46 protein-coding genes and 1 tRNA gene (2 of these 47 cut by a window edge) are annotated in these 57,671 nt (G+C 66.2%); 17 read left to right on the top strand and 30 right to left on the bottom strand.

Going from position 1 to position 57,671, the window contains the following annotated elements; genetic code table 11:
* Both FHW97_RS01060 and FHW97_RS01055 read left to right on the top strand, forming a co-directional pair.
* Window positions 1–1,156, top strand: partial view of a hypothetical protein gene (locus FHW97_RS01060; RefSeq protein WP_171797762.1) — the 3' portion only. Its footprint begins 1,151 nt before the window's first position; only the last 1,156 of its 2,307 coding nucleotides appear in the window; its start codon lies beyond the left edge, outside the window; the stop codon is at window positions 1,154–1,156.
* A 37-nt stretch (window positions 1,157–1,193) separates the two neighbouring features.
* Entirely contained in the window at window positions 1,194–3,635 is a 2,442-nt protein-coding gene (locus tag FHW97_RS01055; protein ID WP_253941510.1) for a hypothetical protein, read from the top strand.
* A 127-nt stretch (window positions 3,636–3,762) separates the two neighbouring features.
* On the opposite strand, the gene mmsB is transcribed toward FHW97_RS01055, so the two are convergent.
* From mmsB to FHW97_RS00970, 17 genes are all read right to left on the bottom strand, one after another.
* Window positions 3,763–4,653 carry a 3-hydroxyisobutyrate dehydrogenase gene (gene mmsB, locus FHW97_RS01050; protein WP_370525311.1) on the bottom strand — a complete coding sequence of 297 codons (891 nt, stop codon included), beginning with the start codon at window positions 4,651–4,653 and terminating at the stop codon, window positions 3,763–3,765.
* Between the two features lie 13 nt (window positions 4,654–4,666).
* Complete coding sequence (locus FHW97_RS01045) at window positions 4,667–5,449, bottom strand: enoyl-CoA hydratase-related protein (protein ID WP_054130802.1); 783 nt, start codon at window positions 5,447–5,449, stop codon at window positions 4,667–4,669.
* Window positions 5,446–6,513, bottom strand: coding sequence for an enoyl-CoA hydratase/isomerase family protein (locus tag FHW97_RS01040; RefSeq protein WP_054130803.1), 1,068 nt, complete (start codon window positions 6,511–6,513; stop codon window positions 5,446–5,448). The genes FHW97_RS01045 and FHW97_RS01040 overlap by 4 nt, the downstream gene beginning before the upstream one ends.
* Window positions 6,510–7,652: an acyl-CoA dehydrogenase family protein gene (locus FHW97_RS01035; protein WP_054130804.1), complete on the bottom strand. Its 1,143-nt coding sequence runs from the start codon at window positions 7,650–7,652 to the stop codon at window positions 6,510–6,512. Before FHW97_RS01035 ends, FHW97_RS01040 begins: the two co-directional genes overlap by 4 nt.
* Before the next feature lie 182 nt (window positions 7,653–7,834).
* Window positions 7,835–9,127, bottom strand: a complete 1,293-nt coding sequence (locus tag FHW97_RS01030) for a sugar MFS transporter (protein WP_022674925.1) — start codon at window positions 9,125–9,127, stop codon at window positions 7,835–7,837.
* A 24-nt stretch (window positions 9,128–9,151) separates the two neighbouring features.
* A complete protein-coding gene (locus tag FHW97_RS01025) occupies window positions 9,152–11,581 on the bottom strand; it encodes a glycoside hydrolase family 3 protein (protein ID WP_171797761.1) in 2,430 nt (809 codons plus the stop codon).
* Window positions 11,582–11,673: 92 nt separating this feature from the next.
* Window positions 11,674–12,894 carry an MFS transporter gene (locus FHW97_RS01020; RefSeq protein ID WP_370525298.1) on the bottom strand — a complete coding sequence of 407 codons (1,221 nt, stop codon included), beginning with the start codon at window positions 12,892–12,894 and terminating at the stop codon, window positions 11,674–11,676.
* Window positions 12,887–13,942, bottom strand: a complete 1,056-nt coding sequence (locus FHW97_RS01015; RefSeq protein WP_171797760.1) for a LacI family DNA-binding transcriptional regulator — start codon at window positions 13,940–13,942, stop codon at window positions 12,887–12,889. Before FHW97_RS01015 ends, FHW97_RS01020 begins: the two co-directional genes overlap by 8 nt.
* 14 nt (window positions 13,943–13,956) lie before the next feature.
* Window positions 13,957–14,892, bottom strand: a complete 936-nt coding sequence (locus tag FHW97_RS01010; RefSeq protein WP_171797759.1) for a family 16 glycosylhydrolase — start codon at window positions 14,890–14,892, stop codon at window positions 13,957–13,959.
* A complete protein-coding gene (locus FHW97_RS01005; RefSeq protein WP_171797758.1) occupies window positions 14,889–16,388 on the bottom strand; it encodes a tryptophan halogenase family protein in 1,500 nt (499 codons plus the stop codon). The genes FHW97_RS01010 and FHW97_RS01005 overlap by 4 nt, the downstream gene beginning before the upstream one ends.
* Window positions 16,385–17,428 (bottom strand): cupin-like domain-containing protein, encoded by a 1,044-nt coding sequence (locus FHW97_RS01000; protein WP_370525299.1) that lies wholly within the window; start codon window positions 17,426–17,428, stop codon window positions 16,385–16,387. The genes FHW97_RS01005 and FHW97_RS01000 overlap by 4 nt, the downstream gene beginning before the upstream one ends.
* Window positions 17,421–18,131, bottom strand: coding sequence for a SapC family protein (locus FHW97_RS00995; RefSeq protein ID WP_370525300.1), 711 nt, complete (start codon window positions 18,129–18,131; stop codon window positions 17,421–17,423). Before FHW97_RS00995 ends, FHW97_RS01000 begins: the two co-directional genes overlap by 8 nt.
* A 142-nt stretch (window positions 18,132–18,273) precedes the next feature.
* Window positions 18,274–21,282 (bottom strand): TonB-dependent receptor, encoded by a 3,009-nt coding sequence (locus FHW97_RS00990; RefSeq protein WP_253941509.1) that lies wholly within the window; start codon window positions 21,280–21,282, stop codon window positions 18,274–18,276.
* A gap of 203 nt (window positions 21,283–21,485) precedes the next feature.
* The gene (locus FHW97_RS00985; RefSeq protein WP_253941508.1) at window positions 21,486–22,478 is read right to left on the bottom strand and encodes a diguanylate cyclase; all 993 of its coding nucleotides are present in this window, start codon (window positions 22,476–22,478) and stop codon (window positions 21,486–21,488) included.
* Between the two features lie 20 nt (window positions 22,479–22,498).
* Window positions 22,499–25,519, bottom strand: coding sequence for a hybrid sensor histidine kinase/response regulator (locus FHW97_RS00980; RefSeq protein WP_253941507.1), 3,021 nt, complete (start codon window positions 25,517–25,519; stop codon window positions 22,499–22,501).
* Window positions 25,516–25,923, bottom strand: coding sequence for a hypothetical protein (locus FHW97_RS00975; protein ID WP_171797755.1), 408 nt, complete (start codon window positions 25,921–25,923; stop codon window positions 25,516–25,518). The genes FHW97_RS00980 and FHW97_RS00975 overlap by 4 nt, the downstream gene beginning before the upstream one ends.
* Before the next feature lie 257 nt (window positions 25,924–26,180).
* Window positions 26,181–30,185 (bottom strand): non-ribosomal peptide synthetase, encoded by a 4,005-nt coding sequence (locus FHW97_RS00970; protein ID WP_171797754.1) that lies wholly within the window; start codon window positions 30,183–30,185, stop codon window positions 26,181–26,183.
* Window positions 30,186–30,439: 254 nt separating this feature from the next.
* Between FHW97_RS00970 and adh the strand changes: the two genes are divergently transcribed.
* From adh to FHW97_RS00950, 4 genes are all read left to right on the top strand, one after another.
* Entirely contained in the window at window positions 30,440–31,960 is a 1,521-nt protein-coding gene (gene adh / locus FHW97_RS00965) for an aldehyde dehydrogenase (RefSeq protein WP_054130814.1), read from the top strand.
* 99 nt (window positions 31,961–32,059) lie between these two features.
* On the top strand, window positions 32,060–32,455 hold the full coding sequence (locus FHW97_RS00960; protein WP_171797753.1) for a DUF779 domain-containing protein: 396 nt from the start codon (window positions 32,060–32,062) through the stop codon (window positions 32,453–32,455).
* A 134-nt stretch (window positions 32,456–32,589) separates the two neighbouring features.
* Window positions 32,590–33,765, top strand: coding sequence for an FIST N-terminal domain-containing protein (locus FHW97_RS00955; RefSeq protein ID WP_370525301.1), 1,176 nt, complete (start codon window positions 32,590–32,592; stop codon window positions 33,763–33,765).
* Window positions 33,762–36,029 (top strand): NahK/ErcS family hybrid sensor histidine kinase/response regulator, encoded by a 2,268-nt coding sequence (locus tag FHW97_RS00950; RefSeq protein WP_171797752.1) that lies wholly within the window; start codon window positions 33,762–33,764, stop codon window positions 36,027–36,029. The genes FHW97_RS00955 and FHW97_RS00950 overlap by 4 nt, the downstream gene beginning before the upstream one ends.
* A 260-nt stretch (window positions 36,030–36,289) precedes the next feature.
* Here the strand turns inward: FHW97_RS00950 and FHW97_RS00945 are convergent, their stop codons facing one another.
* The 4 genes from FHW97_RS00945 to pedF all read right to left on the bottom strand — a co-directional run bounded on the left by FHW97_RS00945 (window position 36,290) and on the right by pedF (window position 40,484).
* Window positions 36,290–36,937, bottom strand: coding sequence for a response regulator transcription factor (locus tag FHW97_RS00945; protein ID WP_084391152.1), 648 nt, complete (start codon window positions 36,935–36,937; stop codon window positions 36,290–36,292).
* A 179-nt stretch (window positions 36,938–37,116) separates the two neighbouring features.
* Complete coding sequence (locus FHW97_RS00940; protein ID WP_169041835.1) at window positions 37,117–38,883, bottom strand: methanol/ethanol family PQQ-dependent dehydrogenase; 1,767 nt, start codon at window positions 38,881–38,883, stop codon at window positions 37,117–37,119.
* A 307-nt stretch (window positions 38,884–39,190) separates the two neighbouring features.
* The gene (locus tag FHW97_RS00935) at window positions 39,191–40,042 is read right to left on the bottom strand and encodes a substrate-binding periplasmic protein (protein WP_370525302.1); all 852 of its coding nucleotides are present in this window, start codon (window positions 40,040–40,042) and stop codon (window positions 39,191–39,193) included.
* A 4-nt stretch (window positions 40,043–40,046) separates the two neighbouring features.
* Complete coding sequence (gene pedF / locus FHW97_RS00930; RefSeq protein WP_022676627.1) at window positions 40,047–40,484, bottom strand: cytochrome c-550 PedF; 438 nt, start codon at window positions 40,482–40,484, stop codon at window positions 40,047–40,049.
* A gap of 175 nt (window positions 40,485–40,659) precedes the next feature.
* On the opposite strand from pedF, the gene FHW97_RS00925 reads away from it, so the two are divergent.
* Window positions 40,660–41,631 carry a PQQ-dependent catabolism-associated beta-propeller protein gene (locus tag FHW97_RS00925; protein WP_169041718.1) on the top strand — a complete coding sequence of 324 codons (972 nt, stop codon included), beginning with the start codon at window positions 40,660–40,662 and terminating at the stop codon, window positions 41,629–41,631.
* Between the two features lie 296 nt (window positions 41,632–41,927).
* Window positions 41,928–43,349, top strand: coding sequence for a porin (locus tag FHW97_RS00920; RefSeq protein WP_370525303.1), 1,422 nt, complete (start codon window positions 41,928–41,930; stop codon window positions 43,347–43,349).
* A gap of 213 nt (window positions 43,350–43,562) precedes the next feature.
* On the opposite strand, the gene FHW97_RS00915 is transcribed toward FHW97_RS00920, so the two are convergent.
* Complete coding sequence (locus FHW97_RS00915; RefSeq protein WP_169041717.1) at window positions 43,563–43,934, bottom strand: cytochrome c family protein; 372 nt, start codon at window positions 43,932–43,934, stop codon at window positions 43,563–43,565.
* 183 nt (window positions 43,935–44,117) lie between these two features.
* Between FHW97_RS00915 and FHW97_RS00910 the strand changes: the two genes are divergently transcribed.
* The 5 genes from FHW97_RS00910 to FHW97_RS00890 all read left to right on the top strand — a co-directional run bounded on the left by FHW97_RS00910 (window position 44,118) and on the right by FHW97_RS00890 (window position 48,091).
* Entirely contained in the window at window positions 44,118–45,092 is a 975-nt protein-coding gene (locus FHW97_RS00910) for a nitronate monooxygenase family protein (protein WP_169041716.1), read from the top strand.
* Between the two features lie 312 nt (window positions 45,093–45,404).
* Window positions 45,405–45,611, top strand: a complete 207-nt coding sequence (locus FHW97_RS00905) for a cold-shock protein (protein ID WP_028657943.1) — start codon at window positions 45,405–45,407, stop codon at window positions 45,609–45,611.
* A gap of 4 nt (window positions 45,612–45,615) precedes the next feature.
* Window positions 45,616–45,870 carry a translation initiation factor IF-1 gene (gene infA / locus FHW97_RS00900; protein ID WP_022676633.1) on the top strand — a complete coding sequence of 85 codons (255 nt, stop codon included), beginning with the start codon at window positions 45,616–45,618 and terminating at the stop codon, window positions 45,868–45,870.
* 229 nt (window positions 45,871–46,099) lie between these two features.
* On the top strand, window positions 46,100–46,336 hold the full coding sequence (locus FHW97_RS00895) for a hypothetical protein (RefSeq protein WP_107716714.1): 237 nt from the start codon (window positions 46,100–46,102) through the stop codon (window positions 46,334–46,336).
* 318 nt (window positions 46,337–46,654) lie between these two features.
* A complete protein-coding gene (locus FHW97_RS00890) occupies window positions 46,655–48,091 on the top strand; it encodes a tetratricopeptide repeat protein (protein ID WP_169041715.1) in 1,437 nt (478 codons plus the stop codon).
* Window positions 48,092–48,140: 49 nt separating this feature from the next.
* On the opposite strand, the gene FHW97_RS00885 is transcribed toward FHW97_RS00890, so the two are convergent.
* From FHW97_RS00885 to aguB, 4 genes are all read right to left on the bottom strand, one after another.
* Entirely contained in the window at window positions 48,141–48,869 is a 729-nt protein-coding gene (locus FHW97_RS00885) for a cistern family PEP-CTERM protein (RefSeq protein ID WP_169041714.1), read from the bottom strand.
* Between the two features lie 297 nt (window positions 48,870–49,166).
* Window positions 49,167–49,242, bottom strand: a tRNA-Lys gene (locus FHW97_RS00880).
* Between the two features lie 32 nt (window positions 49,243–49,274).
* On the bottom strand, window positions 49,275–49,787 hold the full coding sequence (gene folK, locus FHW97_RS00875; protein WP_169041713.1) for a 2-amino-4-hydroxy-6-hydroxymethyldihydropteridine diphosphokinase: 513 nt from the start codon (window positions 49,785–49,787) through the stop codon (window positions 49,275–49,277).
* A 6-nt stretch (window positions 49,788–49,793) separates the two neighbouring features.
* Entirely contained in the window at window positions 49,794–50,648 is an 855-nt protein-coding gene (gene aguB, locus FHW97_RS00870; protein WP_169041712.1) for an N-carbamoylputrescine amidase, read from the bottom strand.
* 139 nt (window positions 50,649–50,787) lie between these two features.
* On the opposite strand from aguB, the gene msrA reads away from it, so the two are divergent.
* Entirely contained in the window at window positions 50,788–51,345 is a 558-nt protein-coding gene (gene msrA / locus FHW97_RS00865) for a peptide-methionine (S)-S-oxide reductase MsrA (RefSeq protein WP_168352617.1), read from the top strand.
* A gap of 77 nt (window positions 51,346–51,422) precedes the next feature.
* Here the strand turns inward: msrA and FHW97_RS00860 are convergent, their stop codons facing one another.
* Window positions 51,423–52,664: an aspartate kinase gene (locus FHW97_RS00860; protein WP_171796510.1), complete on the bottom strand. Its 1,242-nt coding sequence runs from the start codon at window positions 52,662–52,664 to the stop codon at window positions 51,423–51,425.
* A gap of 103 nt (window positions 52,665–52,767) precedes the next feature.
* On the opposite strand from FHW97_RS00860, the gene ubiG reads away from it, so the two are divergent.
* Complete coding sequence (gene ubiG / locus FHW97_RS00855; protein WP_169041710.1) at window positions 52,768–53,508, top strand: bifunctional 2-polyprenyl-6-hydroxyphenol methylase/3-demethylubiquinol 3-O-methyltransferase UbiG; 741 nt, start codon at window positions 52,768–52,770, stop codon at window positions 53,506–53,508.
* A gap of 1 nt (window position 53,509) precedes the next feature.
* Here ubiG and FHW97_RS00850 read toward each other — a convergent pair whose 3' ends face one another.
* Both FHW97_RS00850 and FHW97_RS00845 read right to left on the bottom strand, forming a co-directional pair.
* Complete coding sequence (locus FHW97_RS00850; protein WP_171795546.1) at window positions 53,510–53,863, bottom strand: arsenate reductase; 354 nt, start codon at window positions 53,861–53,863, stop codon at window positions 53,510–53,512.
* Window positions 53,860–54,171, bottom strand: a complete 312-nt coding sequence (locus FHW97_RS00845; RefSeq protein WP_169041708.1) for an antibiotic biosynthesis monooxygenase — start codon at window positions 54,169–54,171, stop codon at window positions 53,860–53,862. Before FHW97_RS00845 ends, FHW97_RS00850 begins: the two co-directional genes overlap by 4 nt.
* A 77-nt stretch (window positions 54,172–54,248) precedes the next feature.
* Between FHW97_RS00845 and aroC the strand changes: the two genes are divergently transcribed.
* Window positions 54,249–55,340: a chorismate synthase gene (gene aroC / locus FHW97_RS00840; protein WP_169041707.1), complete on the top strand. Its 1,092-nt coding sequence runs from the start codon at window positions 54,249–54,251 to the stop codon at window positions 55,338–55,340.
* A 112-nt stretch (window positions 55,341–55,452) separates the two neighbouring features.
* On the top strand, window positions 55,453–55,722 hold the full coding sequence (locus FHW97_RS00835) for a hypothetical protein (RefSeq protein WP_169041706.1): 270 nt from the start codon (window positions 55,453–55,455) through the stop codon (window positions 55,720–55,722).
* A gap of 79 nt (window positions 55,723–55,801) precedes the next feature.
* Here the strand turns inward: FHW97_RS00835 and FHW97_RS00830 are convergent, their stop codons facing one another.
* Window positions 55,802–57,671: the 3' portion of a TonB-dependent siderophore receptor gene (locus tag FHW97_RS00830; RefSeq protein WP_253941506.1), read on the bottom strand. 956 nt of this gene lie beyond the right edge of the window; the window shows 1,870 of its 2,826 coding nt (coding positions 957–2,826); the start codon falls outside the window, past its right edge; it ends in the stop codon at window positions 55,802–55,804.

The raw sequence follows: 57,671 nt of genomic DNA, 5'->3' as shown, positions 1-57,671 counted from the left end.
AGGGGTGAACGACGATTGGAACCTGGCGCAGTGGCTCGCCCTGGCGTGGAACCCCCATGCCAGCACACGGGCCATCGCCCTGGCGCACGCCCGCCGCTTCATCGGCGATGATCGCTTTGCCACCCTGCCCCAGGCGCTGGAGCGCAACTGGCGCAGCGATCCGGCTCGCAACCCGGCGATCGGCACGACGCTGGCGGCCACGCGCGCGCTGCACCCGGCGCCATGGGCCGATTGGCGGATCGACCTCTATCGCTATCGCGCGGTCTATGATGCGCTGGTCGCCCGGCGCTGGGCCGCAGCGCAAGCGGCTGATCGCGCCGCCCGCGCGGCGCTGGCCCAGGCCGCCATCACGGGCAGCGCGCAAGCCGTAGCCCGCGCGCGTGCCGCGCTCGATCGGCCCGTGCCAGCCGGCACCCTGGCGCTCTATCACCAGCTCGAAACCCTGGCGGCACGGCTGTGGGACAAGGCGCGCATGCAATTGAGCGTACCGCGCTATGGCGCCTCCAACTGGGAGCGCGGCGCCAACCTCGATCGCGCCATGGCCGATCTGACCGATCGCGCCGCGCTGCTGCCGCGCCTGGGCAGTGCCATGGCCGCCCCCGGCGAAGCGGCGCGGCAGACTGCACTCATCGCCCTGGCCGACCGCGCCGTCCGGCGCCACGGCGCGCTCTATGATGACCTGGGCATGCCCGGCGCGCAGCCGCACCTGCTGCGCGGGTGGGGCGAACTGGCCGATCCGCAGGGCCGCCACAGCAGCATCGTGGGCGTGGCCGACCACCTGCCGGCCGATGGCTGGCCGCTGGCGACGCTGACCTATGCCGAAACGCTCTATGAAAATCCGCTGCGGCTGGCCTATCGCCTGCCGCGCGGGCGCGCCTGGTGCCTGCGCTTTACCTGGGCGGGGGAGGATTACTGGCGCGCCATGGCGGTCTATGCCAACGGGCAGATGATCCTGCCGCCCCGGCAGCGCCCCAGCAATCCCGCCTTTGTCGAAGTGGCGATCCCCGCTGCCCTGACGCGGCAGGGCCGCCTGGCGCTGGCCTTTGCCGGGCAGGCCGGCGCCGGCGGCGGCGGGCGTGGCCAACAGGTGGCCGAAACCTGGCTCATCCCCCGTTCAGCGCAGATCCGCTGCGATGGGCAGTGGACCGGACCATAATTCCTTGACCTTCATGGCACAGCGGACACAATCGCAGATGATGTTTGCCAGATCCTTTGCACCGGGCCTTTCTCGTTTCCGCACTGCCGCTTCGGCACTGGCACTGGCCGGTTTGGCCGCTGCAGTGCCGATGAACGGCGCCAGGGCCGCCGATTCCCGCTTTGAGCTGATCGGGCCGGATATCAAGGTGATGGTCACCCGCAACGGCCAGGACCTGCCGATCAGCAGCGTGCCCAGCCTGGCCGAAGGCGATACCCTGCGTATTTCGGCCGCGCTGCCCGGTGACCAGGGCGCGCACCTGATGGTGGTTTCGGCGTTCCTGCGCGGCGCCACCAACCCGCCGCCACGCGAATGGATCGGCGTGGCGCGCACGTGGAAGGACAAGGCGAACGAGCATTCGCTGAACCTGACCGTGCCCAAGGGCGCGCGCCAGATGGTGGTGCTGATCGTGCCGGAAACCACCGGTGCGCAGGGCACGCTGGTGGATGCCGTGCGCGGCAAGCCGGGTGAGTTCGTGCGCGCCAGCCAGGATCTCAACCAGGCCTCGCTCGATCATGCGCGCCTGATCGCCTTCATCAACGCGATCAACGGCGACAATGCCACCCACCCCGAAGACCTTCAGCGCATGGCGCCGACACTGGCGCGCAGCCTGTCGATCAAGCTGAACGAGGAATGCCTGACCAAGGTGGTCGACCAGCAGGCCTCGTGCCTGGTGGAAGATCGCGATACCCTGGTGCTCAGCGACATCCACACCAATTCGCTGACCGACACGTTGACCGGCGCGCCGACCACGCTGGCGCTCTCGCTCAGCACCACACAGCAGGGCGGTGCTGGCCTCTACAGCCCCTATATCGGCGTGGTGCGCGATCTGGCCAAGCTGTTCGGCGCGTTCAGCAACCCGCAGTTCAACTATCTGCCGACGCTGTCCGAACTCAAGGGTGAGACCGCCTCGCTCAAGCTCAACAGCGCGCCCTCGTTCAACAAGCCCAAGTCGGTGATGGTCATGGCCATGCCGGCGATCGGGGCAGACAGCCCGCCGCAGTTGCGCAATCCCACCAAGGGGCCGATCTGCGCGCCGGGCAATGCCCTGGTCCTGCCGGTGGAAGGAGCACCGCTGGTCTTTGCCACCGGCTTTGCCCACGACATGGCGGTGAAAGTGACCGCCACCGACGGATCGACGCGCGAATATCCCCTGGCCCCGCGGGCAGACCTTGGCGGCTATGCCGTGGTCGCCGATAGCCTGCCGCCGGGCGCCACGCTGACCATGCACATGCACGGCCGCTGGGGCTTCGACACGTTCGACGGGCCCGATTATGTGGTGCAACGCCCCGATGGCGGGGCCTGGTCGCGCGCTGCCAACGCCACCGGGCCGCTGGTGGCCGGGCGCGACAACGAAGTGATCCTGGAAGGCGCGGCACCGGGCTGCGTCGATGATGTCAGCCTGCGCATCGGCAACAGCGCCACCGGCCGCAGCGTGACCTATCGCGCGATCGATGCCACGCATCTGGCTGTGACCGTGCCCTTGGCCGAGGGTGAAACCGGCGAAGTGCGCCTGGACATTCACCAGCAGAGCCTGGGCACGCCCGCCAATGTCACGCTGCGCGCGCGGGCGGAAAGCAGCCGGATCGATTCGGTCGATATCCGCGCGGGCGATAGCGAGGCGATGATCACCGGCCAGCGCCTGGAACAGGTTGTGGCGCTGACCCTGGGCGATGTTGAGTTCCGCCCCGATGGCCTGGTGCGCGACGGGCGGATCGACCGCCTGCATCTGGCGACGAGCGGCAACACCCGCGCCGGTGACGCCGGCACGGCGGCCAAGGCACAGATCAAGCTCGATGATGGCCGCACCCAGACCGTGTCGATCAAGATCGGCCCGGCACGGCCGCGCATCGACCTGATCAGCCGCACGGTCAACGCAGCGCCGGTTCCGCCCGGCACGCGGCCCCTGCGCTTTGCCTCTGACGACCTGCTGCCCGAAGACGCCGAACTGGTTTTCTCGGTGCGCGCTGGCGCCAATACCGTGCTGGGCAGCGGAGATGCGATCGAGGTGGCCCCGGCCGGCAGCCAGAGCGGGTTGCGCCTGACCACGGCCAAGGGCCTGATGGCCACCGACCCCACGGTGCTGGTCGCCACGATGCGCGCCAGCGATCTGCCGGCGGCCAGCTTTGGCCCGCTGCGCTATCGCCTGGTCAAGGCCGATGGTCAGCTCGGTGCATGGCAGCCGCTTGCCACGCTGGCGCGCCTGCCGCGCATCACCGGCTTTGCCTGCGACAGTGGCGGCTCGCTGCCCTGCACGCTGACCGGGCGCAACCTGTTCCTGCTTGATGCCGTGGGCGCCGATGGCGATTTCACCCGCGCGGCAACAGTGCAGCCCGGCTTTACCGGATCGAGCCTGAAAGTGCCCCGCCCGGCCGATGGCGCCCTGCATCTGCGCCTGCGCGATGCACCCCAGGCCAAGGTGACCTTGCCGGCGGGTTGATTGCTTTGCACCACCCCCACCCCCCTCCTCTGAAGAGGAGGGGGCTTTCAAATCAGTGCCTTACCTCCCCCTCCTCTTCAGAGGAGGGGGCCGGGGGGTGGTGGAGGCCAAGCTCCCCGCTCAGAGGTCAAAGCGTCTTGATGATCGCCGAAAAATCGCGGTCGGCATGGCCATCGGCGGCAAAGGCGGCATAGAGCTTTTCCGCCAGGTGCCCCATCGGCACCGGCGCGCCGGCTTCCTGCGCTGCGCCCATCGCCAGGCGCAGGTCCTTGAGCATCAGCGCCGTGGCAAAGCCGCCCTGGTAGTCATTGTCCGCCGGGGTCTGCGGCCCAACGCCCGGCACCGGGCAATAGCTGGTCATCGACCACGACTGGCCCGAAGCCTTTGACGCGATATCGTAAAAGGTCTGCAGGTCCAGCCCCAGCCGCTCGGCGAGGCGGAAGCTTTCGCACGTCGCCACCATGGTCGCGCCCAGCAGCATGTTGTTGCAGATCTTGGCCGCCTGCCCCGCGCCGTCCGCCCCGGCATGGATCACCGCCTTGCCCATTGCCGCCAGGATCGGCTGCGCGGCGGCAAAGGCCTGGTCGGTGCCGCCGACCATGAAAGTCAGCGTGCCGCCCCGCGCCGCCGCGATGCCGCCCGAAACCGGCGCATCGACAATGGGATGGCCTGCCGCGCTGGCCACCTCGGCCAGGCGGCGCGCGGTGGCAACATCGATGGTGGAGCAATCGATCAGCAGCGCGCCGGCAGGCGCCGTGCCGATCACCTGGTTTTCGATCACGTCACCCACGATCGCCCCGTTGGGCAGCATCGTCACCACCACATCGGCGCCGGTCACGGCATCGGCCACGGTGGAACAGGGCGTGCAGCCCGCGTCCTGCGCGGCGGCCAGCGCGGGCGCCGAAAGATCGAACGCGCGCACGGCGTGCCCGGCCTTTGCCAGGTTGGCGGCCATGCCGCCGCCCATGTTGCCCAGGCCAATGAATGCAATTGCCGCCATGGCAGCCTCTCCCGTTATGGTTTCGTTAGGTTCAGCGGCCCTGCCAGTTGGCGGGGCGCTTTCCGACGAAGGCGGCCATGCCTTCGGCCTTGTCCTGCGTGGCGGTGAGCACCTGGAACATGCGGCGTTCAGCCAGGAGACCCTGGTCGAGCGTGGTTTCGAACGCCAGGTTGACCATTTCCTTGTTCATCATCGCCGCCAGCGGGGGCATGCCAGCAATCGCCTGCGCGGTCTTGAGCGCTTCGGTCATGAGATCGGCATGGGGCACCACGCGGCTGACCAGGCCGCCGCGTTCAGCCTCGGCCGCGTCCATCATGCGCCCGGTCAGGCACATGTCCATCGCCTTGGCCTTGCCCACGGCGCGGGCTAGGCGCTGCGAACCGCCCATGCCCGGCGCCACACCCAGCTTGATTTCCGGCTGGCCGAACTTGGCATTGTCGCTGGCGATGATGAAATCGGCCATCATTGCCAGTTCGCAACCGCCGCCCAAGGCAAAGCCGTTGACCGCCGCGATCCACGGCTTGCGGGTGGCCTTGACCAGCTTGCTTGTCCAGCCTTCGAAAAAGTCTTCGGCATAGAACGCCGCTGCCGGCTTGTCGGCCATTTCCTTGATATCGGCTCCGGCGGCAAAGGCCTTGTCGCCGCTGCCGGTCAGCACCGCGCAGCGCTGGGCCGGGTCGGCCTCGAACGCGGCGAAGGCAGCGATCAGATCGGCCAGGACCTGGCTGCTCAACGCATTAAGGGCCTGCGGGCGGTTGAGCGTGATCAGCGTGACCGGCCCCTGGGTTTCGACCAGGATCGTTTCAAAGCTCATAGCGGGGTCCATTCCTCTTGATGCGGCAGGGGCGCAAAGATCGCGTCGAGTTCGGCGGGCGCCACGTCAGCGGCGCTGGCCGGGTTCCAGCGCGGGGCATTGTCCTTGTCAACGATCACCGCGCGCACGCCCTCGGCAAAATCGGGCCGCACGATCATGCGCCCGCCGATGCGGTATTCCATCGCCATGTTGGCGGCAAAATCGGGCAGCGCCAGGCTGGTGGCCAGCTGCCGCAGCGACACCGCGGAGGAAAACGGCGACCGCGTGGCGAGTGTGGCTAGCGTCGCCTGGGCGAAACTGCCGGGATCGCGGGCCAGCGAAGCCAGCGTTTCAGCCAGGCTGTCATGGATGAAATGGCGCGCGATATCGTCGGCATGGGCCGCAATCGGCGCCGGCCCGGGCGTGGCCGACAGCGCATCGAGCGCAGCCCCGACGCTCTCGCCAGCCGCGATCTGCGCCTTGGCCTTGGCCAGCGCGCTGTCATCCAGATAGTGCGTGGCAAGCCCGGCCCACAGGCATTCCGCGCCATCGAGCCGCGCCCCGGTCAGCGCCAGGTATTGGCCCAGCCGCCCTTGCAGGCGCGAAAGATACCAGCCGCCGCCTACGTCGGGAAACAGGCCGATCCCGGTTTCGGGCATGGCCAGCCGCGTCTTGGCCGTGGCCACGCGCCAGCGCGCCGGCTGCGAGATGCCCACGCCCCCGCCCATGGTAATGCCATCCATGAAAGCCACCACCGGCTTGGCATAGGTGAACAGCAGATGGTTGAGACGGTATTCGTGAAAGAAGAAATCGCGCCCAGCCGCGCCGCCATCTTCCAGCGCAGAGCCGCGCAGCAGGGCAATGTCACCCCCGGCACAGAACCCGCGCGACAGCTTGGGATCGCCATCGGGGGCCGCGGCGTGATCGATGATCACGGCGGTGATCGCCGGATCATCCTGCCAGGCGAGCAAGGCATCGGTCATCGCCTTGACCATCGGCAGGGTCAGCGCATGGATGGCGCGCGGGCGGTTGAGCGAAAGAATGCCGGCCGCGCCATCGCGGCGCACGATCACATCAGGGGTCATTGCAGCAGATCCCGGCCGACGATCAGGCGCATGACTTCGTTGGTTCCTTCCAGGATGCGGTGCACGCGCAGGTCGCGCCAGAACCGCTCGATCGGATAATCGCGCAGATAGCCATAGCCGCCAAACAGTTGCAGCGCGCGATCGACCACGGCCGAGCCGGTATCGGAGGCAAAGCGCTTGGCCATGGCGGAAAAGCGCGTCTTGTCGGGCGCGCCGGCGGTGACCTTGGCAGCAGCCAGATAGAGCAGTGCGCGCGCGGCTTCCAGTTCGGTGGCCATGTCGGCCAGCACGAACTGGGTATTCTGGAATTCGGCCACGGCGCGGCCGAACTGGCGGCGTTCCTTCACATAGGCGATGGCTTCATCCAGGCAGCGCTGCGCCCCGCCCAGCGAGCAGGCGCCGATGTTGAGCCGCCCGCCGTCGAGCCCGGCCATGGCGATGCGGAAGCCTTCGCCCTCGGCGCCCAAACGGTTGGTGACCGGCACGCGCACGTTTTCCAGGATCACTTGCGCGGTGGGCGAGGCATTCCAGCCCAGCTTGCGTTCCGGCGCGCCGAACGAGAGGCCCGGCGTGTCCTTTTCCACCAGCACGCAGGAAATGCCGCGCGGGCCATCCTCGCCGGTGCGCACCATGATCAGGTAGATATCGTTCACCCCGCCGCCGGAAATGAACTGCTTCGTTCCATTGATCACATAGTCATCGCCATCGCGCCGCGCCGTGGTGGCGAGCGCTGCGGCATCGGACCCGGAGCCAGGCTCGGTCAGGCAATAGGAGCCCAACTTGTCCATCGCCAAGAGGCCAGGCAGGTGCTGGGCCTTGAGCGCGTCTGGCCCATAGCTGTCGAGCATCCAGGCGGCCATGTTGTGGATCGACAGGAACGCGGCCGTGGTGGGGCAGCCATAGGACATCGCCTCGAACACCAAGGCCGCTTCGAGGCGGCCGAGGCCCACCCCGCCGCCGGCTTCGGACACATAGATGCCGCCCAGGCCCAGTTCGCCAGTGGCGCGGATCACCTCGCGCGGGAAAATATGCTCTTCATCCCAGCGCGCGGCATGGGGGGTAATCTCATCGGCGGTGAACCGGCGTGTCATGTCCTGGATGGCAAGCTGGTCTTCGGTCAGGGCAAAAGCCTGAGACATCAAGGGCGCTCCTGCTCCCGCATCTAAACGCGGTGTTTCTGTTTGGCGGGCACCATGGCCCAGCGCCGGTAGCGGCACAAATGCCTTTTTGGTCGCATCGGTTGTGCAAAAAAAGGGGCACGACCTGATGGTCGCGCCCCTTGGCAGTGCATGCAACTGGCAGGTTTATCAGGCAGGCGTGATTACGCCACCGGGCGCCGCGCGTACCAGCCATAGCTGGCGATCACGGCATAGCAGACCGCCGGAATGACCAGGGCCAGCGCCAGGCTGTGCGTCACGTCGGCAACGCCGCCGGTCAGCAGCGGCAGCACCGCGCCGCCAAAGATCGCCACGTTGATAATGCCCGAACCATCGGCCGCGCGCGATCCCAGCTTTTCGCAGGCGAGGCTGAAGATCGTGGGGAACATGATCGAGTTCATCAGGCCGATGGCGAGCAGGCTGTAGCCCGAAAGCAGGCCATTGGTGTGGGTAGACAGCGCTATCAACGCGATGGCAAGGATAGCGTTGCAGGCGAGCGCCTTGCCCGGCGAAACCTTGCGCAGCACGGCAGAGCCGATGAAGCGGCCGATCATCGCCCCGCCCCAGTAGACGCTGATCAGCTTGCCGGCGGCAGCTTCTTCCAGGCCCATGACATGCGCCTGGCGCAGATAGTTGACGATCAGCGAGCCGATCGAGACTTCGGCACCGACATAGAGGAAGATGCACAGCGCGCCAAAGCCGAAGCGCGGACGCTTGAGCAGGTCGAGCCCGGCAAGGCCGGCGCTTTCGGCATGCTTTTCGGCAGGCAGGCGGTTGCGGAACGACCACACCACGGCGGCGACCACGGCAAGGGCGACGGCCAGGCCGATGTAGCCCTTCACGATCGCGCCGCTTTCCGCCGTGCGATAGGCATCGAGCGCCGGGCCGGTGAGATCGGCGGCCGAAACCTTGGCCAGGCTGCCCAGGATCAGCGCGGCGCCGAACCAGGGAAACAGCGTGGTGCCCAGCGAGTTGAAGCCTTGCGCAAAGGTCAGACGGCTGGACGCGGTGCGTGCGGGGCCAAGCAGCGAAATCAGCGGGTTGGCCACGACCTGGACCACCACCACGCCGCTCGCCAGCACGAACAGCGCCAGCAGGAACACGCCATAGGTGGCGCTTTGCGAGGCGGGGATGAACAGCAGGCAGCCGGCCATCATCGTCAAGAGGCCGACCACCGCGCCGCGCATATAGCCGATGCGCTTGACCAGGCGGGCACCGGGAATGCCGATCACGGCATAAGCGGTAAAGAAGCAGAACTGCACCAGCATGGCCTGGGTGTAGTTCAGCGTGAAAAGCTCCTTGAGCTTGGGAATGATCACGTCGTTGAGCGACGTGATCCCGCCGAAGATGAAGAACAGCCCGATGACGAAGACCTGCAGCTGCGGGGCATCGATATGGGCGGCTCCGTCGGGGCCATCGGGATGGGTGCCCGCAGCAAGATCGGGGGCAAGGGCCATTGTGATTTCTCTCCTAACGCTGCGTTATCCTTGGGTCGGACAGGCAGCGACGCTTCCAGTTGCCTCGACGCGCGCATTGCGGAGCGTCACGACAAATCCCTGCGGCGCCGTGATGCGAAGCGGCGTTCCAACCTTCTTGAGATCGGCCCCGGCCTGAGCAAAACAGCGCAACGGAATTCGTGTCTGGGTGACGGCCCCCTGCGGCGCAAGACGCAGGAGCGATGCCACATCCAGGCTGCCCGTGCCAACGGAAACCTTGATCGGCCCGGCCGGCAGCGCATCGATTCGCCAATCAAGCCGAACTTCAAAGCCTTCGTCGGCCTGGCGGGTGAGATCGACCGGCGGACCGTCGATCACCAGGGCACCGGGTGCGGCCCAGGTGAACTGGCGCGCGTCTTCCTGCGCCGTCAGATCAATCGAGCGCGAGGTCACAGCATTGTCGAGGCCGAGGTGCCAGGGCGATGGCGCCTGCCCGCGGTTGAACCACAGGTTGTCGCTGGCCGCGGCCGAAAGATCGACGCGCGGATCTTCGTTCACCCGGCCCAGCGGCGCGGGATGGGCATAGGTCAGACCAAAGCCTGCCGGAAACAGCGGCTTGGTCACCGGCGAACGGGCATCGGCGGGCCAGGGAAACGGCAGCGTGCCGGCAAAATCGCGCACCGGCCTGCCATCGCGCCCGGCGACCAGCACATCGGCCACGCCGGCGCCCTGGGTGCCCGGCAGCCAGGCCGCGACAAACGCGTCAGAGGCATTGATCAGCGGCCCGGCAAACAGCGGGCGGCCCGAGAGGAACACCGAAACCACCGGAATGCCCTGCGCCTTGAGCCGGGCGATCAGGGCATCCTCGCCATTGCGCGGCCGGAACGCGAGGTTGGCCACGTCCCCCTGGAATTCGGCATAAGGGCTCTCGCCATAGACGACCACGGCCACATCGGGCTTTTGCGCAAACTGGCCATCGGGCGCCAGCGTGGCCTGGCCACCGGCCTGCCCCAGCGCATCGACCAGGGCGCGGCCGATGGTCTGCCCGTGGGGGAAATCGGCCGCAGTGGTATCGGTGCCCTGCCAGGTGATGGTCCAGCCGCCCGCTTGCATCGCCATGCTGTCTGCCCCCGGCCCTGCCACCAGAACCCGCGCGCCGGGCTTGAGCGGCAGCAGCCCCCCATTGTTTTTGAGCAGCACCAAAGACTTGGCCACTGCCTCGCGCGCGATGGCAAGATGCGCGGGGGCGCCCAGCCCGGCGGCATCGCCCCGCGCCACCGGCGCCGGGCCCATCAGGCCGAGCTTGAACTTGACGCGCAGGATGCGGCGCACGGCATCATCGATGCGCGCCTGCGAAATCGTGCCCTGCTGGGCCTGGGCCAGGGTGCTGTCGAACAGGCCCTTCCAGCTGTCGGGCGCCATCGCCATGTCCAGCCCGGCGTTGAAGCTGGCCGCGCAGGCCGTCACGGTGCAGCCTTCGACCTGGCCATGGCCGTTCCAATCGCCGACCACGAACCCGCCAAAGCCCATGCGTCCCTTGAGCACGCCGGTCAGCAGCGAGCGATTGCCATGGTTCTTCACCCCGTTCCAGCTGGAAAAGCTGGCCATGACGGTGAGCGCGCCGGCATCGATCGCGGCGGGATAGCCCTGGGCATGGGTGGCCACCAGCTGCGCCTCGGTAATGCGTGCGTCGCCCTGGTCCTTGCCCTCGAACGTGCCGCCATCGGCCAGGAAGTGCTTGGCCGTGGCCGCCACGTGGGTGGCATCGATCGCCTGCCCGGCGCGCAGCGGGCCCTGCAGGCCCAGCACCATCGCCCGCGCATAGGCCGCGACGAGCGCGGGATCGGCAGCATAGCCTTCATAGCTGCGGCCCCAGCGCAGATCCTGCGGCACGGCGAGCGTGGGGGCAAACGTCCATTCGATGCCGGTGGCGGCGATTTCGGCTGCGGTGGCGGCGCCGATCTTCTGCACCAGGGCAGGATCGTGCATCGCGCCAAGCCCGATGTTGTGAGGAAAGATCGTGGCGCCGGGCAGGTTGCTGTGCCCATGGACGGCATCGACGCCGAAGATGATCGGGATGGCCGCCCCGGACTTGGCCGACGCGGCGCGATATTCGCCCACCAGGCGCGCCCAGTCTGCCCCGCCCGCACGCTCGTTGCCGTAAGGCCCGCTGTTGCCGCCGGCGAGGATCGAGCCGAGCGGATAGCGCTGCAGATCGGCCGGGGTGATCGCGCTGATATCGGCCTGGATCATCTGGCCAACCTTTTGCGCCAGCGTCATCCGCGCCATGAGCGCGGTGATCTGCGCCTCTGTCGCCGGATCGGTGATCGCGGCCGGGCTGTGCGCGGCGGGCCATTGCGCGGGATGGGCCGTGGCGCGGTCGGCCTGGGCCGCGCCCGGGCCATCGGCAGCCAGCACCGGCTGGGTCAGGGCCATCAGGCCGGATGCGGCCAGCAACAGGCGGCGCAGGGTCATGTCTCAATCCTCTCGGGCAGATTATTTGTGAACGTTCTCAATTTCGGTTTCTGACACGGCAGGCCGGCCAGATCAACTGCTTGTGTGGTGCGTCAGGCCTGGCGGATGGACAGCAACAAAAGTGCCGCCAGCCCAGCGCAAGCCGCCAGGACCAGGAACAGCGCGCCAAAGCCGAGCGTGGGCACCAGGCCCACCGCCAGCCACGGCACGATCAGCGAGGGAAACGTGTTGGTCAGGTTGAACAGCCCAAGATCGCGTCCGCGCCGATCCGGCCGGGGCAGTACGCGCAGCGTCTGCCCCGCATGGAGCGCGAGGAACACGGCCATGGCCAGGGCGAACAGGGCATAGCCGGCCAGCGCCACTGCCTTGCCCGGCGCCAGCGCCATGATCACCAGCCCCACTGCGACCAGGCCCGCCAGCGCGGCAAGGGGGCGCCAGGGACGGGCGCGGCGATCGGCCCAATGCCCGACCACCAGCGCCAGTGGCACCGACAGCGCCAGCAGCAGGCCATAGATGCGCGCCATGGTGGCCGCATGCATGGTGGGATCGATCGTTAGGAACCAATAGGCAATGAAAGCAAACAGCGTGGCTTCGGCCAGTTGCACCAGCAGCCGCGCCAGCCACATGCGCCGCACCGGCAGCGCGCGCGGCGCCGCGCCAGGATCGGGCAGCGGCGCCGGTTCCGGCAGCGGGGTGAGCCGTGGGCTGATCAGCAGCAGCGGCAGGATGGACAGCGCAACGATCACCGCCAGCACGCTCACGCGGGTGGCAAACCCCACGCCCGGCCCGGAATGGAGGCCGGGCAGGGTGACCAGCGCGCCCATCGTGCCCGACCAGGCCGGGGCAAAGGCCAGCAGGCCACCGAGCACGCCCTTGTGACGATCGGGCACGCAATCGCCCGCCCAGGCGGCCAGCGGACCCAGCACCATGTTGAGCGCCGCCTGCCACGCCACCACGACCATGATCAGCGCCGGCAGTGTGGTGGCCAGCGGCATGGCGAGCAGCAACGCGCACGACAGCACCAACCCGGCCGCCACCCAGCCCCGGCGATTGGCGGTGTGATCGCTGGCCCAGCCCCAGGCGATATTGGTGAGGCTGGCCGAGACCGCACCGATGAACGTCAGCGTGGCGAGCCACGGCACGGCCGCTGGCCCGGCCAACTCTGCCACACGCAGCGGCAGCAGCAGCGTGAGCAACGGGCCATAGCCGGCCACCGCCCCGGCCCAGGCCAGGGCATAACACAGCAGGAACGGCCAATCGCCGTGGCCCGGGCCGGGGTGGTGGCCGGCCACCGGGATAGCCGCCTCAGCCACGCGGCGCCACCGCCACGGATTCGCGCATCACCAGGCCCGCCGGCACGACCACCGGGCCATCGGGCACCGTGCCATCGCGCTGCGCGGCGATGATCAGATCGACCGCGCGCGCCACGGTCTCCGCCACCGGTTGATCCACCGCGCTCAATGCCGGGCGGGCAAAGCGCACCACCGGGGTATTGTCGAAGCTGATCAGCGAGAGGTCATCGGGCACGGTCAGGCCCAGCGCATGGGCGACATCGAGGCTGGCCAGCGCGGTCTGATCGTTGCTAGCGATGATCGCGGTGGGCGCCTGCGCCTGGCCCAGCAGGTCGCGGGCCGCCTGCGCGCCCATGGCAAAGCTGAAATCGCTTTGCGCCAAAAGGCCCTGCGTGGGCAGGCCGGCCTCGGCCATCGCCGCGCGCCAGCCTTCCACGCGCCACTGGCTGAGGCTGTATTCCGCGTCGCCAGCGATGAAGCCGATACGGCGATGGCCCAGATCGATCAGCGCCTGCGTGGCCTTTCGTGCCGAACCTTCGTCATCCATGATCAGCGGAATACCCCCGCCCTGCCCCAGCGAACCGATGCGCGCAAACGGGATGCCCTGGCGCGTCAGCACGCCCACGATCAGCGGATTGTCGGAATGGGGCGGGGTCAGGACCACGCCATCGGGCTGCAACGCGGCGATCGCGGCCAGCAGTTCGCGCTCGACATGGTCGTTGTGGGTATCGACCAGTTCGAAGATCATGCGATAGCCGTGTTCGGCACACTTGAGCATGCCGCCCAGCAGCATCTGGTCCACCCAGTCGCTGCCCTGGCGTGCGCGCCAATCGGCGATGGTGCGCGTGCGATCGTTGAGCGCCAGGATCAGGTACGAGCGCGAGCCACTCATCCGCTGCGCCGCGATCGAAGGGACATAGCCCAAGCGGGCAATCGCCTCGCGCACGCGCTCCTGCATTTCGGGGCGCACGTTGGGCTCGTTGTTGATCACCCGGCTGACGGTCTGCAGCGAGACCCCGGCATCGGCGGCGACATGCTTGATCGTCACGGTCTGACGGCGGCGCGCCATCCTGCTGCTATCCTTTACTGCGCGGCGGCGGGAGCAGCCGCAGCGGTATCGCTTTGCCAGACATGAACCCAATCCACCATCATCGTGCGCGGAAAGCCGCTGCTGTCCACCCCGCCGCCGTTGCGGCTTTCGGGCAGGCCGCCGCCAATGGCAAGGTTGAGCACGAGGTAGAACGGCTGATCGAACGGCGCCAGGGGATCGGCGCTGCCGGTGGTGGACCATTCGCCGGCATGGCGCGTTTCATAGGGCACGCCGTCGATGCTCCAGGTGATGGCGCCGGGCGCCCAATCCACGGCATAGACATGATAGCCATCGACCGGGGCGGGAATCGGGGTTTCCGATCCGACATGGCGATTGGCCGGGGGCACGCCGCCGAAATGGATCGTGCCCAGGGCATGGTCTTCGCGCCCCGCGGTGCAACCCGCGCACGGCACGCCAAGGTTGACGGTTTCCAGAATGTCGATCTCGCCCGAGGCGGCCCAGTGGCCATAGCGATCGTGGGCCGGCAGCATCCAGATTGCCGGCCAGCTGCCCTGCCCGCCAGGCAGCTTGGCGCGGACTTCCACTCGGCCATAGCGCCACGCCGCCTTGCCCTTGGTGCTGAGCCGGGCCGAGGTGAACGGCTTTTCAGCCCGCGCCGCCGCCTTTTCCGCGCTGTCGCGCAAGTCTTGCGGATAGGTGGGGCCGCGCCAGGCCTGCTTGCGCGCAGTGATCACCAGCTGGCCGTGGGCGACATTGGCATTGGTGGCGCGCGGCGTGTAGCACTGCCGTTCCTGGTTGCCGCCGCCCCAGCAATCATCGGCCAGCGTCCAGCGCGTGGGATCGATGCCGGTGCCGTTAAACTCGTCAGCCCAGACCAGGTGCCAGCCGGGCCCCGGTGGCGATGGCGCGACGTTTGACGGCGTGGTGGCGGCAGCACCGGCGGCCAGCAGGACAAGCGCCAGGCTCATGCCGCAGCCCCGGTGCGCGCCCCGCAATAGTGATCGACATAGGCCGCGTGCCCGGGCAGGCCCCGCACGGTATCGGCCACTTCGCGGCGGAGGCCGGCGAGCAGCCGTTCCAGTTCATCATCGCGCAGCTTGGCCGCGACGGGATGATAGGCGACCGGCATGATCCCCTGCCCCATCATCACCTGCACCCAGCTGTTTTCGGCGAACAGTTCCTCGTTCTTGCGGAACACGCGGCCGGTGCGGGCGAACAGGTCCTTCCGATGCGACAGGCTTTCGGGCACCTCCATCCCCGCGCAGTGGCGCCAGAACGGGCTGTCGCGCCGCTCGGTGGCCTTGTAGTGCAGGATCAGGAAATCGCGGATCTGGACCATGTCGGCCCACTGCTGTTCGTTGAATTCCGCGATATCGGCCGGATCGGGCCGCGTGCCCACCGGCAGCAGCCGCAACAGGCGCAGCACGGCGCGCTGGATCAGGTGGATCGAGGTGGATTCGAGCGGCTCCATGAACCCGCCCGACAGGCCCACCGCCACGCAGTTCTTCACCCACTGCCGGCGCCGTGCCCCGGTGGTGAAGCGGATGCGGTTGGGCTCGGTCAGGACCTGCCCTTCCACGCTCGACAGCAGGCGGTCGAGCGCCTGGTCTTCATCGAGATAGCGGCTGCACCAGACGATGCCGTTGCCCTGGCGATGCTGCAACGGGATGCGCCATTGCCAGCCGGCATCGTGGGCAATCGCGCGGGTATAGGGCACGGGCGGGCGCACGCTGGCGGTTTGCAAGGCAATGGCGCGGTCGCATGGCAGCCAATGCGTCCAATCGTCAAAGCCGGCGTGCAGCGCGCCTTCGATCAGCAGCGCGCGGAAACCGGTGCAATCGACGAAGAGATCGCCTTCCACGCGGCGATCACCGTCCAGGTGCAGCGCAGCGATTTCCCCGCTGTCGCCGTCCAGTTCGACGCGGGCGATGCGTCCCTCGATCCGGGTGGCGCCGTCGCCCTCGGCCAGGCGGCGCAGGAACGCGGCATAGCGCCCGGAATCGAGCTGATAGGCATAGTTCATCCGCCCATCGGGCAGATGGGCAAAGCGGCCGGCCTGTGCCGCCATCAGTTCCAGGCAATAGTCGCCATAGGGCGCTGCATGCCCGCGCGAGAGCCCGTGCAGCCAGAAATGCTGGAACCCGGCGCTCCAGTGATCGCGCCCGGTGCCGCCAAACGAATGGAAATAGCTTTCACCCGGCGCCTTCCAGTTTTCGAACGCGATGCCCAGCTTGAACGTGGCCGAGGTGGCACGCATGAAATCGGCCTCGGCAATATTGAGCAGGCGATTGTAGGCGACCAGCGGCGGAATGGTGCTTTCGCCCACGCCCACCGTGCCAATTGCCTCGCTTTCCACCAAGTTGACAGTGGCAACCGGGCCCAGCGTGCGCGCCAGCGCGGCGGCGGTCATCCATCCGGCGGTGCCGCCACCGGCCACGACGATACGCAAGGGTCTATCGGTCATCGGCTGAGACTCCTGAGCAGGAAGGCACGGATGCGCCCGGCGGCAGCGGCATCGAGCGGGGCGAGAATGCCCTGCCCGGCGGGCGGCAGATGGGCCCGCGCGGCCTCTCCACCGGAAAAGGCATAGTGATCGAACAGGGTGTGCCACTGCGCGCGCTCTGCCGCCGGCAGATCGCGGATGGCCAGGATCGCATGGATCAGCGCATCCTGCGGCTGGCCCAGCCAGCGCGGCGTATCGCGCCACCAATAGTTGACCAGCACGTTGAACGGCGCCAGCGCATCGACCGCGTGATACCAGCCGCTGGGGATGAACAGCGCGTCGCCCGGCGCCAGATCGGCCACCTGGGCATGGGCCAGCGCGGTGGCATAGCCGGGATGGCGCAGCAGATCGGGCGCATCGGGATCGACCATGCTGACGGCGCGGCCGGCCGGGGTGTTGTCCAACGGGCCGAGGTAAAGATTGGCGAACTGGTCGGGCGGAAACAGCGTGAAGCGCCGCTGCCCCACGGCGCAGACCGCCAGGTTGTGGGGAAAATCGTTGTGCGCGGCGACGCGGCTGGCGGTGCCGATCCACACGCTGGCCAGCGCATCCTGCGCCGCCGGCAGCCCTGCCCCCAGCGGCATCGGATTGGCCTCGTCCAATCCTTCGAACCAGCCGGGAATATCGATCGATCCCATGTAGATCGCGCGCCCGTCTGCCGCCTGCTCGGCCGCGGCAAAGCGCGCCCAGATGGCATCGAGCGGTTCCTGCACGGTCTGGAAATTGACCTGCATCGCCTGGTCATAGAACAGGCGCCCGCCGGCTTGCGGCGGGGCCAGCGACACGGTGAAGGCGCGTGGCCGGGCGTGGCTGGCAAGGTGGGCGCGTGCCGCCGTGGCGCTATCGCGCCCGGCCTGTACCAGCGGCCAATGCGCCGCCAGGCCGCGCACCACGCAGGGCGTCGTGGCGGCGGCCAGCACGGCATCGAGAGCGCCGCCGTGATCGGCCAGCGCCACCTCTGCCACGCGCACCTCTATCCCGCAGGGAAGCTCTTCAGGCACGGCCACGGCGCGCCATCAGATCGGCAAAGCGGCCAAGCGCGGCCACGGCCATGTAGATCGGCAGCAGATAGCCCTGGGCATTGAGTTCGCCCAGCGCCGCGCCGTCGAGCGCAGCCAAGCGATCTTCGGCAATGATGTGATAGCCCACCAGGCTGCGGGTAGAGCCTTCGGCCAGGGGCACATCGAGCGTGAAGGGTTCGAGCAGGCCATGGTGTTCGAGCGCGGCGAGAAACGCCGGCGTGGCGCGCCAGCCAGCATCGAGCGCGCCCAGTTGCTCTGCCTTGGCGGCGAGATAGGGCGTTGGGGCGCCGGCATCATCGAACAGGCGCTGCCCACCGGGCGCTCCGACGCGGGCATGGGCAAGATCGATATGCACCTGGGGCACTTCATCGGCATCGCGGGTGCGGCCGATCAGGAACGGCTGCACCGCATGGGCCAGAGGCACGTAGGCTGCGTCCCAGCGATCGCCGGCCAGGAACAGGTTCTCGCCCTGGTCAAAGCCGAACAGGGCCAGCGCGGCAAACTGGCCGGTCTGCCCATCACGGCGAAAGACGATGGGATAGTGCGCGGCCACCGCACGGAATTCCGAAGGGACGACCAGGCATCCCATTACCCCGTCGCCCCATTGCGCCCCGGCGGTGGTGCCCACGGCAAGATCGCGATGGCTGGCATTGTCGAGCAGGGCGTGGCTGCTGCTGGTCACGGTGCGGGCGTCCTCTCTCTTGTGGCTCTTCCAATCCTGCCCCCTTGTTCCATCGCCCACTGCCACAGGCAAGCGCGTTGAAAAGAGGGCCATCCGGCCGGGCTGACGGGCAGTGTCGCCCGGCCGGATGGGGAGGGCCGCGTCAGAAGTTGACGCGGAAACCGGCCGAATAGCGGGCATAGCCGCTGGAGGCGAAGGACACGTTGTTGTCAGACCGCAGGTGCCCGCGACGGCCCTGGTTGGTCAGGTTGATGGCATCGGCAAAGACGGTGAAGCCCTTGCGGAATTCCCAGCTGGCGCTGGCATCGACCTGGCCATAGGGCTCGACATAATAGGGGTTGGGCCCCGTGCCCGAGAGGAACTGCGCGCGCCAGTTGTAGGCAACGCGCGCCTGCAGCCCGTGCTTGTCATAGAACAGCACCGCGTTGGCGCTGTCGGACAGGCCGGTCAGCGCGAACTGCGTGACGCTCGACGGCTTGGTGTTGTCGTAGGTCGCATCGCCGCGCACGATCGTATAGTTCAGGATTGCACCGAAACCGGTGTTCCAGAACGAGTGCTGGATGGCAAATTCCCAGCCATATAGCGTGGCGGTCTGCGAGGAATTAACCGGCGTGGCGATCTGGAAATTGACCGCCGCATCCTGAGGCGTGCCAAAGATGTTGCCCGTCAGGTTGCCGGTGGCATCGGTGCCGGTGATCTGCGAGCTTTCAGGGTAATGGGTGAAGATGTAATTGCGGATCGCCGCCGTGCTGGCATCAGCGCCCAGCGCGGAAATCGCCGCCTGATAGCGCGGGCCATTGGCCGGGTTGGTCAGGCCGAACGCCGGGCTGTCGACGCGGGCCGACGAGATGAAGTTCGACACGCCCTTGTGGAAGAAGCCCACCGAGACATAGCTCGTCGGCGCGTAATACCATTCGAGGCTGACATCGATGTTCTTCGACTTGTAGGGCATCAGGCCTGGATTGCCCTGGCTGCCGGTGCCACCGCCGATGCGGAAAAGCTGGTCCAGCGTGCGGCCACCCTGGAGGCTGGCATAATCGGCCCGCGTGATGGTGTGGCTATAGGACGCGCGGAACTTGACGTTGCGCGCGGGCTGCATGTCAAAGTCGAACGCGGGCAGGAAGTTGTCATAGCTGCCGGCAAAGGTGGTGAACGCGCTGTCACCGCCGTAGATCAGGCCAAATTCGTTGGCCGAGACCCACTGCGTACCGGTGGGCACCGGTACCAGCGCCGACGAGGTGACGCGGGTGTTTTCATAGCGCAGGCCAGCACGGAAATGCGCCTCGCGGCCGAGCAGGTCGAACTTGGTGTTCACCTGCACATAAGGCGCGATCGTGCGTTCCTTGATGCGGCGATCGACGGTGTAAGGCGCCAGGCAATTGCCGGTGCCGCCGCAGATCTGGTTCTTGCTATCGAGCAGGCTCACCATCTTCTCGAAGTTGAAGCTGTAGAACTGCTTGATGATGTTGGGATCGTTGGCGCCCGAAACGCCCTTGAACTTGTCCGGCACCGAAACCAGGCTGAACAGGTCATCAGGCGTCTGGCTGGCCGGCAGCGAGCCACCCCAGGTGTCGTGCTGGATATAGCCATAGGCCGAACGCACCTTGTTCTCGGTGTAGTCCGCGCCGAAATCGAGGCTGTCGATCACCCCGCTGTCGAACTTGAACTGGCCCGAAAGCCGCGCCTCGTTGATCTCGTCGCGGAAATAGGCGTTGCGGAAGGCATTGCCGGTGGGCGTGATATTGGCCGGATCGAGCGCGTCGATGCCCGGGTTCATGCCCACCGAGATCACCGGCAGATCGTGGGTAAAATCGATCTTCTGGTTGGCGATGCCGAACACCGCCGTCCCCACCGACACGCTGGTGCCATAGGGGTTGTTGGGCTTGGATTCAGCCGTCGAATGGTGCGCGTCCAGCTCCAGCGTCAGGCGGTCGATGCCATCCCACTTGAGGTTGCCGCCGATCGAGCGGTTGATCGAGCGGTTTTCGGTGAGCGCCGCGCTATACGACAGGTCCTTGCCTTCGTTGGCCCCGAAGTGTTCGGCATAGAACACCGGGCCGGCCACCGGGCCATCGGTCCACTGGCTGGAGACGTCGTTGAAGTTGAACCAGATGCCCACGCTGTTGGTGCGCGCGCGCACGGTGTTCTGGGAATAGGTATAGTCAAACGTTGCCGTCAGCGTATCGGTGGGGCGCAATTGCAGCACGAGCTGCCCGTTGATGCGCTCGCGATCGATGTCGGTAATGTCATAGCTGGCGTTCTGCGGCACCTGATAGACATCGTTGGGGCCGGGCCGGTTGACGATGTTGGCATAGCGCGGATCGCCCTGCTGCGGCAGCGAGCCCCAGTTGTTTTCCGATCCGAGATAGCCATCGCGCCAGCCGACATTGGCCTGGTTGTTGCTCGCCTTGCGCTTTTGCCACACGCCGGTGACCAGCACGCCCACTTTGCCGTCGGCAAAGGTGTCGCTGATGATGCCCGACACTTCAGGCGTGATCGGGCTGCCTTCGTTGCGCGAGGTATCGATCATGCCCTTGATCGCCAGGCTGCCGTGCAGGCCGGGCCGATCGAGCGGGCGCGGGGTCTTGATATTGATCGTCGAACCGATGCCGCCGGTGGGCAGCGTGGCCCGACCCGACTTGTAGACTTCGACCCCGGCAACGCCTTCGGACGCGAGGTTGGCGAAATCGAAGCTGCGCGTCGACGGCGCGCTGGCGCCATCGCCCAGGCTGGACGTGGGCATCTGCCGGCCGTTGAGCAGCACCAGATTGAATTCGGGGCCAAAGCCACGAACGGTAACGGTAGAGCCTTCGCCGTTGGAGCGGTCGATCGACACGCCGGTGATGCGCTGAAGCGATTCGGCCAGGTTGGTGTCGGGGAACTTGCCCATGTCTTCGGCCGAAATCGCATCGACCACGCCCTGGGCGCTGCGCTTGATATTGGCAGCGGCCGAAAGGCTGGCGCGGATGCCGGTGACGACGATGGCGTTGTCCGGCGCTTCGGCAGCGGCTTGCGGAGTGGTGGCCGGCTGGCCGGCCGATGCCGCGCTGGCGGCGTCCTGCGCCAAGGCCGGATTGGCTGCCAGGCCCACGGCCATGACCGAAGCCCCCAGTACCAGGCGCGCGCGCAACGAATGGCAACGTGTGCTCATCAGATCCCTCTCCCCGTTTTCACCCGGCGCTTTGCGTCCGGCTTGTGAACGTTCTCAACTGTGGTGACGCATGCGCGTGAACGTTCACTTTGTCAAGCGTCCGGCGTTGCCAGCCGTGACAAAGGGCAATGAAACGAGATCAGCCTGCCGGGAAAGCAGCTGGCAAGCGCAGCCTGGACAGTGCGCCGCCCGCGCCGCGGCGATCAGCCTGTGGCGCGAAGGCCAAGTTGCGCCGTTGGATAGGCCGCGCGATCGTTGCCCGCGGGTTGGCCATGCCCGGGCAGGCCATGTTCGAACACGGTCGCGGTGATGCGGTTGCGGCCCTCGCTCTTGCTGCGATAGAGCTGGGCGTCTGCCACATCGATCCACTCCTGCGGCCTGGCCCCGGCGACGCTGCGCGCGCTGGCGATGCCGATGCTGACGGTGACGAACGCATCCACGCCCGATCGCGCGTGCGGGATACCCAACTGGCGGATCTGGCGCCCGATCTCGGCCGCAACGGATTGGGCCATGGCCACATCGGCGCCGGGCAGCACGCAGACGAACTCTTCCCCGCCATAGCGGGCCGAAAGATCGGTCGCACGGCGCACCGCGCGGGTGAGCGCGGCGGCGACCATGGCGATGCAACGGTCGCCGGCCGGGTGGCCATAGGCATCGTTGAACTGCTTGAAGAAATCGATATCGAGCATGACCACCGACAACCATTCCTGCTGCCGCGCCAGCCGCGCCGTCTCCCCCTCCAGCGTGCGCTCCAGGTGCCGGCGATTGGACAGCCCGGTGAGCGCATCGGTCACCGCCATCTGCGCCAGTTGATCGCGCAGGCGCTTGAGTTCGACGTGGTTGGCCACCCGCGCGCGCAGGATCGGCGGCTGCACCGGCTTGGTCACATAGTCGATCGCGCCCAGCGACAGACCGCGCATCTCGTCCTCGCTGTCACCCAGGCCAGTGGTGAAGATCACCGGCACATCGGTCAGCGTGGCATCCTGCTTGAGCGCGGCACACACGGCAAAGCCGTCCATGCCCGGCATCAGCACATCGAGCAGGATGAGATCGGGCTGCGCGGTGCGCGCCAGATCGAGCGCCTCTTGCCCCGACAGGGCAAAGCACACGTCGTATTCGTCTTCGAGCACGGCATTGATGATCTCGATATTGGCGATTTCATCATCGACGATCATCACCAGACCGCGCCGGGACAAGGGGGGAAGCGCCTGGCCCATTAGGCAACGGCCCCCTGTATCGGCGTGTCATCGGCAAGGCTGCCTTCTGCTTCGAGCAGGGCCAGGGCGCGGCCATAGTCGAGCCGTTCCAGCGCCTGGCGCACCGGATGGCCCTGGCGCGCCGGCTCGGGCAGGCCCAGCGCATCGGCATAGACCACAAAAGCCGCCCGCGCCGCCAGGCTGCGCCGCTGCACCAGATCGATCAGCCCGTCGCGCGCCTGGGCGAGGGCGGCGGCATCCACGCGCGGGCCATCAGCCGCCGCGATCGACGGGACATGGACCGGAAGCGGTGGCGCCAGGCTCCGCGCGGCCTCGATCGCCGGGGCCAGTTCGCGGGCCAGCAGGGCAATCTCGCGATCGAGGCCAAAGGTCTGTTCGGCGGCCAGCAAGCGCTCGATGCGCGCGGCCACTGCCTGGACCTGCGGCAGTTCGAGCGAACCGGCCACGCCCTTGAGCGAATGGGCCAGGCGCCGCGCCTCGGCCAGGCGGCCTTCGTCCACCAGGCTGGTCAGCGCACCGGGCGTGGCGGCATAGATATCGCCGAAATCGCCGATCAGCTTGAGCAGCAGCGTGCGCTTGCCATTGACCCGCGCCAGGGCCGCAGGAATGCCGAAGGGCGGCAGGTGATCGGGCAAGACCGCCTCGGGCGCGCTGGCCGCATCGTTGGGCACCGCATCGTTGGCGCCAGCATCGTTAGCCACAGGGCCAGTCCAGGCGGCATCGCCCCCCTGGCCCGCCCCTGCGCCGGCAGGCGCGGCGTCGGGCTGGCGCAGCCAGCGTTCCAGTGTGCGCACCAGCAGCGCGGGATCGACCGGCTTGGCGATGTGATCGTTCATGCCGGCGTCAAGACAGCGCTGGCGTTCTTCGTCATAGGCGTGCGCGGTCATCGCGATGATCGGCAAGACATCGGCTTTCCAGGTGCGGCGAATGCGCGCGGTGGCTTCGATCCCGTCCATCTCGGGCATCTGCACATCCATCAGCACAGCGGCATAGGCCCCGTTCTGCGCCGCCACCATGGCGCAGGCGATGCGGCCGTTTTCGGCGCAGTCCACCTCGAGCCCGGCATCGCCCAGCAATTCCATGGCGATTTCGCGGTTGATCTCGTTGTCTTCCGCCAAAAGCACGCGCAGGCCGCGCAGACGCTGTGGCAGGCGCGGTGCTTCGGCAACGGGGTCTGCCACAGTGGCCGGCGCAGGCGCGGCAGCAAGGCCCTTGGCGGGCGCGCGTTCAGCCCGTTCGGGGAACAGATCGCACAGCGTTTCGATCAGCGCGCGTGGTTGCAGCGGCTTGGTCAGGAACGCATCGACATCGGCGCGATCGACCGACCCCAGAAACTCGTCGGCGCCATAGGCCGTCACCAGCAGTGTTGCCGGCAGGCGCCCATGCGGCACGCGGGTGCGCATGGCCTTGACCGTGTCCATCCCGCTCAGGCCCGGCATCTTCCAGTCGAGCAGGACAAGATCGAACGGGCGCCCGGCGGCGGCGGCCGCATCGATCGCCGCCAGGGCTTCCTCGCCCGAGGCAACGAGATCGACCGCCATGTTCCAGCCGGCCATGAGTTCGTGCACGATCTGGCGCGAGGCGGCATTGTCATCGGCAGCGAGCACGCGCAGGCGCGCCAGGCCCGGCGGGGGCAGCAGCCCGGCGCGGGCCAGTGTGCCGGCATCGCCCATCACCACGCGGAAGGTAAACACGCTGCCCATGCCAGGCGTGCTTTCCACCGTGATGCCGCCGCCCATCTGCTCAACGATCTGGCGCGAGATGGCCAGGCCCAGCCCGGTCCCGCCAAAGCGCCGGGTCATCGAACTGTCGGCCTGGGTAAACGAGGTGAACAGCGCATCGCGCGCTTCGGCGGTCATGCCGATGCCGGTATCGCGCACGGTGCATTCCAGGGTGACGGTGCCCTCGCCCGTCGCCACCAGATCGACACCGACCATCACCACGCCCTTTTCGGTGAACTTGACCGCATTGCTGAGCAGGTTGAGCAAGACCTGGCCAAAGCGCAGTTCATCGCCCACCACCATCTGCGGCACGCGCGGGCCGACGGTAACGCGCAGCGCCACGCCCTTGGCCTCTGCATCGAGATTGAGCATCTGGGCCTGGTGCTCCACCGTGGCGCGCACATCGAACGGCCGCGCCTCGAGCGTGAGCTTGCCTGCCTCGTTCTTGGAATAATCGAGAATGTCGTTGATCAGGCGCAGCAGAGAGGCGCCGGCATCGGCAATCCGCGCGACATAGACCTGTTGCCGGGGATTGAGCGCGGTGCGCTGCGCCAGGTGGCAAAAGCCCAGGATGGCGTTCATCGGCGTGCGGATTTCGTGGCTCATGTTGGCCAGGAACATGCTCTTGGCGCGCGTGGCATCCTCGGCTTCGCGGGTGCGTTCTTCCAGCGCCAGGTTCTTGGCGCGGATTTCCTCGCCCATGGCGGTGATGCGCTGCACGGATTCGACCAGTCGGTCGCTGAGCCAGACCAGCACCGCAGTCTGGAACGCCACGATCACGGCGTGAAGCAGCACGCGGGCAATGTTGCCCTCCCCCGGAAAGACCGCATAGGGCAAGGCATAGAGCAGCACGAGGTGATGCAGCGCCGTGGCCGTGGCCGCCATCAGGATGGCGCCGCGGTCGCACCAGGCAATGGTCAGCGCCAGCATGGCAAAGAAGTACATGTGCATGTCCATCTGCCAGGCATGGCCCTGCATCAGGAACAGCAGCAGCGCCGGCTCTCCCACCAGCGCCACGGCGGAAAGATAGCGGGTGGAACGGGCAATGCCCTGGCGCCACCACATCAGGTGGTAGGCGAGCGCCAGAACGCCGCCGGCAACGCCCGCCCCGATCGGCGACTGGCCCGCCAGCCAGGCGACGACCGCCAGCAGCGGCACGTGCGCCCACAGCAGATAGACCAGGAAATGGCCGAAGCGGTGGCGCACGTCATCCAGTTCGGTGGCCGGTAGCGGCACGGCCGCAACCATGGGAGCGGATAACGCAGTGGGCACGAAACGCGGCGATGGGGGGATCGTCATAGGGCCGTTTCTTCCTTGGCAGCGCCGAGGCAGCCCGCCAGACGTGGCGAAGCGAACACGAACCAGGCCCCTTCTCGGCGCAGTGCGGCAGGAAAATCCACACGGGGGGACGTGGCGATAGCGATATTGGCAAAGCGGCCGGGTGCCACGAGCGCGCCTTGCGCGCCGGCGACCATGGCCAAAGTCTGCATCTGCGGGGTACCGGGTGGAGCAACGACCACCACCTGGTCACCCGGCTGGATCGGCGGAACGGAGGCCCAGGCCAGGCCAGCCACGCCGGCCAGCATCAGGGCGGCGGCGGGCCAGAGAGCAGCGAGCGTGCGCGCCGACGTAGCGCCGTGGCCCGATCCGGCCGCAGCGCGATGGCATGTCGCGTTGGCACTGCTGGTACGATCATCGACCATATCCGCCCTCCACACACAGGAGGTTACGGGCGGGCAATTTCCAATTGGTAAACTTTTATGTTATCAAACTGATCGCAAACTGAATTTGGCCATCGAGGCGCAGTTTTGCGTGTAATATTTGATCCAAATTGGTAGTTGTTTGCGCGCCAATAGCGGGCCCTTGCAGCAAATCTGCCCGGCCGAACAGGTAAGCAGACCCATGCTAGCAATATGCGCCTGGCAGCGCGGTCTGGGTTAGCGCCCGTTTTCTGCGGTTTTCAGCCCACCACGCGAACAGGAACGCCCTGATAGGCGAGGCCAGGGCGCAGGTGTTCGTGCTTCATCACCACGCTGCCGCCCAGCACGCGGGTGCCCGAATCGATCACCGCGCCATAGAGCGGCACGGTGCCAGCATGCACGGTGGCGCCGGTGCCGATCCGCACCTTGTCCACCTTGAGCACGCGATCCTCGAACGTGTGGGCCTGGAAATTGGCGTGGACCGTGGCACCATCGCCGATCTCGATCATGTCGGGATCGACGACCTGGGCAAACAGCGGCCCAAGCACGGCGCGGCGCCCGATCTTGAGGCCCATCAGCCGCAGATAGACCAGTAGCAGGAACGTGCCTTCCAGCTGTTGCAGGATGAAATTGGCATAGCGCGCCCAGGCCACGTAGACGAAATCCCAACGGCTGCACCAGCACGACCACAGCGCGTGCTGACCAGGCCGCACCCGGCCGATCAGGCTCCATTTGAGGACCATCACCACCAGGCACAGCGCCACCATCGTGGCCAGCGTGGCGCCGGGCACCACCACCCAGGTCATCAGTGCCAGGCTGGCCCCACGCGCCGCAGCCGCGCCGATCGCGGCGAACCACAGGGCGCCCAGCACCAGCGGCACCACCGGCAGGAAAAAGCGCGCCAGTTCCCAGAACCAGCGGTTGGCCTGGCGGATCAGCGAAGGATCGTGCGTCACGCTGCGATCGGCCTCCACCACCTGGCGGCGCGGCAGATCGAAACTGGGATGGCCAAAGCGCGACTGCCCGCGCGCGATCAGCGTGGCATCGGCCACCGTGGAAATGCCGATCAGGATGTCATCGGGCAAAGTCTCGCCCGCCGGGATCACCGCGTGATTGCCCAGGAAGGTATTGCGACCGAGCCGAATCGGCGCGACCCGCACCGTGCCCTGGCGCAGTTCCGCCCCGCCCAGATAGATGCCATCGGCAAAGAAGGTTTCCGCGCCGATGCTGACGAGTTCGGGCGTCACGTCAAAAATCGTGCTGATCTCGCACTTGTCGCCCACCTTCATCCCCGCCAGGCGCAGCCAGTGCTTGTACATCAAGGTGCCGGAAAGCCATTCGCCGGCGGCAAAGACCGCGCCGGCCTTGATCCACAGGCGGATGTACCCAGGGCTCCAGCGGTCGATCACGCCGGGGCGCACACGGCCCATCGCGCGCAGTAGGACTGCCGACCAGAAGACGTTGAGCGGCACGGCAAGGACCGTGGTGGCGAGCAGCGCCGCAATCACCCGCCCATCGAGCGAGGGCGCGGCCATCCAGTGCCAGATCGCCTTGGCGCTCACTTCGCCGCCCAGGCACAAGCCCAGCAGCAGCAATTCCCCCGGCAGCGCGGCCAGCGCGGTGAACAGCCCCTGCCCGAGAAGCAACAGCAGGCCATGGCGCCAGGGTCCGAGCCGCGTGGCGGCGCGGGTGATCACCGGAGGCGGCGGCGCCACGCCCACGCGCTGCGCCGGTACGCCGTCCCACACTTCGCCCGCCGGCACCGTGCCGCCGGCATTGAGCACGGAAAGTGCTGTCAGCACACTGCCCGCGCCCATGCGCGCCGGGCCTTCCACCCCGGCACGCACCATCAATGCCGCGCCGGTCTCCAGCGTGATCGGCGCCACCACGATGTCACCACGGTCGAGTTCGACCAGGCCCAGGTGGGCGCCCTGCCCCAGCGCGACATCATCGCCCAGGTCGAGCAGATCCCAGCCGCCCCGGCGCAGATCGACGTTGCGATGAATATGCACGCGCCGCCCGATCCGCGCGCCAAGCAGGCGCAGGATCGCGTTGTTGAGCTCCGTCCCGGCCAGCAGCGGCCAGGGGATCAGCCGCACCGCCTGCATCACCATCCAATGGCGCAGGTAATAGGCGCTCCACACCGGCGCGCGCACCGGGCGATAGCGCCCGATCGCCAGCCACTTGACCGCCACGGCAAAGGCCACCGACACCGGCAGATAGACCAGGAACCCGGCCAGGCCGATCAGCGGCGCCACCAGCACCAGCGTGGCCAGGCCCAGGTGCGCAAAGGCCAGCGGCGCCACGCGGAACGCGGCGAACCAGGAGGCCCAGGCCGCCACCAGCACCGTCATCGCCAGCCAACCGCCCTGCACCAGATTGGCCAGCAGCGGGCGCGCCACGCCTTCGCGCAGCAGCGGCAGCGCCGCATCGGCAATGGTTTCTGCCGGTTCGGGCGCGCGCAGGGCCAGGGTCCGCACGGTGCGCGCATCATAGATGTCGCTGACCGTCACCCAATCGGTGCGCCAGTCTTCGCGCAGCAGAGTAACCAGCATCGCCGCGCTGAGCGAATCCCCGCCCAGCCCTTCGAAGAAATCGGCAGTGACCGAAACGCCATCGGGGCGCTTGAGCACATCGGCCATCGCGCGGGCGATCAATGCCTCCAGCTCGCCCTCGGGCAGGACCAGCGCCTCTTCCTCGCGGCCCTGCCCGCTGCGCTGGGCCGCAAGGTTCATCGGCGGTAGCGCCTTGCGGTCAAGCTTGCCCCCCACGGTGGTGGGCAGTGCCGCGATCAGGCCGATCTGGCGCGGGACCATGTAGGGCGGCAGGCTGGCGGCCAGCGCCTGGCGCAGCGTATCCCCCAGGGGCGGTGCGGCGGGATCGACCGGCACGACATAGGCCACCAGTTCGGGCACGCCGCCGCGATCCTGCACCGTGGCCCCGGCCGCGCGCACGCCGGGCAGCGCGGCAAGCTGCGCCTCGATCTCGCCCAGTTCCACGCGATAGCCGCGGATCTTGACCTGGGCGTCGATGCGCCCGTGATAGAACAGGTTGCCGGTCTCGTCGCGGTGCACCAGATCGCCGGTGCGATAGAGCCGCCCGTGGCGCGGATGATCGATGAACTTCTCGGCCGTCAGATCGGGGCGATGGCGATAGCCGCGCGCCACCCCGGCGCCACCGATGCACAGTTCCCCCTGGGCACCCTCAGCCACATCGTCCAGCGCCTCGTCCAGCACGAAAGCGTGCATGCCCGGCACGGGGCGGCCGATGGTGATCGGCCCACCCGGCACGATATCGCCGCGCAGACAGGTGACCGCGCATTCGGTCGGGCCATAGCCATTGACCAGCCGCCGCCCCTGCGCCCACAGCGCGGCGATATCGGCCGGCAAGGCTTCCCCACCGACATAGAGCAGCTTGAGATCGGGCAGCGCCGCCTGGGGATTGCTGCAGCCACTGCTGCGCAGCAGGGTTGGCGGCGGGCAGAACACGCTGGCGCGGTGATCGGCCAGCCAGGCAACGATATCTGGCCCGAGCCGCGCGGCCGCATCATCCATCACCAGCAGCGTGGCGCCACTGGCCAGTGCCAGCCAGATTTCCTCGATCGAACTGTCATAGGCGACCGACGAGCCCTGGACCACGCGGTCTCCCGGCCCCAGCGCAAATTCGGCCAGATCGGACGCGACCAGATTGGCGATCTGGCGATGCTCGATCATCACCCCCTTGGGTTTGCCCGTGGTGCCCGAGGTATAGATCAGATAGGCCAGCTGCGCCGGGCCGACCTGGGGCAGAGCCGCGCCGCCAGCAGGCGCTTGGGCCAGCAATTGCGCCGGATCATGCACCGCGCAGGCGCCATGGGCCAGGCCCGCCAGCCGTTCCAGCGCGGCCGGTTCGGCCAGGATCAGCGCGGGCTGCGCGTCTTCCAGGATATCGACGACGCGGCCATCGGGGAACGAGGGATCGAGGCAGGTGAACGCGCATCCGGCCTTGAGCACGGCCAATTGCGCCAGATAGAGCAGTGGCGACGTGCGCGGCAGCTGCAGCGCCACGACCGGTTCGCCGCCGGGCGCAGCGGCCGGCAGGCGCGCCAGGATCGCCTGGGCCAGAATGTCGCTTTGCGCGGCGAGATCGGCATAGCTGATCGCCTGGTCGATATCGCGGCCCTTGCCGGCCGGCACGAAGATGGCGCAGGCCTGTGGATGGCGCGCCGCCGCAGCCGCCAGAAAACCGTGCAGCGTCATGTCGTTTTGCAGTTGGTGTCCGCCCATATCCGCCCCCTAGCGCCGATGTTGCGCCGGTCAATCGGGAACCCCGCACAAAAACGCCGAATTCGGACAGGCCAGCCGTGCGGAATCCGCGGCAGCATCCGCCCGTTCGACCCAAGGTACAATTGCCCGAACGGGGCCCCTTTGCGCATTCTCGGCCAGAACACGGAACGGGCCGCAGGGCTTCGTGGCAGGTCGCATAGCATGCCACCGTTTCACACGTCATTCGCCTTAAAGCATATGCAAGGAGAGGCCCCATGTTGCAGGAAGCCATGACCAAGTTTTCGGCCCAAAGCCCGATCAAGGCCAAGTTCGACAACTTCATCGGAGGCAAGTGGGTCGCGCCGGTTCGCGGCCAGTACTTCGACAACGTCTCGCCCGTAACCGGCAAGCCGGTGTGCCAGGTGGCGCGCGGCACGGCCGAAGATATCGAACTGGCGCTTGATGCCGCGCACAAGGCACGCGAAGCCTGGGGCCGCACCTCGCCCGCCGATCGCGCCAATATCCTGCTCAAGGTGGCGCAGCGGATGGAGGACAACCTCGACCTGCTGGCAATGGTGGAAACCATCGACAACGGCAAGCCGATCCGCGAAACCACCGCTGCCGACGTGCCGCTGGCAATCGACCACTTCCGCTATTTCGCCGCCTGCGTGCGCAGCCAGGAAGGCACCCTGGGCGAGATCGACCACGACACCGTGGCCTATCACTATCACGAACCGCTGGGCGTGGTCGGCCAGATCATTCCGTGGAACTTCCCGCTGCTGATGGCCGCATGGAAGCTGGCCCCGGCCCTTGCCGCTGGCAACTGCGTGGTGCTCAAGCCCGCCGAGCAGACCCCGATGTCGATCCTGGTGTTTGCCGAACTGATCGCCGACATCCTGCCCGAAGGCACGCTCAATATCGTCAACGGCTTTGGCATCGAAGCAGGCAAGCCGCTCGCCACCAGCAAGCGCATCGCCAAGATCGCCTTTACCGGCGAAACCTCCACCGGCCGGCTGATCATGCAGTATGCCAGCGAAAACCTGATCCCGGTGACGCTGGAACTGGGCGGCAAGAGCCCGAACATCTTCTTTGCCGACGTGATGGACGCCGACGACGACTATTTCGACAAGGTGCTCGAAGGCTTTGCCATGTTCGGCCTGAACCAGGGCGAAGTGTGCACCTGCCCGTCGCGCGCGCTGGTCCAGGAATCGATCTATGAAAAGTTCATGGAACGCGCCGTGGCCCGCGTGCAGAAGATCCGCCAGGGCAGCCCGCTCGATCCGTCCACGATGATCGGCGCGCAGGCCTCGCAAGAGCAGATGGAAAAGATCCTCTCGTACATCGACATCGGCCGTGGTGAAGGCGCCAAGGTGCTGACCGGCGGCAGCCGCGCCACGCTCTCGGGCGACCTGGCCGATGGCTATTACGTGACCCCCACCATCCTGGAAGGTCACAACAAGATGCGCGTGTTCCAGGAAGAAATCTTTGGCCCGGTGCTGGCCGTGACCACGTTCAAGGACGAAGCCGAGGCGCTGGCCATCGCCAACGACACGCAGTTCGGCCTGGGCGCGGGTGTATGGACCCGCAACGGAAACCGCGCCTATCGCTTCGGCCGCGAAATCCAGGCCGGGCGCGTGTGGACCAACTGCTACCACCTCTACCCTGCCCATGCTGCCTTCGGTGGCTACAAGCAGTCGGGTATCGGGCGTGAAACCCACAAGATGATGCTCGATCACTATCAGCAGACCAAGAACCTGCTGGTCAGCTACAGCACCAAGGCGCTCGGCTTCTTCTGAGGCGCCGCGATGAAAGGCGCCCCCGGCGGACAACAGGGGCGCATTTTCCGGGGCGGGTGCGACAAGCGCCCGCCCCGCTTGGCTTGGAGCAGCGATGCCATGGCAGATCCTCCGCCCCGCGTGACGTCAACGCCGGCAGCCGATGCATGGATTGCCCGGCTGACGGCCATGCACGGACCGCTGATGTTTCACCAGTCGGGCGGCTGCTGCGATGGATCAGTGCCGATGTGCTATCCCCGCGGCGAGTTCAAGGTAGGCGGGCAGGACGTGTTGCTGGGCCATATTGCCGGCGATGTGCCGGTGTGGATCGGCGCGGCGCAGTTCGAATATGCGCGGAACACCCAGCTGACCATCGATGTCGCGCCGGGGCGCGGCGCCGGCATGTCGTTGGAAACGCCCGAAGGTATTCGCTTTCTCGGCCATGCGCGGCTGTTCACCGATGCCGAGGCCCTGGCCCTTGAAGAAGGTGGGCCACCGCCACGCGGAGAATCCTGAGCAAGCCATCATATTTTTGTGTCGCCGCCCTTTCCGATAGCGGTCGAACCATTGTATTGTGACCCTGCCTCGATCGCCGCCCTGTGCGCGCGAAGGCAACGATAACAAGACAATAGCGGCGATTGGAGAGGGTCTTGGATATTCGCACCTGCGAGGTTGGCGTGGCTTCATCCCATGCATCCGATCCTTTCGAGGCCTTTGCCCAGATCAGCCGAACGATCGCGCCAGAACATCTGGCGGGGGCCGTGATGTTCTGTTCCCACCGCTATGATCGGGAAATGCTGGCGCGCGCCGCGCGCGGCTGGTCGATGGAACGGTTTCCGATGATCGGCTGCACCAGTTCGGGCGAGTTGACTGAGGCCGGTTATGACGAGGATTCGATCAGCCTGATCGCATTTCCGGCCGACAGCTTTCACATGGTCAGCCACCGCTTTGACGATCTGGCACACTTCGATGCCGGGGCGGCCCGTGCGGCCGTGCGCGACCTGGTGGCGCGCGCAGAAGTGGGCAGCGAGCGCCTCTCGATCCAGTCCTTGGGCCGCAAGGTGAACCACGCCGCGCTGTTCCTGGTCGATGGCCTGTCGCACAGCGAGGAATTGCTGGCGATGACCGTGCAGGATGCCCTGGGCGAAATTCCGCTGGTGGGGGGATCATCAGGCGACGGGCTGATGTTCAAGGAAACCGGCATCTATTCCGACGGCATGTTTCATGCAGCCGGCGCGGTGGTGGCGATCGTGTCGACCACGCGGCCGCTGCACGTGTTCCGCCGCCAGCACTACAAGCCCGGCGCGGTCAAGATGGTGGTGACCGGAGCCGATGCCGGCGCCCGCCGCGTGACGGAGATCAACGCCGAGCCGGCGGCCGAGGAATATCTGCGCCTGGCCAGCACGGTCTATGGCGGGATCGACATGCGCAAGCCCGACATGGCGCTGTTTGCCGCCTGCCCGCCGATGGTGCGCGCCGGGGGAGATTATCATGTGCGTGCGGTGCAGACCGCCCATGCCGACGGTAGCCTGACCTTTTACTGCGCGATCGACGAAGGCATCGTGCTGACCTTGGGCGAGCCGGTCGACCAGCTTGAAAGCCTGAACGCGACAATGGCGGAAATTCGCGAGGCGGTGGGCGACATCGATCACATCATCGCCTTCGACTGCGTACTCAACCGCATCAATGCCGAGCGGCGCCAGCTAGGCCGGCCGATTTCGGAAATCTATCGCCGCAACGGCGTGGTGGGCTTCAACACCTATGGCGAGCAGTTCCATGCGCTGCATGTCAACCAGACGTTCAGCGGGCTGGCGATCGGGCGATGACGGATAGCGCGCCTTTTGCCACGGTTGCGCCCGAGGAGGCCGCGCAGCACATTGCCCGGCTGGAAGGCGAACTGCGCAAGCTGCGCAAGATCAACGCCACGCTGATCGACCGGGTGGAGCGATCGACCGACCTGTCGCATTCGGCCTTTTCGATGTTCGAGCGGGCAATCACGCTGGAGCAACTGGTGCGCGATCGCACCCGCGCGCTCGAACAGGCCATGGGCGAACTCGCCACGGTCAATGCCAAGCTGGCCCAGGCCCATGCCAATGCCGAAGCGGCCGAGACGCGGCTGCGCGATGCGATTGAGTCGATCAACGAGGGCTTTGCCCTGTTCGATGCCGAGGATCGCCTGGTGCTGTTCAACGAGGCCTATATGGGCTTCTGGCCCGAAGTGGCCGAGCTGCTGCCGGAAAATCCCACGTTCCACGAGATTATCAGCCTGCTGGCGCAGCAGCGCCGTCCGGCCGGCGCGCTGTCGGCGCCCGATCGCTGGGTGTCAGACCGGCTGGCGCGCCATGCCGTGGCATCGGGCGGCCATGTCCAGGCCCTGTCGGACGGGCGCTGGATCCAGATCAACGAGCTGCGCACCAGCGAGGGCGGCATCGTTGGCATCTATACCGACATTACCGAGGCCAAGGCCGAGGATGCCCGCGCCCGCGCCCGCGATCTGGCCGAACAGAACCTGGCGTTGCAGGCCCTGCTCGACAACCTGGTGGAAGGCGTGTGCATGTTCGATGCCGGCCGCCGCCTGACGGCGTGGAACGGCGCCCTGCAACGCCTGCTGGGCCTGGCCGGCGACGCGAGCGCGGCGATCGGCAACCACGAAGACCTGGTGCGCTTCTGCGCCCAGACCCTGGCGATGGACGGGGCCGACGCACTGGCTTGGCGCACCGAGGCCGAGGGCACGGTGCGCAACCGCCTGGCCACTGTGGGCGATCGCATCTGGGAAGTGCGCACCACCGCCACGGCGCTGGGCGGCATGGTGGTGGGCTTTCTGGATGTGACAGAGCCGACCACCGCCCGGCAGATCCTGCAGAATACCGCCGAAACGCTGGAACGCCGCGTGGCCGAGCGCACCACCGAGTTGACCGCGCTTAACCGCCGCCTGGCATCCGAAGTGGCCGAGCGTCGCGCGATCGAGGCCCAGCTGCTGGAAGCCAAGACCGCAGCCGAAATGGCCAACCGCTCGAAGACCAGCTTTCTTGCCGCCGCCAGCCACGACCTGCTCCAGCCGCTCAATGCCGCGCGGCTGTTCATCGCCGCGCTGACCGAGCGGCGGCTTGCCCTGCCCACCCGCGCGCTGGTCAACCAGGCCTCCACCTCGCTCAATTCGGTGGAAGACCTGCTGGAAACCCTGTTCGAAATCTCGCGCCTTGATGCCGGCGCCATCACCCCCAACCTCACCGACGTGAACCTGGCCGGCCTGCTCAGCACCTTGCAGACCGAATTTGCCCCGACCGCGCACGCGGCGGGCCTGACGTTTGCCGTGGAAGCCGCGCCTGTATGGGTGCGCAGCGACGCGCGCCTGCTGCGCCGCATCCTGCAGAACCTGGTGTCCAACGCCATCCGCTATACCGGCAGCGGGCACGTGCGCGTGACGACCGACAGCCCCACCCCAGGCCAGGTGCGGATCAGCGTGGCCGATACCGGCCCGGGCATCCCCAAGGACCAGCAGCAGCGCATTTTCGAAGAGTTCCGCCGGCTCGACAACAGCCACCGCATTCCCGGCAAAGGGCTGGGCCTGGCGATCGTGCGCCGCGCCACGGCGATGCTGCAGCATCCGCTGGAATTGACCTCGGACGCAGGCGCTGGCGCGTGCTTTGCCATCACCGTTCCCGTGGGCGAAAGCCAGGCCGATACTGCTCCCACCACGGCCAAGCCGGTGCGCGATCGCGCCATCCAGGGCCGGCGCATCCTGGTGATCGACAACGAAACGCAGATCCAGCTGGGCATGGAAACGCTGTTGACCGGTTGGGGTTGCCAGGTGCTGGTCGCCGGCAGCGGGCCGGCCGCGATCGATCGCCTGGGCGCAGAAACGCCCGATGTGATCATCGCCGATTTTCACCTCGATCATGCCGAAACCGGCGACCAGGCCGTGCACGATGTGCGCGCCAGCCTGGGCCGCAGCGTGCCGGCGATCATCATTTCGGCCGATCGCAGCGAGGAACTGAAGGAACGCCTGGCCGGGCAGAAGCTGCCGCTATTGGGCAAGCCGGTAAAGCCAGCGCAGCTGCGCGCGCTGTTGCAGACGATGATGCATTGAACCGGGGGGTGCTTGGCGCCCTTCGACAGGCTCAGGACAGGCCCTTCGACAAGCTCAGGGCGAACGGAGGTTTCTGAATTACCTTTGAAATCCGTTCGGGCTGAGCTTGTCGAAGCCCCTGCGGCAAATGACCGTAGTTCCAGGCTTCGCACCACCCCCAACCCCCTCTTCTGAAGAGGAGGGGATTTTATATCAATGCCTTAACTCCCCCTCCTCTTCAGAAGAGGGGGTCGGGGGGTGGTGGAAATCCACGCATGCCGTCAATCGAAATGGACGCGGTTGGCCAGGATCACGGCCTGGGTGCGGCTGAACACGCCCAGCTTTTGCAGGATGGCCGAGACGTGGGCCTTGACCGTGGTGAGCGAGACATCGAGATCGTGGGCGATCTGCTTGTTGAGCCGGCCGTGCACGAGATGGTGCAGCACGACCTTTTGCTGCGGCGTGAGGCTGTCGATCCGCGTACGGATCTGCGCTTCCTCGGCGCTGGCGGGCGTTTCTTCGAGGCCGGTATCGGGAATGTAGATTTCGCCGGCCATGACCATGTGCAGCGCATTGACAATGCCATCGCGCTTCATCGACTTGGGCAGGAAACCGGCCGCGCCGGCCGAGAGCGCTTCTTGCACCAGGGCGCGATCGAAGCTGCCCGAGACCATCAGCACCGGCACCATCGGAAATGCCTCGCGCAGTTGCACCAGGCCTGACAGGCGCGTGGCATCGGGCATGTTGAGATCGAGCAGGACCAGATCACAATCGCCATGGCTGGCGAGCACGGCGCAGGCTTCCTCGACGCCGGCTGCTTCCAGGATGTCGCAATGTTCGAACGTAACGGCAAGCAGGCTGCGCAGCCCGTCCCGCACCAGCGGGTGATCATCGACAACCAGGATGCGTTCGGGCGTGGCGTTGGCCATGGCGGCACTATCGGCCGGCCGCGCGGAAAAGCAAGAGGGGGAAGGCGCGGTCCGCACCCGCAAGGGTGTGCGGGACCCGCCGCCTTCCACAACGGGCCCCACAACGGCCCGGCGCGCTGTTGCCAGCACCCCGGTGAAGGGCAAGGGGCGGGAAGCCCCCCAGCTTCCGCCCCGGCCCATCATGACTTGGGCAGCTTGAACACCCAGAGCGCGCCGCCCTGGCTGATTTCCTTGAAGGTCTTGGCGACCTCGCCACCCCACAGCGGCACGGCGCCGCCCCAGCCCGACATCACGGCGACATACTGTTCGCCATCCTGTTCCCAGGTGACCGGCGAACCGACCACGCCCGAGCCGGTGTTGAACTTCCACAGCTCCTGGCCGGTCTTGGCGTCGAAGGCCTTGAGATAGCCTTCCGGCGTGCCGGTAAAGACGAGGCCGCCAGCAGTGCTCATCACCCCGCCCCACAGCGGGGCCTTGTTCTTGTATTCCCACACGATCTTGCCGGTCTTGGGGTCCATCGCGCGCAGCGCGCCGATGTGATCCTCGGCAATCGGCTTGATCGTGAAGCTGGCGCCGAGATAGGCCGCGCCCTTCTTGTAGGCGATCGGCGTGTTCCAGATGTCCATACCCCAGTCGTTCGACGGGATGTAGAACAGGCCGGTCTGGTCGGAATAGGCCATCGGCATCCAGTTCTTGCCGCCCAGGAACGAAGGGCTGGCGAACACGGTCTTGCCCTTGGCCTCGCTGCCGCCGGCCATGTCAGGCGCGCCGGGGCGATTGTCGTCGATATAGTTGGGACGGCCGGTCTTGGCGTTGAAGCCGTTGGCCCAGGTCGTCTGCATGACGAACTTGCTGGCGCTGATGAACTTGCCGTTGGTGCGGTCGAGCACGAAGAAATAGCCGTTGCGATCGGCCTTGGCGCCCAGCTTCATGGCCTTGCCGTTGACCGTGGCGTCGAACGGAATGAATTCATTGACGCCGTCAAAGTCCCAGCCATCGTGCGGCGTAGTCTGGTAATGCCAGACGATCTGGCCGTTGTCGGGGTTAATCGCCAGCGTCGAGGCGGTGTAGAGATTGTCGCCCTGGCGCAGGTGGCTGTTCCACGGCGCCGGGTTGCCGGTGCCGAAGAAGATCAGGTTGGTTTCCGGGTCATAGGTGCCGCCAAGCCAGGTGGCACCGCCGCCGGTCTTCCACAAGTCACCCGGCCAGGTGGCATTGAGCTTGCCAGTCATGCCGTTGGGCTGGCCTCGCAGAGTGCCCATGTGGCCTTCGATCACGGGGCGGGTCCACACCAGTTCACCGGTGTTCACGTCGCGCGCCTCGACCACGCCGACCGCGCCGAATTCACCGCCCGATACCCCGGTGATGACCAGGCCCTTGACGATCAGCGGCGCGGCGGTCTGGCTGTAGCCGGCCTGGTAATCGGCCACGGTCTTGTTCCAGATGACCTTGCCGGTCTTGCGGTTGAGCGCCACGACATGCGCATCCAGCGTGCCGAAGATGATCTTGTCGCCATAGATTGCCGCGCCGCGGTTGACCACGTCGCAGCAGGGCATGATGCCATCGGGCAGGCGGGCATCGTATTCCCACTGCTTTTCGCCGGTGCGCGCATCGAACGCAAAGACGCGCGAATAGGAGCCGGTCACATAGATCATGCCGTCATAGACGATCGGCTGCGATTCCTGGCCGCGCTGCTTTTCGCCGCCCAGCGAGGCTGCGAAAGCCGGCACCATCTTGGCGACATTGGCGGTGTTGATCTGCGTGAGCGGGCTGAACCGGTGCGCCTGCGGCCCCATGCCATAGGTCAGCACGTCACCCGTGGTGGTGGCATCGGCCATCAGGTCGGCATCGCCAGGGCCCGCAGCGGGCGCGCCATCGGCCAGCGCAGGAGCGGCCATGGCGATGGCCAGCACACAGGCTGCGGTCGCCTTGAAAAATCCCTTCATCATCACACCTCCGATTGATCGTGCAGCCTCTCGTGCGGGCTGATCACGTTGCGCTGATTATGGGGGGCGGATGGTGGTTTGCTGCGGCCGGTGCCCCCTGCCCCGCCCACCTGACATCTGGGAACCTATTCCATCGTGCGTAGGCCACAATTGGACCTTGGCACTAGGTTTGCTGCGCAACAATTGCCCCTCCACCACGCGCTGCGCGCGCGGTCCCCCTCCCCGCCGCTGCGCGCCAGGGAGGATCTCGTATCCTCCCCACATGGTGGGGAGGTGGCAGGCCGTAGGCCTGACGGAGGGGTGGGCCTCAACCCGCCAACGGCGCCTGCCAGTTCACGCCATAGGGCTGGCACAGCGCGGCCAGGCGGCCGTCTTTCTGCATCTGGCCCACGATCTCTTCCAGGGCATCACCCAGCGTGCGGCTGGATTCCTTGACCGCCATGCCGACGTCCCAGCCGGGGCTGGTCATCATCGGCAAGGGCCCCTTGCGCCGGGCAAAGCCGCTGGCCTGGCCTTTGAGCCCGTATTCGAGCTGGGCCGTGGTCGCCATGGCAGCATCGGCATCGCCCTTGACCAGGGCCGAAACCGCCGACACGCCATTGGGATAGTGCGCCACATCCTTGGCGAGCGCGCCGCCGAATTGGCCCATCAGGTAATAATCAGGGATCGTGGCCACTTCGACGGCCAGCTTGTGCCCCTTGAACGAGACGGGAATGCCTTCGCATTCCAGGCCCTTGCCGGTGGCGCAGGCCAGGCCGAAGCGCTCCCGCGCATAGGGCGCGACGATCGCCACCTGGTCTTGCGCGGCGGCAAAGGCAGGATCAAACGGCACATGCAGCATGACATCGGCCGCCTGGAACCCCAGCAGCCCGCCACGCCACACTGCATTGCGCAGATCGTCTTCGACGCTTTCGCCGGCCGGGAAGATCGCCAGATCGGCCTTGACGCCGAGCGCCGCAGCCAGGGCGCGACCGAGATCGGCATCGATACCCTTGATCTGGCCGCCCTCGTCCCACGACCATGGCGCATTGTCCTGGTAGATTGCCACGCGCAGCATGCCGTTGGCCTTGACCCTGGCCAGAGGGGCTGCCTCCACCGCGCGGGGTAGGACGGCAGCAGCGGCAAGGCCAGCCAGCAGGGTGCGGCGCGTGACAGCCACCGGCTTATTCCTCGTGCACGGTTTCAAGCCAGGCGCGGATGGCCCAGCCGGCCTTTTGGCCCAGGATCTCGCCCATCGGCGGCATATAGACCTTGCCGTCACGCACCGACCCATGGTGATAGCGCTGGACGAACCATTCATCGCCGGAATCGCCCAGTTCCAGATAGCGCAGATCGGGCGCGATGCCGCCGGAAATGGCATCGATGCCGTGGCAACGCGCGCAGTTCTGGGCATAGGCGTGATGGCCGATCTCGATCGCCTTGGCATTGCCGCGATAGGGATTGTGCTGCAACCAGGTGTCGTTGTTGGGCTGGATATCGGGCAGCGCCGTGGTATCGACGGGCTGCGGCGTTACATCGCCATGGGCCAGGAGATGCGTGGCGCCGGCAAGGGTAAAAACCCCGGCTGCCGCGCAGAGCGCCAGTCGTCCGGTGAACTTCATCGCGTCATTCCCTTTCCCAGTTTTATGGTCTGGCACGAATCTTGGCCTTGGCAAGCTCCGTGACACTGCGGATGGTGATGAACCATGCAAGCCATGGGAGAAATTGACCTTTGGTCGAATGCCCAGGCGGGCAGGCGCCGCCTAAGGTGGATATGACGGAAGAGGATCCTGCCCCATGCGTTTGACTGCTCGCGCGGCGCTCGCCGCTATTGCCGCCCTGCTGCCGCTCGCCTCCGCGCAGGCGCAGACCGTCTATGTCAGCAACGAACGCGGCAATTCGATCAGCGTGATCGACGGCGCGAGTGGCAAGTCCCTTGCCACCTGGCCAGTGGGCGAACGCCCGCGCGGCATCACCCTGTCAAAGGACGGGCGCTTCGTGCTGGTCTGCGTGAGCAACGACAACGCGGTCAAGGTGATCGACCGCCAGACCGGCAAGATCCTGCGCGAAATCGGTGCGGGGCAGGACCCGGAGCAGTTCTTCCTGAGCCAGGATGGCAAGACCGTGTTCGTGGCCAACGAAAACGATGCCGCGGTCAGCGCGATCGACCTCGCCAGCGGCCGCGTGGCGTTCCAGGTTTCGGTGGGCAAGGAACCCGAAGGCATTGCGCAAAGCCCGGACGGCAAGTGGCTGGTCGTGACCTCGGAAGAAGACAACGCAGTAAGCTGGATCGATCTGGCCAGCCATGCGGTGGTTTCCACCATGGAAACCGAAAAGCGCCCGCGCCACGTGGAATTCACCGCCGATGGCAAGCAGCTGTGGATCGCGGCCGAAGTGGGCGGCGTGGTGCAGATCGCCGATCCGCAGACGCGCGCGATCACGGCCACGATCCACTTCGCGATCCCCGGCGTGGCCGATTACAAGATCATGCCCTGCGGCATCCGCTTTACCCCCGATGGCAAGACGGCCGTGGTCGCGCTCGGCCGGGCCGATCGCATCGCCCTGGTCGATGTGGCGAGCCACACGGTCAAGACCACGATTCCGGTGGGCAAGCGCGTGTGGCATCTCGCGCTCAACGCCGATGGCACGCGCGCCTATACGGCCAATGGCCTGTCGAACGATGTTTCGGTGGTGGACCTGGTGGCGGGGCAGACCATTGCCACAGTGCCGGCAGGCGTGGCGCCTTGGGGGGCTGTGGCGGGGGATTGAGGGCCCTGCCTTTCCCGTCAACTGAAACAGGGATGGGTTCGCGCAGAGGCGCTGAGGCGCAGAGATTCTATGCTCTGCGCCCCAGCGCCTCTGCGCGAAGTTCTACAAGCCCCCTCCGCCAGCCCTGCGGGCTGGCACCTCCCCCACGGGCGTGGGGGAGGATCTTGTACCGCAAATACCGCAAACTTGCGTAGTTCCTTGGAACGAGAACCATAGTCCAATTTCGCTGCGGGCCGCCCCGGCGCATCGTTCCGCCTGCCCTTTGGGGCAAGAAAACGATGGCAGGGGATGGACCAATGAAGGGAAAAAAGGGGCTGGCGCGCGTTTTGCTCGCCGCGACGACCGCGCTTGGGATGACGTTGGGCGCCGCGCCCGCCATGGCCGGCACATCGGCCGCGCTGCTCAAGCGACTGCATGAGAAGGGCATCCTCTCTGACGAGGAATACCAGCAGCTGCTGCGCGAAGATGAAGCCGAAAATGCCGCGCCGGCACCTGCTGCGGCACCGGCCCCGGTAGCCGCCGCTGCCGCACCTGACAGCGACCGCTTCGTGCGCCGCACCGCCAGCGGCGTAGGCCTGGAAGTGGGCGATGTAACGCTCAGCTTCTCGGGCTCGGTCAACGGCTTTTACGTGCACGACAATCCGCAGTCGCCCTCGGCCCGCACGGCAGTGGCCGGTGGCATCGCCAATGTCGGCGGCAACAGCACCTCTTCGGTGCGCAACGGCCTGCTGCCGGGCTTCCTCAAGGTGGAAGCCACCACGCACCAGGGCGGCTGGGACGTGGGCGCGCACTTTGGCATGTATCCGGGCATCAACAGCGCGGCATGGGGCACGCTGGGCGCCAACAACGGCGGCCAGCCCACCGCGCTCGCCACCTCGGGCATCGATTTCCGTCAGACCTATCTCACGTTTGGCCGCGCCGGCTTTGGCGAAATCAAGATCGGCCGCGATATTGGCCTGTTCGGCTCTGACGCCATTCTCAACGATATCACGCTGCTGTCCTCCGGCGCGCCCGGTGGCAACGTGGCGCCGGCCAACACCACGCTGGGCCGCATCGGATCGGGCTATATCTACACCGATTTCCAGCCGCAGATTACTTACACCACGCCCGGTTTCTCGGGCTTCAAGGCGGCATTTGGCGTGTTCCAGCCGTTGAGCTCGCTCACCGGCCCGGCCGAACAGAACGGCAGCCCTGGCTTCCAGGCCAAGCTGACCTATGATGGCAAGCTGGGCCCCGTGGGCGCGCACCTGTGGCTCTCGGGCATTACGCAAAAGCACGATACCGTGGCGAGCGCCTATAGCTATACCGGCAAGGGCCTCGACGTGGGCGCCAAGCTGACGGTCGGCCCGGTCACGGCCGTGGGCTATTACTACACCGCGCAGGGCCTGGGCACCACGGTGCTCAACCTGCTCGACAGCGATGGCCTGGGCCATGCGCGCGACAGCCACGGCTTCTATGCCCAGGCCCTGGCCACGTTCGGCAAGGTCTCGGTCGGCGGCAGCTATGGCGAAAGCCGGCTCGACTTTGCCAACGCGGTCGACGCTGCCACCACGCCCACGCTGGTCAAGAAGAACAGCAGCTATGTCGGCCAGGTCCGTTATGGCCTGACCAGCTGGGTCACCCTGATCGGCGAATATGTCTCGGCCAAGGCCCAGGCCCACAATGGCAACAGCGCCAAGTCCGACACCGTAGCCCTGGGCGGCATCCTCTTCTTCTGATCGGCCTTTACCCGGTACCGATCATCACCGCCCCGGCGCTTGCTCTCCAGGCGCCGGGACATTGGCCGGACAGCCCAGTTCCCCGGGCCTGTCCGGCCTTTTTTGTGCCCGCCCCTTTTTCCGCCCCGCTTTTCCTCTGACGATGCGCACGAAAAAGGCCGGGTAGCGGCTTGCTACCCGGCCCGGTCCGGTTGCGACCCGGAAAGGCGACGTTTACTTGAGGCTGGTGAGATAGCCGACCAGTTCAGCCCGCTTGGCCGGGTCCTTCAGGCCCGGGAACGACATCATCGTGCCCGGCACCAGCGCGCGGGGGTTTTCGATCCACTTGTCGAGCGCGGCGGCGTTCCACGTCAGGCCCGATTTCTTGAGACCATCGGAATAGCGGAAGTTGGCCGCGTGCGTGCCGGCTTTCTTGCCGACCACGCCATAGAGGTTGGGCCCGATCTTGTTGGGGCCGCCCTTGGTGTTGTCATGGCATATGGCGCAGCGGGCCCAGCTGGCCGGGGCCGGCGGCGGGGCGGCATGGGCGCTGCCAGCGATCAGGAACGCGGCAGCAAGTGCCGGGGCAATCAGGCGTTTCGACATAACTCCTCCACTCCACAGTCTGTTTGCACCAGCCCTGCCATGATGCCGGCCACGCCGATATTGGACTATTGGCCGAGCGCGCCGCCCTCTCCACACACCCCTTTAGTTGGTTGGTTAATTGACAAGGGTGCCGCAAGGCTGGCAGATTGCCCGGCAAACATGCCAAGAGGATTGCCTGCCGCCATGATCAAGACCCGCTTTACCGAACTGTTCGGCGTGGAACACCCGATCGCCCAGGGCGGCATGCAATGGGTAGGCACAGCCGAACTGGTAGCAGCGGTGGCCAATGCCGGCGCGCTGGGCTTTCTCACGGCGTTGACCCAGCCCACTCCCGAAGCGCTGGCCAAGGAAATCGCGCGCTGCCGCACGATGACCGACAAGCCCTTTGGCGTGAACCTGACGATCCTGCCGGCGATCACCCCCCCGCCCTATGCCGAATATCGCCAGGCGATCATCGAAAGCGGGATCACTGCGGTGGAAACCGCCGGCTATCGCCCCGATGAACACGTCGCCGCATTCAAGGCGGCCGGGGTCAAGGTGATCCACAAGTGCACGGCGGTGCGCCACGCGCTTTCGGCTGAGCGCATGGGTGTGGACGCCATTTCGATCGACGGCTTCGAATGCGCCGGCCACCCCGGCGAGGACGACGTGCCTGGCCTGATCCTGATTCCCGCCACGGCCGACAAGGTGAAGATTCCGATCATTGCCTCGGGCGGGTTTGGCGATGGGCGCGGCCTCGCCGCTGCGCTGGCCCTGGGCGCCGAAGGCATCAATATGGGCACGCGGTTCTGCGCCACGCAGGAAGCGCCCATACACGACGGCATCAAGCAGGCGATCGTGGCCAACGACGAACGCGCCACTGCCCTGCTGTTCCGCAGCTATCGCAACACGGCGCGCGTGGCGCGCAACAGCGTGGCCGAAGAAGCCGTGCGGATCGAGCGCGAAGGCAAGCCGTTCGAGGCGATTGCGCATCTGGTAAAGGGCGCACGCGGGCGCGAGGGGCTGATCTCGGGCGATCCTGAACACGGCATCTGGACCGCGGGCATGGTCCAAGGCCTGATCCACGATGTGCCGACCGTGGCCGAACTGGTGGATCGCATCGTCGGCGATGCCAAGGCGATCATCACCGCGCGGCTAGGCGGCATGCTGGCCGGCTGAAGCAAGCGGCGAATCGTCTGATCGGCGTGGGCCGGGCTGTTCGCGATGAAATGCAGCCCGGCACCGCGACAAAATCGCCGGTATTACTTGGCAGGCGCGAAGTAGTTTGCCAGGCGTGGCACCGACATTGACAAATCGCCGGCCATTTGCCATATGCTGCTTTGCTAACGTCGCCTGCGACGGATTTTGAAGCTCACGCCTGGCGCCAAGCGCGTCATTCATACGGGCAAGCCGATCCTTCCTTTCTCTCGCTACAAGCTCCGCCAGCGCTGTTGCTGGCGGGATTCCCTGTTTCGTGAAAAGGAAACACCCATGCTGACCGGCACCGTAAAATTCTTCAATACCGACAAGGGCTATGGCTTCATCGCGCCTGATGGCGGCGGGGCAGACAGCTTCGTCCACATCAGCGCCGTTGAGCGCTCGGGCATGGCCACGCTGTCCAAGGACCAGCGCGTCCGCTTCGAACTGGAAACCGATCGCCGCGGCAAGGAAGCAGCGGTCAACCTTCAGTCGGTCTAAGCCCATGGCCAAAGAGGATCTCCTGACCCTTGAAGGCCAAATCGACGAGATCCTTCCAGATGGACGCTTCGGCGTCCTTCTGGAAAACGATCACCGGATCATCGCCTACACCGCGGGCAAGATGCGCAAATTCCGCATCCGCTCGATCGTGGGCGACCGGGTCCGGGTCGAGATGACCCCGTACGACCTTACCAAGGGCCGTATCGTCTATCGTGAAAAGATTGCAGGCGGCCCGGCCGCCATGCGCAAACGGCGGTAGACGCCCAACAATCATAAAAGGCGCCAAACAGGCGCCCGGGACTATCATGAATACGCAATATACGTTCTCTACTTCCAATCTGCATACCACCTACCCCCTGCCCTCTCCGCGCGGCGCCCAGCGCCCGCAACCTGCCCCTTGTGGGTTGAGCCGGCAGCAACTGCGCGACATCGTCGCCCAGATGGTAGGCTGAACGCCAAACCGGCAACCTCGCCCGAAGGAAAAGACCATGTCCGAAGTACAGGACTTCTACCTCAGGCAGGTTGCCCTCAGCGCCAAGGCTGCCAGCGACAGCGGCCTGGCCAACCAGCGCGACAAATACCTGCGCTCCCAGGCCGCCTGGCAAGCCCTGGCCGACCGCGCCGGCAAGACCGCCGCGGCCAAGGCCGCCAATGACGCCCAGAAGCTGGCTGATGCCGATGCTGGGCGCGATGAACCGCACGATGCTGCGGATTTTCTGATCTGAACCGCCGATCACGCGCGGCAGTTGCAGTCGCGCTGAGGCCACACCATCATTGCGCGATCGTGTTCACGAAAATCACGCGCGACATAGACGCGGGCGAGGCCCCGGTTACGACGGGATGAAGCGCGCCCTGCAACATCGCCAGGCTACCCCCCTCGTCCGCCTAAATCGGTTAGGACAAACGCAATGGACCACGCGTAGAAGCGAGCGCGGAGGGAAGCGTTAATGGCCCATACGAAACGTTCGCTAGCAATTTTCTGTCTTGGCGCGGCGCTGTTGTCTGGTTGCGGGGAAGATCCCAAGGCTGCCGGCCAGCGGGCCATGCGCGAATATGCCGCGCATGATTTTACCGCCGCGCAACGCGATCTGGCGATCGCGATGGCCGCCACGCCCGACGATCCCCGGCTGCTGGAACTGCATGCCCGCAATGCGCTGGCGCTGGGCAACGGCGAAGCGGCAGCGACTTCACTCGAAAAGCTGGCAAAATCAGGCCATGCGCCGGCGGATATGGCGCAGCTCGTGGCCGAGGCCGATTTGCAGCGCGGCTTGCCCGATCGCACGCTTGCCGATCTCGGCGCCACGTCAGACGCTGCCTCGCAACGGCTTCGCGCGCTGGCGTTCCTCGCGAAAGAGGACCGGGCTGCTGCCACCAAGGCCATTACCGCAGCACTGCTTCAGGCGCCAAATGAACCCCGCGTCCTGACTCTGGCCGCGCAGATGGATCTGCAAAGTGGTGATCTGGCCGGTGCACGCGCCAAGATCGACCGCGCGCTGCGCAGCGGCGGTGACTTGCTCGAAGTGATGATCGCCGATGCGCAGATCGCCACTGCGCAGGGTGATCTCGCCCACGCTCTCATGGCCTATGATCGGGCAGTGCAGCGCTATCCGGGCAATGTTGCAGCATTGGCGGGCAAGGCTGGCGTGCAGGGCGATCTCGGCCGCCTCGCCGATATGAAGCAGACGCTGGCCCAACTCGGCAATTCCCAGGATCGCAACGTCATCTATCTGCGCGCGCGCCTGGCGGCAGAGGAAAAGAACTGGGCCGGCGCCCGCGACATCCTTCAGGCCAATGAGAAGGCGCTCGCCAATCTCCAGGAAGCCGATGTCTTATATGCCCGCGTCCTGGTGATGCTTGATCAGCCCGCACAGGCAGCGGCCCGCCTGGCGCCGATTCTCGTGCGCAACCCGCAGAGCGCGCTGGTGCGGCGGGAACTGGCGCGAGCGCAACTTGCCGGCAATGATCCGCGCGGGGCCCTCACCACGCTCAAGCCACTGACTGATGCGGGCAAGGTGCTGCAACCGGAAGATGCACAGCTTATGGCTGACGCCGCGCGCCGTGCCAACGATCCGCAAGCTGCGGCGCTGGCAGCGCGCGCCCGCTTTCCCGATCCCCGCGCCCTTGCGGGCGAACTCGCCACCGCCGATGCCGCGATGAAGCAGCACAATTGGGGGCAAGCCATCGCCAGCTACGAACATATCCTGGCAAACACCCAAGGCAATGCAATGGTGCTGAACAATCTGGCCATCGCGCAGGATCGAGTCGGAAATTCCGCGCGCGCGCTGGACCTGGCCAAGCGGGCCTATGCCCTCGCCCCCGAAAATCCGTCGATCATGGATACCTTGGCGTGGCAGCTGTTGCGCGTTCCAAACGAGCGGGCGCGCGCCTTGCAACTGCTGCGCGATGCCGCCACGCCGGCGCCTGCCAATCCCACCATCACAGCGCATCTGCAGGCAGCCGAGGCTGGCAAAACCGAATGACATGGGTCCGGCCCTGCAGCACACGCCGCAGGGCCGGAATAAAAATCTCTTAGCAGGCCACTGCAGCCTTGGGTCGGCGGCGCGCAAAGGCCAGCGCGATCACGCCCGCGCCGAACAAGCCGAGCATGCCCGGTTCCGGAACCGGCGTACCGCCGCTGCTGCTGCTGGTGCTGCTGCTCGAGGTCGATCCCGAACTCGTCAGCGTACCCGAACCGCTGGCCGAGCTGATGCCGGCTACGCCCGTGATCGACTGGTAACGGACATAGAAATCACTGAGCGTGAGTGACGAGACGGGCGCGGAGAAGCCGAGCGAAAACGTGCCGGTGCCACTCTGGCCGATGGTAAGCCCGCCGCTGCCGCCACCGGCGCAGCTGCCCGTCACCGCATCCTTGAAGCATACATCGACAGTGCCAATGCCGTTGGGATAGGTCGAGGACAGCGTCGTGTAGCTGTAGGCGCCCGTGCTGGACGCCGACGCGATCGTCGGATCGGTGTTGAACGCAAAGCTCGAAATGCGCGAGCCCGTCACCGGTGCAGACGACGTGTTGCTGACCGAATAGTCGAAATTGTAGGTGTTGCCGGAAATGCCGGTCAACGTGAACGTGGTCGACCCGGTCAAACCGGAAATGGTCGTTCCGTTCGAAAAGCCATTGTAGTCGAGCGTGAAGCTCGACCCGATGTCGCCCGATCCCAGCGTGATCGAATCCGCATTTGCCGTACCGCACATCGCGATGAACGCTGCAAGGGCAATGCCTGCCCGATATCCGCTGAACTTCATGTCGCCCGCCCCTACACCCCAATCAATACCTAACTACTCGTTAAGCACGATTCATACCATTTTGGCACGTTGCTGGAAAAGAACGACAAACGGAATCTCACACCATTATGAATGTAAATATTCCCGACAAAACCAACCGTATCGCCGGCGCATCCCTATGCCAGGCGACACCGCGCCGCTGTAAAATGGGCTTTCGGCAAATATGGATTTTTTCGCAGCGCAAGGGAGAGCGATGCCAAGTATGTCACGCCAGAGCCAGGGCTGCCAATCCAACCCGAAAACCATGCAAAAGCAGAATGGTGAGCCCTGCTGGATTCGAACCAGCGACCTACTGATTAAAAGTCAGTTGCTCTACCGACTGAGCTAAGGGCCCCCGAGGCGCGGCTTGGCGCTTGGTTGGTGCGCTCACCTAGGGGCGGGGCGGCGGCGGGTCAAGCGGGAAGCCAGGTGTTTTGTCGCCAAACCTGTGAGTGGGTCGCGCCAATCGCGGGCGACATGCAGCGCCGGGCCGATCACGAACGGGCGCTGGCGGAACGCGGGATGGGGAATGACCAGGTTAGCGTGAATATCCGCCAGCGCCCCGCCCGACCACAGCACGATATCGAGATCGAGCGTGCGCGCCCGCCAGGGAGCGCCGCGGCGCACGCGGCCGAAGCGGTGTTCCAGGCCTTGCAACTGGGCCAACAGCAGTGGCGGATCGAGCCGGGTGGCGATCACCGCGCAGGCATTGGCATAGCGCCGCCGCGACGGGCCGAGCGGCGCGCTGGCGATGATCGGTGAAAAGGCCTGCAGTGCCAGGCCCGCATCATCGAGCGCACGCGCCGCCGCGCGCAGCACCTGCGCCGGAGCCCCGTGGCGCGGGTGGCGCACGTTGGAGCCCAGGGCGATCAGATAGCGGTGCAGCGCGGTGGCGGGCATGCCCGGTCAGATATCCTGCGACAGGCGGGTGTAAAGCTGCGGGCGGCGATCGCGGAAGAAGCCCATGCCGGCGCGGTGCCGCGCGGCGGCATCAAGATCGAGCGTGGCGGCCAGCACGCCGGTTTCCGCCGCGCCATATTCCGCCAGGAAATCGCCCCATTCGTTGGCGATGAAGCTGTGCCCGTAGAACGCCTGGTCGTTTTCCTCCACGCCGATGCGGTTGGCAGCGACCACCGGCATGCAGTTGGACGCGGCATGGCCGAGCATCGCGCGGCGCCACACGCGGCTGGTGTCGAGATCAGCGTCATAGGGCTCGCTACCGATCGCGGTGGGATAGAACAGCACCTGCGCGCCCATCAGCGCCATCGCCCGCGCGCATTCGGGATACCACTGGTCCCAGCATACGCCCACGCCGATGCGCGTACCGAACACGTCCCACACCTTGAACCCGGTGTTGCCGGGGCGGAAATAGTACTTTTCCTCATAACCCGGGCCATCGGGAATATGGCTCTTGCGATAGGTGCCCATGATCGTGCCGTCAGCGTCGATCATCGCCAGGGTATTGTAGTAGTGCGGCCCTTCCCGCTCGAAAAAGCTGGTGGGGATGGCAATGCCCAGGCCCTTGGCCAGCTTCTGCATCGCCTTGACCGACGGGTCCTGATCGAGCGGATGGGCCAGGGCAAAGCGCGCCTCGTCCTCGGTCACGCAGAAATAGGGGCCGGCAAACAGCTCGGGCGGCAGCACCACCTGCGCGCCTTGCGCGGCAGCCTGTTCCACCAGGGCGGAAACGGCGGCGATATTGTCTGCCGCATCGGGCGAGTTGAGCGCAAGCTGGAGCGCGGCCACGGAAAGCTGGGTCATGGCCGTGCATCTATGCCCTCGGGCGTGTCAATTCAACGACAGTGGGGTACCCCAGCGGGCAATTCGCGCGCCAGAGGATGACAGGCGCCCTGCCCGTTCCTATCTGGGCGGCAAATCTTGCAGAAAGGGTTCCCCCGCAATGGCGACGTCCTCCGCCACCCCCTCCGCCGCCAACCAGGCCATTCTGGCTGGTGGCTGTTTCTGGTGCACCGAAGCGGTGTTCCGCGACGTGATCGGCGTTTCGAACGTGGAAAGCGGCTATATCGGCGGCACCAGCGAAAATCCCACGTACAAGCAGGTGTGCAGTGGCACGACCGGCCATGCCGAAGCGATTCGCGTGACGTTCGATCCCGCCGTGATCGACTATAGCCAGCTGCTCGACATCTTCTTTGCCACCCATGATCCGACGCAGCTCAACCGCCAGGGCAACGATGTCGGCACGCAATACCGCTCGGCGTTGTTTCCGCTCGATGCCGCGCAGGAAGAAGAAGCCAAGGCCGGGATCGCCCGCGCCCAGGCAGAGCGCGATGCGCCGATCGTCACCAGCATCGAGCCGGTCGCCCCGTGGTATCCGGCCGAGGATTACCACCAGGAGTATTGGGAAGGCGAAGGCCAGCGCAATCCCTATTGCCTGGCAGTGATCCCGCCCAAGCTGATGAAGCTGCGCAAGAGCTTTGCCGCGAAGGTGAAAGCGTAAACAGCGCGCGGGTGGAGCACAGTGTCCACCACCCCCAACCCCCTCCTTGCGAAGAGGAGGGGGCTTTTTTCAGCGGGTTACTGGGCGTCGAGGCCGTAGGCAGTGTGGAGCACGCGGACGGCGAGTTCCACTTCGTCGGCATCGATCAGCACCGAAACCTTGATTTCGCTGGTCGAGATAGCCTGGATATTGATGCCGCGATCAGCCAGCGACTTGAACATCGTGCTGGCAACGCCGGCGTGGCTGCGCATGCCCACGCCCACCACGGAAACCTTGGCCACCTTGCTGTCGGCGATCAGGCGATACCAGCCGATCTGGTCCTTGCGCTCTTCCAGCAGGGCCTGGGTGCGGGCAAGGTCGGCCTGCGGGCAGGTGAAAGTCACATCCGTCTCGCCCTTGTCCTTGGCAATATTCTGGATGATCATGTCGACGTTGATGTTGGCTTCGGCCAGCGGGGCAAAGATCGAGGCGACCGCGCCGGGGCGATCCGCGATCCGCGTAAGAGTGACCTTGGCCTCGTTCTTGTCGGCGGCGATGCCGGTGATCAGCTGGCGTTCCATTTCGTACCCTTCCAGTTCCTCGTCCGCGACGATCATCGTGCCGGGGATGGTGTCGGCGGCCGGCGCATCGTCGTCGATGAAGGATGACAACACCTGCACCCGCACGTTCTCCTTCATCGCAAGCGAGACGGAGCGGGTTTGCAGGACCTTGGAACCGACCGAGGCCAGTTCCAGCATTTCTTCATAGGTCACGGCCTTGAGCTTGCGCGCCTTGGCCACGATGCGCGGGTCGGTGGTATAGACCCCGTCCACGTCGGTATAGATATCGCAGCGGTCGGCGCCGATCGCGGCGGCCACGGCCACGGCCGAAGTATCCGATCCGCCACGGCCCAGCGTGGTGATGCGGTTGCTCTCGGTCAGCCCTTGGAAGCCGGGGATCACGGCGATTTCACCCGCGCCCATGCTGGCCAGCAGTTCGGCCGAATCGATGCCTTCGATGCGCGCCTTGGAGAAAGCATCGTCGGTGCGCACCGGCAATTGCCAGCCCAGCCACGAGCGCGCCTTGCAGCCCAACGCCTGGAGATGCATGGCCAGAAGGCCCGAGGTCACCTGCTCGCCGCTGGCCACCACCACATCGTATTCCGCCGGATCATAGAGCGCGCTGGCTTCGCGGCAGAAGTTGACGAGGCGATCGGTTTCCCCGGCCATGGCCGAAACCACCACCGCCACTTCATGGCCGGCGGCCTGCTGGCGCTGCACGATCCGCGCGACGCGGCGGATTCGCTCGGTTCCGGCCATCGAGGTGCCGCCGAATTTCATCACGATCCGGGCCAACGCTTGTGCTCCTGTCCACCTGCCAAAAGAAAGAATCTTGCCCGCATAGCCCATGGACCATGCGAAAGCGGCGCTTTAGGGAGGTGGCATGAGCAATGCAACATCCTTGAACGCGCAGACCATCCGCCCGGAAGAAGCCGCCCATTTCGGCAAGTTGGCGGCCGACTGGTGGGACCCGAAGGGCCAATCGGCCATGCTCCATCGCCTCAATCCCGTGCGCCTGGCCTTCATCCGCGCCGCGATCGACACGCATTTCGGCGCCGATCCTCGCGCCTTGCGCCCCCTGGCGGGCAAGCGCGCGCTGGATGTGGGCTGTGGCGCGGGCCTCTTGGCAGAGCCGCTGTGCCGCATGGGCGCGGATGTCACCGCAGTGGATGCAGCGGCGGAAAACATCGCGGCCGCGCGCGCCCATGCCGAGGGAGCCGGCCTGGCGATCGACTATCGCCATGGCGAACTGGGTGACCTTGGCCTGGCCGGGTTCGACCTCGTCACCTCAATGGAGGTGATCGAGCATGTGGCCGACAAGCCTGCCTTCGTGGCGGCGCTGGCAGCAACGCTGGGCCAAGGCGGGTTGATGGTGCTGTCCACCCCCAACCGCACCCCCGCCTCGCGCCTGTTGATGATCGAAGCGGCCGAGCGGCTGGGCATGGTGCCGCGCGGCACGCACCACTGGGACGATTTCATCACCCCGCTGGAACTGCACGACCTGCTCGACGCCGCCGGCCTCAAGATGGGCAACCCGCAAGGCATCGCCTGGAGCCCGGCCAAGGGCCTGCACCTGTCAGACGATCTGGCGCTGAACTATATCGTGACGGTCACGCAGGCCTGAGTCACATAGGGCTCAGCGCAGCTTCCCATTCGGCCTGCTTGAAGCCCACGAGCAGGCCGCCGGGATGCTCTACGATCGGCCGTTTGATCAGCGAGGGCTGCGCGACCATCAGGGCCACGGCCTTGTCGGTCGTAAGGTCGGCCTTGTCTTCCTCGGGCAGCTTGCGGAACGTGGTGCCGGCCTTGTTGAGCACCTTGTCCAGCCCGGCCGCCGCCACCCAGCCCGCCACCTGGCCTGCATCGGCGCCCTGCTTCTTGTAATCGTGGAACGTGTAGGCCAGCCCCTGCCCATCAAGCCAGGTGCGTGCCTTTTTCACAGTGTCGCAGTTGGGGATGCCATAGACGGTCAGGCTCATGCCTTGGTCCTCTCGAAATGGTGGATGCGGCTGGGGGTGCCGGCGAACAGGGTATAGCTTTCGTAGTAATCAGACCGGCCGCGGGCTTGCACTTGCGCGTGATCGGCCTGGGTGCGCCAGGCACGCGCCGCCGCTTCGCTATCCCATTCCGACAGGGCGATCACTTCACCATCGTCGGCGACATAGGATTTGAAGCTGCGGAAGCCGGGCTGGCGGCGCGCCAGGTCTTCCATCGCCTGGGCATCGGCGGCGTAGGCGGCGGCATCGATGCCGGCATGCTTGCGGTTGCGGAAGACGACGAGGTACATGGGCCACGTGCCTTAGTGCGCCGCGCCGCCATCGACCAGTGGACATTTCCCGCGCCATAAGACAGAGCGCTGGCCCCATGAGCATCAATTCCTTCGGACATATGTTCCGCTTCACCACCTGGGGGGAAAGCCATGGGCCGGCGCTGGGCGCCGTGGTGGATGGCTGCCCGCCGGGGCTGGCGATCGATGAAGGGATGATCCAGCCCTATCTGGACGCGCGCCGGCCGGGCCAGTCGCGCTTTACCACCCAGCGCAACGAGCCCGACCAGGTGAAGATTCTGTCGGGCGTGTTCGAAGGGCGCACCACCGGCACCCCGATCAGCCTGATGATCGAGAACACCGACCAGCGCTCCAAGGACTATTCCGAGGTGGCCAAGGCCTATCGCCCGGGCCATGCCGACTATGCCTATGATGCCAAGTACGGCTTTCGCGACTATCGCGGCGGTGGGCGGTCTTCGGCACGCGAAACCGCCGCGCGCGTGGCTGCGGGCGGCGTGGCGCGGCTGGTGATCCCGGAAGTGACGATCCTGGCCTGGGTCAGCGCGATCGGTGGCGATGCCATCGATATGGCCAATTTCGACGCCGCGCAGATCGGCCAGAACCCGTTCTTCTGCCCCGATGCCCAGGCCGCTGCGCGCTGGGAAGCCCTGGTGGACAAGGCGCGCAAGGCCGGCTCTTCGCTGGGCGCGGTGGTGGAATGCGTGGCCACGGGCGTGCCCGCCGGCTGGGGCGCGCCGCTCTATGCCAAGCTGGACGCCGAACTGGCCCATGCGATGATGGGCATCAACGCGGTCAAAGGCGTGGAAATCGGCGATGGCTTTGCCGCCGCTGCCAATACCGGCGAAGGCAATGCCGATCCGATGCGCCCGCGCAGCGATGGCGGCAACCCCACCCGCGTGACTGGCCCGGAATTCCTGGCCAACCATGCCGGCGGCATTGCCGGGGGCATTTCCACTGGCCAGCCGGTGACGGTGCGCGTCGCGTTCAAGCCAACGTCCTCGATCCTCACCCCCATGCCCACGATCACCCGCGATGGCGAGGCGACCGACCTGTTCACCAAGGGCCGTCACGACCCCTGCGTGGGCATTCGCGGCGTGCCGGTGGTGGAAGCGATGATGGCGCTGGTCCTGGCCGACCAGAAGCTGCTGCATCGCGGCCAGTGTGGCTGAACGAGTCCAGGCGAAGTCTGTACGCTCCCGATACGATCCATTCAGACTGGGAACATCCTGAAAGGCGCAGACGTTTTTTCCTACGTTGAGGACCTAACGCAGGAAGAACACCATGCTCACCAAACTGACCAAGATCGCTGGCGTGGCCCTGGCCGCCGCGCTGCTTACCCCCGCTGCCGCGCAGGCCCATCCGGGCGGTTGGGAGCACAGCCACCGCGGAGACCACCGCGGCTGGGATAACCGGGGCTGGAATAACAACCGTGGTTGGGACCATCGCGGTGATCGCCGCGGCTGGGAACACCGCCGGTGGGAGCGCCATGGCTATGCCCGCGATTGCCGCATCGTGTGGCGCCATCACGAACGCGTGCGCATCTGCCGCTAAGCGCGGATCGCAAACCTGACCACATTCAGGCGGGCGGCGTGTACCAACACGCCGCCCGCTGTTGTATGCGGCTGACCGGTTAGAGCCCCTTCCCGCCCAGCTTCCAGGTCAGCTGCAGATAGAAGCTGCGTCCCACGCCATCGAACCACGAGATGTCGTAATAGGGATAGCTGCCATAGGTGCGATCGACATTGGGGCTGGTATCGAACAGGTTGGTCACCGTGCCTGAAACCTGGACATGATCGGTGATCTTGTACTGGGCTGAAAGGTTGAAGGTAGTGGTCGGCTTGATGAACGCCGTTTCGTCATAATTGGGCAGGCGGCCGAGCATCTGGCCCTGCAGCGTGGTGGTGAACTTGCCGTTGACCAGGGTTAGGCTGGCCGTGCCCTTGTCACGCGGGATGTCGTAGCCGCTGTCATAGGCCAGCTTGTTGATCACCGCGTCGCCGGCATACTGGCGGAACGTGTGGTTGAACACATAGGTGTACCCCAGTGCAAAGCTGAGGAAGCCCAACCCCTGGATTTCCGAGGCGCGCCAGTGGAAGGCCACGTCGATGCCGTCGGTCTGTTCGCGCGCCACGTTGATCGGGTTGACGTAAACGCCCTGAAGCTGCCCCGCGAAGGCGCCGGACGCATAGCGCTGCACCCGCGCGATGGCATCGAGGCAGGTGGGTGAACTGGCGTTGACCGCCGCGCCCGAGACCGTCTCGCCCAGCACGCAATCGGATTCGCGGCGCAGCAGTTCATCCTTGCTGAGATCGAGCACCTGGTTTTCCAGGGTGACCTTGAAGTAATCGACCGAAAGATCGACCGCACGATCGGGCTGCCAGAACACCCCGGCGTTGATCGACTTGCTGGTTTCGGGCTTGAGCGCGCGGTTGCCGCTGCGGTGGCTGGTAATGCCAACCTCGTAATCGTCGCATTGGCTATAGGTGGCGCCGGCATTCTCGCGCCGGCAGGTCAGGTAATCGGTGCCATCGGGATGGGTGTCACCATTGCCCGAGAACACATAGTGCAGATCGGGCGCGCGAAAGCCGGTGCCCATCGCGCCGCGCAGCAGCAGGCGGCTGGTCGGGCGCAGCTCTGCCCCTAGGTTCCAGGTGGCTTTGCCAAAGCTGTTGTCGACCACGTGGAAATGGTCATAGCGCGCCGCGCCCGAGAGCTGCAGGAACGAGAGCACCGGCACGCGCAATTCGCCGCCCAGCGCCCAGTGGCGGCGGCTGCCCTTGCCGTCGCTGTCGGTCAGGCCAACGTAATAGTGCTCCAGCGCCTTGGGATCGGGCCGCAGGTCATAGCCCTGCCCGCCATATTCGCCCACCAGCGCCACGCCCACGGCCCCTGCCGGCAGGCGCAGGACTTCGCCGTTGGTCAGGCTGAAAGCGAGGTTGTCGGTATAGGAACGCGGGTGATAGATCGCGTTTTCGGTGATCGAATTGTACTGCGATGTGGTGAGCGGGGTATAGAACCGCGCCGGATCGGCCGAAAACACCGCATAGCCGCTATCGGGGTCAACCCCCTGCTGCTGGCCCAGGAAAAAGGCATTCGCCTTGGAGATCACCACCTGCGGGAACGATACCTTGCTGCGGTATTCCGAGTGGTTGAACGACAGCTCATAAGCCCAGGCCTGGTTCTTGCCGAACTTGCCGCGCAGGCCCGGCGTGACCGTGAAGCTGACCGAGCGGTTGCGCGTCATGCCGTTGCGCAGGCCGCCCATTTCCTCGGGCGTGAACTGGCGATACCAGTTGTCCAGCTTGGTCGGATTGAGGCTGGTGGGCATCTGCGTGTTGTAGAACGTGCCCTCCTGGTTGCCGTCGGGGGTTTCGTAATACCAAGTCAGCACATCGGGCAGCAGCGCCACCTTGCTGTAGCTGGCCTGGAAATCGGTGAACAGTTCCATGCCATTAGGTAGGTCGAGCCCGATCGCGCCAAAGGCGTTCACCGATTTGCGT

Source organism: Novosphingobium sp. SG754, from assembly GCF_013149315.1.
Classification (GTDB): Bacteria; Pseudomonadota; Alphaproteobacteria; order Sphingomonadales; family Sphingomonadaceae; genus Novosphingobium; species Novosphingobium capsulatum.
Note: the sequence above shows the minus strand (reverse complement) of the source record. Positions and strands in the feature narration are given on the sequence as shown.

Excerpts from the sequence above, each read along its gene's own strand:
- FHW97_RS01055 (WP_253941510.1), top strand. The coding sequence starts at position 1,194 with ATGATGTTTGCCAGATCCTTTGCACCGGGCCTTTCTCGTTTCCGCACT.
- FHW97_RS01045 (WP_054130802.1), bottom strand. The coding sequence starts at position 5,449 with ATGAGCTTTGAAACGATCCTGGTCGAAACCCAGGGGCCGGTCACGCTG.
- FHW97_RS01040 (WP_054130803.1), bottom strand. The coding sequence starts at position 6,513 with ATGACCCCTGATGTGATCGTGCGCCGCGATGGCGCGGCCGGCATTCTT.
- FHW97_RS01035 (WP_054130804.1), bottom strand. The coding sequence starts at position 7,652 with ATGTCTCAGGCTTTTGCCCTGACCGAAGACCAGCTTGCCATCCAGGAC.
- FHW97_RS01030 (WP_022674925.1), bottom strand. The coding sequence starts at position 9,127 with ATGGCCCTTGCCCCCGATCTTGCTGCGGGCACCCATCCCGATGGCCCC.
- FHW97_RS01025 (WP_171797761.1), bottom strand. The coding sequence starts at position 11,581 with ATGACCCTGCGCCGCCTGTTGCTGGCCGCATCCGGCCTGATGGCCCTG.
- FHW97_RS01015 (WP_171797760.1), bottom strand. The coding sequence starts at position 13,942 with ATGGCGCGCCGCCGTCAGACCGTGACGATCAAGCATGTCGCCGCCGAT.
- FHW97_RS01010 (WP_171797759.1), bottom strand. The coding sequence starts at position 14,892 with ATGAGCCTGGCGCTTGTCCTGCTGGCCGCCGGTGCTGCCGCCACCACG.
- FHW97_RS01005 (WP_171797758.1), bottom strand. The coding sequence starts at position 16,388 with ATGACCGATAGACCCTTGCGTATCGTCGTGGCCGGTGGCGGCACCGCC.
- FHW97_RS00990 (WP_253941509.1), bottom strand. The coding sequence starts at position 21,282 with ATGAGCACACGTTGCCATTCGTTGCGCGCGCGCCTGGTACTGGGGGCT.
- FHW97_RS00980 (WP_253941507.1), bottom strand. The coding sequence starts at position 25,519 with ATGACGATCCCCCCATCGCCGCGTTTCGTGCCCACTGCGTTATCCGCT.
- FHW97_RS00975 (WP_171797755.1), bottom strand. The coding sequence starts at position 25,923 with ATGGTCGATGATCGTACCAGCAGTGCCAACGCGACATGCCATCGCGCT.
- FHW97_RS00970 (WP_171797754.1), bottom strand. The coding sequence starts at position 30,185 with ATGGGCGGACACCAACTGCAAAACGACATGACGCTGCACGGTTTTCTG.
- adh (WP_054130814.1), top strand. The coding sequence starts at position 30,440 with ATGTTGCAGGAAGCCATGACCAAGTTTTCGGCCCAAAGCCCGATCAAG.
- FHW97_RS00960 (WP_171797753.1), top strand. The coding sequence starts at position 32,060 with ATGGCAGATCCTCCGCCCCGCGTGACGTCAACGCCGGCAGCCGATGCA.
- FHW97_RS00950 (WP_171797752.1), top strand. The coding sequence starts at position 33,762 with ATGACGGATAGCGCGCCTTTTGCCACGGTTGCGCCCGAGGAGGCCGCG.
- FHW97_RS00945 (WP_084391152.1), bottom strand. The coding sequence starts at position 36,937 with ATGGCCAACGCCACGCCCGAACGCATCCTGGTTGTCGATGATCACCCG.
- FHW97_RS00940 (WP_169041835.1), bottom strand. The coding sequence starts at position 38,883 with ATGAAGGGATTTTTCAAGGCGACCGCAGCCTGTGTGCTGGCCATCGCC.
- pedF (WP_022676627.1), bottom strand. The coding sequence starts at position 40,484 with ATGAAGTTCACCGGACGACTGGCGCTCTGCGCGGCAGCCGGGGTTTTT.
- FHW97_RS00925 (WP_169041718.1), top strand. The coding sequence starts at position 40,660 with ATGCGTTTGACTGCTCGCGCGGCGCTCGCCGCTATTGCCGCCCTGCTG.
- FHW97_RS00920 (WP_370525303.1), top strand. The coding sequence starts at position 41,928 with ATGAAGGGAAAAAAGGGGCTGGCGCGCGTTTTGCTCGCCGCGACGACC.
- FHW97_RS00915 (WP_169041717.1), bottom strand. The coding sequence starts at position 43,934 with ATGTCGAAACGCCTGATTGCCCCGGCACTTGCTGCCGCGTTCCTGATC.
- FHW97_RS00910 (WP_169041716.1), top strand. The coding sequence starts at position 44,118 with ATGATCAAGACCCGCTTTACCGAACTGTTCGGCGTGGAACACCCGATC.
- FHW97_RS00905 (WP_028657943.1), top strand. The coding sequence starts at position 45,405 with ATGCTGACCGGCACCGTAAAATTCTTCAATACCGACAAGGGCTATGGC.
- infA (WP_022676633.1), top strand. The coding sequence starts at position 45,616 with ATGGCCAAAGAGGATCTCCTGACCCTTGAAGGCCAAATCGACGAGATC.
- FHW97_RS00895 (WP_107716714.1), top strand. The coding sequence starts at position 46,100 with ATGTCCGAAGTACAGGACTTCTACCTCAGGCAGGTTGCCCTCAGCGCC.
- FHW97_RS00890 (WP_169041715.1), top strand. The coding sequence starts at position 46,655 with ATGCGCGAATATGCCGCGCATGATTTTACCGCCGCGCAACGCGATCTG.
- FHW97_RS00885 (WP_169041714.1), bottom strand. The coding sequence starts at position 48,869 with ATGAAGTTCAGCGGATATCGGGCAGGCATTGCCCTTGCAGCGTTCATC.
- folK (WP_169041713.1), bottom strand. The coding sequence starts at position 49,787 with ATGCCCGCCACCGCGCTGCACCGCTATCTGATCGCCCTGGGCTCCAAC.
- aguB (WP_169041712.1), bottom strand. The coding sequence starts at position 50,648 with ATGACCCAGCTTTCCGTGGCCGCGCTCCAGCTTGCGCTCAACTCGCCC.
- msrA (WP_168352617.1), top strand. The coding sequence starts at position 50,788 with ATGGCGACGTCCTCCGCCACCCCCTCCGCCGCCAACCAGGCCATTCTG.
- FHW97_RS00860 (WP_171796510.1), bottom strand. The coding sequence starts at position 52,664 with ATGAAATTCGGCGGCACCTCGATGGCCGGAACCGAGCGAATCCGCCGC.
- ubiG (WP_169041710.1), top strand. The coding sequence starts at position 52,768 with ATGAGCAATGCAACATCCTTGAACGCGCAGACCATCCGCCCGGAAGAA.
- FHW97_RS00850 (WP_171795546.1), bottom strand. The coding sequence starts at position 53,863 with ATGAGCCTGACCGTCTATGGCATCCCCAACTGCGACACTGTGAAAAAG.
- FHW97_RS00845 (WP_169041708.1), bottom strand. The coding sequence starts at position 54,171 with ATGTACCTCGTCGTCTTCCGCAACCGCAAGCATGCCGGCATCGATGCC.
- aroC (WP_169041707.1), top strand. The coding sequence starts at position 54,249 with ATGAGCATCAATTCCTTCGGACATATGTTCCGCTTCACCACCTGGGGG.
- FHW97_RS00835 (WP_169041706.1), top strand. The coding sequence starts at position 55,453 with ATGCTCACCAAACTGACCAAGATCGCTGGCGTGGCCCTGGCCGCCGCG.